Origin of the sequence: Priestia sp. YIM B13490 (assembly GCF_042787735.1) — a bacterium.
Lineage (GTDB): Bacteria > Bacillota > Bacilli > Bacillales > Bacillaceae_H > Priestia > Priestia megaterium.
The window spans coordinates 1-52766 of the sequence record NZ_JBHZOT010000018.1 but is presented as its reverse complement, the minus strand read 5'-3'; the positions used below and the strand labels follow the sequence as shown (position 1 = coordinate 52766).

52 protein-coding genes, 6 tRNA genes and 2 riboswitches are annotated in these 52766 nt (G+C 37.3%); of the genes, 10 read left to right on the top strand and 48 right to left on the bottom strand.

Annotation, left to right across the window (positions count from 1 at the left end):
* Nucleotides 1-367: 367 nt before the first annotated feature.
* From ACFX4R_RS26900 to ACFX4R_RS26840, 13 genes are all read right to left on the bottom strand, one after another.
* On the bottom strand, nt 368-1381 hold the full coding sequence (locus tag ACFX4R_RS26900; protein ID WP_097824830.1) for a C40 family peptidase: 1014 nt from the start codon (nt 1379-1381) through the stop codon (nt 368-370).
* Between the two features lie 32 nt (nt 1382-1413).
* Nucleotides 1414-2487, bottom strand: coding sequence for an enolase C-terminal domain-like protein (locus ACFX4R_RS26895; RefSeq protein WP_165575604.1), 1074 nt, complete (start codon nt 2485-2487; stop codon nt 1414-1416).
* Between the two features lie 60 nt (nt 2488-2547).
* The gene (locus ACFX4R_RS26890; RefSeq protein ID WP_043978081.1) at nt 2548-3714 is read right to left on the bottom strand and encodes a DUF819 family protein; all 1167 of its coding nucleotides are present in this window, start codon (nt 3712-3714) and stop codon (nt 2548-2550) included.
* Nucleotides 3715-3807: 93 nt separating this feature from the next.
* Nucleotides 3808-4131, bottom strand: a complete 324-nt coding sequence (locus ACFX4R_RS26885) for a DUF3870 domain-containing protein (RefSeq protein ID WP_028412670.1) — start codon at nt 4129-4131, stop codon at nt 3808-3810.
* Nucleotides 4132-4599: 468 nt separating this feature from the next.
* Nucleotides 4600-5337 (bottom strand): glycerophosphodiester phosphodiesterase, encoded by a 738-nt coding sequence (locus ACFX4R_RS26880; RefSeq protein ID WP_043978087.1) that lies wholly within the window; start codon nt 5335-5337, stop codon nt 4600-4602.
* 86 nt (nt 5338-5423) lie between these two features.
* Nucleotides 5424-6764, bottom strand: a complete 1341-nt coding sequence (locus ACFX4R_RS26875; protein ID WP_043978090.1) for an ABC transporter substrate-binding protein — start codon at nt 6762-6764, stop codon at nt 5424-5426.
* A 13-nt stretch (nt 6765-6777) separates the two neighbouring features.
* Nucleotides 6778-7590: a carbohydrate ABC transporter permease gene (locus ACFX4R_RS26870; protein ID WP_043978093.1), complete on the bottom strand. Its 813-nt coding sequence runs from the start codon at nt 7588-7590 to the stop codon at nt 6778-6780.
* Nucleotides 7587-8522, bottom strand: coding sequence for a carbohydrate ABC transporter permease (locus ACFX4R_RS26865; RefSeq protein WP_028412674.1), 936 nt, complete (start codon nt 8520-8522; stop codon nt 7587-7589). Before ACFX4R_RS26865 ends, ACFX4R_RS26870 begins: the two co-directional genes overlap by 4 nt.
* Nucleotides 8519-9634, bottom strand: coding sequence for a sn-glycerol-3-phosphate ABC transporter ATP-binding protein UgpC (locus ACFX4R_RS26860; protein WP_162215199.1), 1116 nt, complete (start codon nt 9632-9634; stop codon nt 8519-8521). The genes ACFX4R_RS26865 and ACFX4R_RS26860 overlap by 4 nt, the downstream gene beginning before the upstream one ends.
* Before the next feature lie 20 nt (nt 9635-9654).
* Nucleotides 9655-10233 carry a glycerol-3-phosphate responsive antiterminator gene (locus ACFX4R_RS26855; RefSeq protein WP_043978098.1) on the bottom strand — a complete coding sequence of 193 codons (579 nt, stop codon included), beginning with the start codon at nt 10231-10233 and terminating at the stop codon, nt 9655-9657.
* Between the two features lie 244 nt (nt 10234-10477).
* Nucleotides 10478-11473, bottom strand: coding sequence for a biotin synthase BioB (bioB, locus tag ACFX4R_RS26850; protein ID WP_043978101.1), 996 nt, complete (start codon nt 11471-11473; stop codon nt 10478-10480).
* Nucleotides 11474-11621: 148 nt separating this feature from the next.
* Nucleotides 11622-13847: an alpha-galactosidase gene (locus ACFX4R_RS26845; RefSeq protein WP_165575606.1), complete on the bottom strand. Its 2226-nt coding sequence runs from the start codon at nt 13845-13847 to the stop codon at nt 11622-11624.
* Between the two features lie 19 nt (nt 13848-13866).
* A complete protein-coding gene (locus tag ACFX4R_RS26840) occupies nt 13867-14412 on the bottom strand; it encodes a hypothetical protein (RefSeq protein WP_237075570.1) in 546 nt (181 codons plus the stop codon).
* A 320-nt stretch (nt 14413-14732) separates the two neighbouring features.
* On the opposite strand from ACFX4R_RS26840, the gene ACFX4R_RS26835 reads away from it, so the two are divergent.
* Nucleotides 14733-16046, top strand: coding sequence for an APC family permease (locus ACFX4R_RS26835; protein WP_377571229.1), 1314 nt, complete (start codon nt 14733-14735; stop codon nt 16044-16046).
* A 132-nt stretch (nt 16047-16178) separates the two neighbouring features.
* Here the strand turns inward: ACFX4R_RS26835 and ACFX4R_RS26830 are convergent, their stop codons facing one another.
* The 5 genes from ACFX4R_RS26830 to ACFX4R_RS26810 all read right to left on the bottom strand — a co-directional run bounded on the left by ACFX4R_RS26830 (nt 16179) and on the right by ACFX4R_RS26810 (nt 21609).
* A complete protein-coding gene (locus tag ACFX4R_RS26830; protein ID WP_114897227.1) occupies nt 16179-16970 on the bottom strand; it encodes an EcsC family protein in 792 nt (263 codons plus the stop codon).
* Between the two features lie 24 nt (nt 16971-16994).
* A complete protein-coding gene (locus ACFX4R_RS26825) occupies nt 16995-17600 on the bottom strand; it encodes a DedA family protein (RefSeq protein ID WP_013055189.1) in 606 nt (201 codons plus the stop codon).
* 160 nt (nt 17601-17760) lie between these two features.
* Nucleotides 17761-18792, bottom strand: a complete 1032-nt coding sequence (gene ytvI, locus ACFX4R_RS26820) for a sporulation integral membrane protein YtvI (protein ID WP_013055188.1) — start codon at nt 18790-18792, stop codon at nt 17761-17763.
* Nucleotides 18793-19005: 213 nt separating this feature from the next.
* Nucleotides 19006-20265: a glutamate/proton symporter GltT gene (locus ACFX4R_RS26815; protein WP_377571225.1), complete on the bottom strand. Its 1260-nt coding sequence runs from the start codon at nt 20263-20265 to the stop codon at nt 19006-19008.
* A 106-nt stretch (nt 20266-20371) separates the two neighbouring features.
* A riboswitch (cyclic di-AMP (ydaO/yuaA leader) is annotated at nt 20372-20511 on the bottom strand.
* Between the two features lie 273 nt (nt 20512-20784).
* Entirely contained in the window at nt 20785-21609 is an 825-nt protein-coding gene (locus tag ACFX4R_RS26810; RefSeq protein WP_013055186.1) for an undecaprenyl-diphosphate phosphatase, read from the bottom strand.
* 457 nt (nt 21610-22066) lie between these two features.
* Here ACFX4R_RS26810 and ACFX4R_RS26805 point away from each other — a divergent pair, with 457 nt between their 5' ends.
* The 3 genes from ACFX4R_RS26805 (at nt 22067) to ACFX4R_RS26795 (ending at nt 24602) form a co-directional block, all read left to right on the top strand.
* The gene (locus ACFX4R_RS26805) at nt 22067-22357 is read left to right on the top strand and encodes a hypothetical protein (protein WP_043978114.1); all 291 of its coding nucleotides are present in this window, start codon (nt 22067-22069) and stop codon (nt 22355-22357) included.
* Between the two features lie 81 nt (nt 22358-22438).
* Nucleotides 22439-22553: riboswitch (TPP riboswitch) on the top strand.
* A 113-nt stretch (nt 22554-22666) separates the two neighbouring features.
* Complete coding sequence (gene thiC / locus ACFX4R_RS26800; RefSeq protein ID WP_043978116.1) at nt 22667-24436, top strand: phosphomethylpyrimidine synthase ThiC; 1770 nt, start codon at nt 22667-22669, stop codon at nt 24434-24436.
* Nucleotides 24414-24602, top strand: a complete 189-nt coding sequence (locus tag ACFX4R_RS26795; RefSeq protein WP_043978118.1) for a hypothetical protein — start codon at nt 24414-24416, stop codon at nt 24600-24602. Before thiC ends, ACFX4R_RS26795 begins: the two co-directional genes overlap by 23 nt.
* Before the next feature lie 113 nt (nt 24603-24715).
* On the opposite strand, the gene ACFX4R_RS26790 is transcribed toward ACFX4R_RS26795, so the two are convergent.
* The 11 genes from ACFX4R_RS26790 to queG all read right to left on the bottom strand — a co-directional run bounded on the left by ACFX4R_RS26790 (nt 24716) and on the right by queG (nt 37857).
* Nucleotides 24716-25171 carry a VanZ family protein gene (locus ACFX4R_RS26790; protein WP_237075567.1) on the bottom strand — a complete coding sequence of 152 codons (456 nt, stop codon included), beginning with the start codon at nt 25169-25171 and terminating at the stop codon, nt 24716-24718.
* Between the two features lie 197 nt (nt 25172-25368).
* Entirely contained in the window at nt 25369-26481 is a 1113-nt protein-coding gene (locus ACFX4R_RS26785; protein WP_043978122.1) for a Ger(x)C family spore germination protein, read from the bottom strand.
* Nucleotides 26471-27562, bottom strand: a complete 1092-nt coding sequence (locus tag ACFX4R_RS26780) for a GerAB/ArcD/ProY family transporter (protein ID WP_043978124.1) — start codon at nt 27560-27562, stop codon at nt 26471-26473. Before ACFX4R_RS26780 ends, ACFX4R_RS26785 begins: the two co-directional genes overlap by 11 nt.
* A complete protein-coding gene (locus tag ACFX4R_RS26775; RefSeq protein WP_052500295.1) occupies nt 27555-29084 on the bottom strand; it encodes a spore germination protein in 1530 nt (509 codons plus the stop codon). The genes ACFX4R_RS26780 and ACFX4R_RS26775 overlap by 8 nt, the downstream gene beginning before the upstream one ends.
* A 104-nt stretch (nt 29085-29188) precedes the next feature.
* The gene (locus ACFX4R_RS26770; RefSeq protein ID WP_237075566.1) at nt 29189-30085 is read right to left on the bottom strand and encodes a cation diffusion facilitator family transporter; all 897 of its coding nucleotides are present in this window, start codon (nt 30083-30085) and stop codon (nt 29189-29191) included.
* A 144-nt stretch (nt 30086-30229) separates the two neighbouring features.
* Nucleotides 30230-31261: a DUF3231 family protein gene (locus ACFX4R_RS26765; RefSeq protein ID WP_377571221.1), complete on the bottom strand. Its 1032-nt coding sequence runs from the start codon at nt 31259-31261 to the stop codon at nt 30230-30232.
* 104 nt (nt 31262-31365) lie between these two features.
* On the bottom strand, nt 31366-32580 hold the full coding sequence (yhbH, locus tag ACFX4R_RS26760; RefSeq protein ID WP_272911289.1) for a sporulation protein YhbH: 1215 nt from the start codon (nt 32578-32580) through the stop codon (nt 31366-31368).
* Nucleotides 32581-32868: 288 nt separating this feature from the next.
* Nucleotides 32869-34764: a PrkA family serine protein kinase gene (locus tag ACFX4R_RS26755; protein ID WP_013055179.1), complete on the bottom strand. Its 1896-nt coding sequence runs from the start codon at nt 34762-34764 to the stop codon at nt 32869-32871.
* 458 nt (nt 34765-35222) lie between these two features.
* On the bottom strand, nt 35223-35696 hold the full coding sequence (gene trmL, locus ACFX4R_RS26750; RefSeq protein ID WP_016762878.1) for a tRNA (uridine(34)/cytosine(34)/5-carboxymethylaminomethyluridine(34)-2'-O)-methyltransferase TrmL: 474 nt from the start codon (nt 35694-35696) through the stop codon (nt 35223-35225).
* A 64-nt stretch (nt 35697-35760) separates the two neighbouring features.
* Nucleotides 35761-36648 carry an amidase domain-containing protein gene (locus ACFX4R_RS26745; protein WP_377571217.1) on the bottom strand — a complete coding sequence of 296 codons (888 nt, stop codon included), beginning with the start codon at nt 36646-36648 and terminating at the stop codon, nt 35761-35763.
* Nucleotides 36649-36720: 72 nt separating this feature from the next.
* Nucleotides 36721-37857, bottom strand: coding sequence for a tRNA epoxyqueuosine(34) reductase QueG (queG, locus tag ACFX4R_RS26740; protein ID WP_377571214.1), 1137 nt, complete (start codon nt 37855-37857; stop codon nt 36721-36723).
* Nucleotides 37858-37986: 129 nt separating this feature from the next.
* Between queG and ACFX4R_RS26735 the strand changes: the two genes are divergently transcribed.
* The gene (locus ACFX4R_RS26735; RefSeq protein ID WP_165575615.1) at nt 37987-38652 is read left to right on the top strand and encodes a B3/B4 domain-containing protein; all 666 of its coding nucleotides are present in this window, start codon (nt 37987-37989) and stop codon (nt 38650-38652) included.
* Nucleotides 38653-38767: 115 nt separating this feature from the next.
* Here the strand turns inward: ACFX4R_RS26735 and ACFX4R_RS26730 are convergent.
* The 11 genes from ACFX4R_RS26730 to ACFX4R_RS26680 form a co-directional block, all read right to left on the bottom strand.
* Nucleotides 38768-38841 (bottom strand) — tRNA-Gly (locus ACFX4R_RS26730).
* Between the two features lie 528 nt (nt 38842-39369).
* Nucleotides 39370-40416: a hypothetical protein gene (locus tag ACFX4R_RS26725; protein ID WP_377571211.1), complete on the bottom strand. Its 1047-nt coding sequence runs from the start codon at nt 40414-40416 to the stop codon at nt 39370-39372.
* A 94-nt stretch (nt 40417-40510) separates the two neighbouring features.
* Nucleotides 40511-40942, bottom strand: a complete 432-nt coding sequence (locus ACFX4R_RS26720; protein WP_377571208.1) for a hypothetical protein — start codon at nt 40940-40942, stop codon at nt 40511-40513.
* Between the two features lie 195 nt (nt 40943-41137).
* A complete protein-coding gene (locus tag ACFX4R_RS26715; protein ID WP_377571205.1) occupies nt 41138-41389 on the bottom strand; it encodes a hypothetical protein in 252 nt (83 codons plus the stop codon).
* Nucleotides 41389-41805 (bottom strand): phBC6A51 family helix-turn-helix protein, encoded by a 417-nt coding sequence (locus ACFX4R_RS26710; protein WP_377571202.1) that lies wholly within the window; start codon nt 41803-41805, stop codon nt 41389-41391. The genes ACFX4R_RS26715 and ACFX4R_RS26710 overlap by 1 nt, the downstream gene beginning before the upstream one ends.
* Nucleotides 41806-42159, bottom strand: coding sequence for a hypothetical protein (locus tag ACFX4R_RS26705; RefSeq protein WP_377571199.1), 354 nt, complete (start codon nt 42157-42159; stop codon nt 41806-41808).
* Nucleotides 42160-42171: 12 nt separating this feature from the next.
* Nucleotides 42172-42441 (bottom strand): hypothetical protein, encoded by a 270-nt coding sequence (locus tag ACFX4R_RS26700; protein ID WP_377571196.1) that lies wholly within the window; start codon nt 42439-42441, stop codon nt 42172-42174.
* A gap of 17 nt (nt 42442-42458) precedes the next feature.
* Nucleotides 42459-42665: a hypothetical protein gene (locus tag ACFX4R_RS26695; RefSeq protein WP_377571193.1), complete on the bottom strand. Its 207-nt coding sequence runs from the start codon at nt 42663-42665 to the stop codon at nt 42459-42461.
* Nucleotides 42662-43291 carry a V-type ATP synthase subunit I domain-containing protein gene (locus tag ACFX4R_RS26690; protein ID WP_377571190.1) on the bottom strand — a complete coding sequence of 210 codons (630 nt, stop codon included), beginning with the start codon at nt 43289-43291 and terminating at the stop codon, nt 42662-42664. The genes ACFX4R_RS26695 and ACFX4R_RS26690 overlap by 4 nt, the downstream gene beginning before the upstream one ends.
* 30 nt (nt 43292-43321) lie before the next feature.
* Nucleotides 43322-43522 carry a helix-turn-helix domain-containing protein gene (locus ACFX4R_RS26685; RefSeq protein ID WP_377571187.1) on the bottom strand — a complete coding sequence of 67 codons (201 nt, stop codon included), beginning with the start codon at nt 43520-43522 and terminating at the stop codon, nt 43322-43324.
* A 290-nt stretch (nt 43523-43812) separates the two neighbouring features.
* On the bottom strand, nt 43813-45003 hold the full coding sequence (locus tag ACFX4R_RS26680) for a helix-turn-helix domain-containing protein (RefSeq protein ID WP_377571184.1): 1191 nt from the start codon (nt 45001-45003) through the stop codon (nt 43813-43815).
* 620 nt (nt 45004-45623) lie between these two features.
* Here ACFX4R_RS26680 and ACFX4R_RS26675 point away from each other — a divergent pair.
* The 3 genes from ACFX4R_RS26675 to ACFX4R_RS26665 all read left to right on the top strand — a co-directional run bounded on the left by ACFX4R_RS26675 (nt 45624) and on the right by ACFX4R_RS26665 (nt 47943).
* Complete coding sequence (locus tag ACFX4R_RS26675; RefSeq protein WP_377571181.1) at nt 45624-46484, top strand: tyrosine-type recombinase/integrase; 861 nt, start codon at nt 45624-45626, stop codon at nt 46482-46484.
* A gap of 959 nt (nt 46485-47443) precedes the next feature.
* Nucleotides 47444-47680: a hypothetical protein gene (locus tag ACFX4R_RS26670; protein ID WP_377571178.1), complete on the top strand. Its 237-nt coding sequence runs from the start codon at nt 47444-47446 to the stop codon at nt 47678-47680.
* Nucleotides 47681-47748: 68 nt separating this feature from the next.
* On the top strand, nt 47749-47943 hold the full coding sequence (locus ACFX4R_RS26665) for a hypothetical protein (protein WP_114896796.1): 195 nt from the start codon (nt 47749-47751) through the stop codon (nt 47941-47943).
* Between the two features lie 81 nt (nt 47944-48024).
* Here the strand turns inward: ACFX4R_RS26665 and ACFX4R_RS26660 are convergent, their stop codons facing one another.
* On the bottom strand, nt 48025-48636 hold the full coding sequence (locus ACFX4R_RS26660; protein WP_377571175.1) for a hypothetical protein: 612 nt from the start codon (nt 48634-48636) through the stop codon (nt 48025-48027).
* A 79-nt stretch (nt 48637-48715) separates the two neighbouring features.
* Here ACFX4R_RS26660 and ACFX4R_RS26655 point away from each other — a divergent pair, with 79 nt between their 5' ends.
* A complete protein-coding gene (locus ACFX4R_RS26655; RefSeq protein WP_377571172.1) occupies nt 48716-49633 on the top strand; it encodes an AbiJ-NTD4 domain-containing protein in 918 nt (305 codons plus the stop codon).
* Between the two features lie 51 nt (nt 49634-49684).
* Complete coding sequence (locus tag ACFX4R_RS26650) at nt 49685-49987, top strand: hypothetical protein (protein WP_377571169.1); 303 nt, start codon at nt 49685-49687, stop codon at nt 49985-49987.
* Between the two features lie 329 nt (nt 49988-50316).
* Here ACFX4R_RS26650 and ACFX4R_RS26645 read toward each other — a convergent pair whose 3' ends face one another.
* The 7 genes from ACFX4R_RS26645 to ACFX4R_RS26615 form a co-directional block, all read right to left on the bottom strand.
* The gene (locus ACFX4R_RS26645; RefSeq protein ID WP_377571166.1) at nt 50317-51180 is read right to left on the bottom strand and encodes a hypothetical protein; all 864 of its coding nucleotides are present in this window, start codon (nt 51178-51180) and stop codon (nt 50317-50319) included.
* A gap of 15 nt (nt 51181-51195) precedes the next feature.
* Nucleotides 51196-52146, bottom strand: a complete 951-nt coding sequence (locus tag ACFX4R_RS26640; protein ID WP_377571163.1) for a tyrosine-type recombinase/integrase — start codon at nt 52144-52146, stop codon at nt 51196-51198.
* Between the two features lie 144 nt (nt 52147-52290).
* A tRNA-Leu gene (locus ACFX4R_RS26635) sits at nt 52291-52372 on the bottom strand.
* A gap of 30 nt (nt 52373-52402) precedes the next feature.
* Nucleotides 52403-52491: transfer RNA gene (locus ACFX4R_RS26630), tRNA-Leu, on the bottom strand.
* 14 nt (nt 52492-52505) lie between these two features.
* Nucleotides 52506-52579 (bottom strand) — tRNA-Cys (locus ACFX4R_RS26625).
* A gap of 32 nt (nt 52580-52611) precedes the next feature.
* A tRNA-Gly gene (locus ACFX4R_RS26620) sits at nt 52612-52686 on the bottom strand.
* Between the two features lie 5 nt (nt 52687-52691).
* Nucleotides 52692-52766 (bottom strand) — tRNA-Gln (locus ACFX4R_RS26615).

Genomic DNA, 52766 nt, shown 5'->3' with positions numbered 1-52766 from the left:
TTGCTCAATTAAAAAATAAAATTTAACGTTGACGTTTGTCGCTTTGTTCAGTTTTCAAAGTTCAACCGCCGCTCTTAGGCGACTTTATTATCTTATCAAGTTATCAACGTAATGTCAACAACTTTTTAAAATTCTTTTTTCAGCTTCGTTGTTACAAGTATGTCTCAACGACGCTTTATAATAATATAACGATTTTCATATAAAGTCAATATGTTTCAAGAAGAAAAATGATTTTTTTCTCTTGTTTAACTACTTCCCTTACTGAGAAGTAGTTAAACGTAAATAAACTAAATTTTCTAATTTTTATCTATACTCTATATTAAAAAAGAAGCCCTTCACAAAAAGAGCTTCTTTCTTATCTTACTGATTAAGGTAAATAACGACGTGCACCTGCATACTCTTCAATATATCCCTTCGTGTTTAAAGGAATAATCTCTACTGTCCGCTCGGAGTTCGGCGAATGAATCATCATGCCATCTCCCGCATACATTGCTACATGGTGGACGCTTCCTTTTCCTTGGTTATAGGCAAAAAACAATAAGTCTCCAGGTTGAAGGTTGTTCATATCTACTGGTTGCCCTGCTCTAGACTGTGGCCCTGAGTCACGTGGAATCGTAATACCATGGGATTGGTACATCGTAAACGTAAATCCAGAGCAGTCAAATCCAAAACCACTCATGCCAGCCCATAAATATGGAAGATTTAAGAATGCCTTTCCACTTTCAACAAGCTCCGTGCCAGTTGGTACAGGAATATCTTTTTGAGACGCGTAGATTTTTCCTGCTTTTGTAGAAATCCATGCTGTCTTTCCATTTGGTTTTAATACTTTATATGCACTCTTTGATTTTGCCAAAAGAGGTAAGCGCGTATTATAGCTAACTTCAATACCTTTCTTTTTCAAAGAAGGCGAATGATATAGATAAGTAGTCGGAGCCGTCACCATTACAAAAGGCTTCTTTGCATACTGTTCGTACCTTTTGCTATAGGTTAATTGTTTAGTAGGCATCCATCCGGGATACCCTAATTCATTTCGAGAAGTAGGCTGTCCGTCTACAGCTACTTTGACCCAGTCTCCTTGTTCGTCTAAAACCGTTACTTTGTTTCCATATAACGCTTGTGTCTCAAGCATCCCATCGCTAGATAACTGCTGCTTCTGTTTCAAATTCATCGATGTGGTCCACTTTCTCATATCTACAGGATTAGTAGCTGACGGAGCGTCCACTTCCCGCAAGATGTCTGGTGCTGTCCACAGAGTAGCTGCTGCGACATCTATATAAGCAGTTTCTTTTTCTTCAGAAGCATGAACAGAAGGAACTGCACTAACCCCAAATGTAGCTAAAATAACTGTTGTTGCCGTTAAAAGCCAACGTTTTATATTCATCGTCTCTCTCCTTCTACTATATTACTATCCTTTTATTTTGAGATAGGAACGGTGATTTCTCCTATTCCAGGAAGATCTGATAAGAAAACCTCTTGACCGCTGTACTTTAACACATCCAGTTCAGTTGAAAGCCAAAGAGGAGCATCTAGATCAAAATACGTGATATTCGGATGAGCGGCTGCCAGATGAGCAGCTGCTCCCACGGAAAGTGATGGTTCCATCATGCTTCCAATCATACATGCAACACCGTTCGCCTCAGCAATACTTGCGATTTTTCTTGCTTCATTAATTCCTCCGCACTTCATTAGCTTAATATTCAAAAGATCCACGTACCGCCCGCTTACAAGCCTTAATGCATCTTTGGCAGAAAATAGACTCTCATCTGCCATAATGGGTACGTTTACTCGTTCAGTCACAAACTTTAACCCTTCCCAATCATGAGCAGGGACAGGTTGTTCTACCAATTCAATACCAAAGTTGAGAGTTTCCATTTTATTAATTAATTGCACTGCTTGTTTTGGAGTCCATCCTTGATTTGCATCCAACCGAAGTTTTACATGATCCGGAATGACAGATCGAATATGTTTAATACGCTCAAGGTCTAGCTCAGGAATTGAACCTACCTTTACTTTTAAAATGTCAAATCCGTCCGCTGCACTTTTTTGTGCGTCTTCAGCCATTTTTTCAGGTGTATCAACACTTATCGTCATACATGTAGAGATAGGCTGCTTATCGCCCAAGAAAGCATATAAAGGAATGTTAAGAAACTTTGTATAAGCATCATGCAAAGCGATATCAGCAGCTGCTTTAGCACTTGAATTGTGAATACAGCAGCTTTGAATTTTTTTTAAGAGTTTTTGAAACTGACGTATATCCTCTCCTATTAGCGCTAGTTTAATAGGTCCTTGAAGTGCAGCTTGAATGCCTTCTAAAGAATCGCCTGTAATAACATATGTTGGCGAAGCCGCTCCTTTTCCTTTTATTCCGTTTTCTAATTGAATCTCTACACTTATGCTGTCTATCTCTGTTGCTGTTCGAAGCGCTGTTTTAAACGGAACGAGCAGTGGAATGGTTTGATGCTTTACAGTTATGTCTTTAATTATCATTTCAATCGCTTCCTTTCGATTCAGCACAAATATTCTTTCATACGTATTTTTGGTTTATTCTTAGATCGCTCCTAAAATTTTGGCGACCATCATACCAAAATAAGTACCTAAGAAGGAACCCATTAGAGCCATAATGACTCCTACCGGAATCAGTGCACGGTTATAGGCAGCCGCAAGCATTGGAGCAGACGCCATTCCACCAATATTAGCTAAACTTGCTACTCCGAGCGTAAATAAATCATATTTAAATAGTTTAGCTAGCAACAGCATGATCACTAAGTGCACGAACATAATAAGAAAACCAGATACTAAGTAAATAGGAGCCTGAGCTAAATTTGAAAAATCTGATTGAGAAGCAATTAACGCTACAACGATGTATAACATAACGTTTGATACATCGAGCGTACCTGGAATTTTTGCCGCTGGGGTTACAGCAAGCACTAGACCAACCACAGAAGCAATCATAATCGTCCAGCTCGTTGCATTAATAACCGCTCCCACTTCAGGCAAACGCCCTCCGATAAATGTAGAAAATGCCGAAACGAACAAACCTAGACCAAGTAAATAAAGAAGATGCTGAAACTGCGGGCCTTCTTTTTCGCTTTCAGAAGTTGCTGCGACTTCATCTATACTATTCTCAATAAAGCTGACGTCTGCTTTTGTCCATTTATTAAATTTAGATGCAAATGGTACAAGCCAAAACATAAACATAACCCATACAGCATAGTTAATCGTATCCATCATAAGAGCGTAGCCAAATATATTTTCTGGAACATCCAAAATCCCTTGGAGAGCAACCATGTTAGCTGATCCTCCGGTCCAACTTCCTGATAAAGCACCAAAAGCTTTCCACGTGTCCTCTACATAGAAATTCTTAAAGATGGCATAGACGAGGATAAAACCTACCATTATGCTAAAAACCGCAACGATGAATCCTCCCAGCATTCTTGGACCAAGTTTAATTACACTTCGAACATCACACTTTAACAGCATAAGCATCAGCATGGCCGGAAGCAGTGCATTTTTAACGCCCGTATACATGGCGACATTTGATTCGCTATCCCCAAATACCCCTGCCGTTTGCATAAGAGCAGCTCCTATATAAATAAGTACAATACCCGGAATAAATTTAAAAAATCGATTGGCTTTAAATCTTTTTTCAATCCCTACCATGAGCGCAGCAAAGGCAGTTAATACACTCACATACATAAATCCATCTTGAATCATTTATTCTTCCCCCTTCATCTCCCCGAAAATGTTTTTATACAAAACAAAATCCAGCCCAACGTTTGAAAACGTCAGGCTGGATTTCGTCTAGGTCTATGTAGACAAAGCAGCTGTTATTTGCTGATATTTTTTCTGTGCATCATGAAACGCTACCACCAGCGCTTTTTGGGAAGACCCGAAGTAGCGGCTGTTAATGTCGTCTATAAGGGTGGGATCACTTATGTGGCGTCCAATAAAAATTGATTGAACAAATCGAACGGTTAACTCAATCGTCGCTGAGCATTCCACATCAATAATTTTTCCATTTGTTTTATCAACTACCAATCCTAAAAAATACTGATTGAACTTTTTAGTAATCGGATTGCTTTGAGGAGCTTTGGCATCTCCAATAATATAGATAGTATCTTGATCATACATGATTTTTTATTCCTCCTAAAAGAGATAACAGACGATGCTAGGGACCGGCAAATGAACGTTTGCGGAGCTACGCAACATGTATTCGCTTTCATAAGGAACATTATAATCTATTCTCAATATATCATCTATAGAACAATTTCACAATATAACTTTTATACTATTCAGAATAAAAAAATATTTTTTTGTATAAAAAGAGAGTGCGACATAACGAACTTAAAACCTAAAGACGAACAAATGGGATACATGATCTGAACCGCTTGTTACACCGCAGTTGATTTCCATGCAAGGCGAAGACTCCTGCGGGGTCTCACCTGTTCCGCTTTGCCCTTTAATCAACTGCTAGAAAGACCTACACACATGAAACCTACGTTTACCATAACAAAAAAAACGAACCGCTAATCAAGCACTTTGATCAATGGTTCGTTTTTCATTTTGGTTCAAATATTTTTGTCTCGGCTTCTTTCTATGTCATCCTTTGAACACCTTAGAGGAAAAGCGATTAGGATAATCTGTCATCACGACTTCTACTGAAGCCTGCTGAAGCTTCAAGAAGTCATCCATTTCATTAATCGTATATACCCGCAAGTCTAATCCTTCTTGCTTTGCTTTTTTCTCGTACGAAGAAAGAGCAAAAGACATGTCACAGTGTAGGTGCGCTCCTATTGATTTTGCTTTTCCAATCGCATCTTCACTCACCCCTTCAAATAAAAAACCTGTTGATATATATGAATGGAGAGATCTCACTTTAGCCAAGCTATCATAGTTAAAAGATGACAAAATAACTTGATCTTCTAAATCAAACTCATCGATTAGACGAAGAACTTTTTCCTCAAGTTTTGGATAGTAAATTTGGTCATTTTTTAATTCAATGTTCACGGTCATTTCTGTCTTTTTGTCCATCATCCACTCAAACACTTCTATTAACGTGGGAATCGATTGTTTAGAAAAACGAGAATCATACCAGCTTCCAGCATCGAATAATCGCAGCTGTTTATACGAAAATTCTTGAACGTATCCCATTCCATTCGTCGTTCTGTCAATTCGTTCATCGTGAATCACTACTATTTCCCCGTCTTTGGTTAGTTGTACATCCAATTCAATACCTGAAACTCGCATTTTTCTAGCTTCTTCAAATGCAATCATTGTATTTTCAGGATATCGTCCGCTAAAGCCGCGATGCGCATAAAGATCAATTGAATTATTCATTGTCCTCTGTCTCTCCTAACTAGTCATTCACTAAATAAAAAGCTCGTCCTCAAAATAACTTGAAAGACGAGCTTCGTAATCATACGTTATTTTTGATTGGCTACTTCTAATGCTCTATTTGTTTCTTTTGCTGCTTGATCAAGTGCTTGTTTCGGCTTTACTCCCTGGTACAGGCTTTCCATTCCTGTTACTACCTTTTGGCGTGATTCCGGAAATACCGAAATTAAAGCGCCTTGTGTTGCCGGAGTTGATTTAGTTTTATGAAGCTGATCAACCGTCACTTTTAGTTGAGGATATTTTTCCCATTCTTTCTTTACAATTTCTTGATCATATGCTTTAGGATTAACCGCAAAATAGCCACTTTCCACGTGCCATTTTGCCTGAACTTCTGGTGTTGCTAAATATTTCATGAAGTCCCACGCCGCTTTAGATGTTTCATCACTAATTCCTTTAGACATCCATAAAGATGCTCCCCCGATAGCTACTCCTTGGCGATCCTCTTCCTTTGGCACAGGAAGATCTGATACGCCTACTTGAAATGGAGCATTATCTACTAATGTTTTAATACCTGCTGATGAATCTAAAAACATTGCAATTTTTTTAGATTGAAATGCTGCGCGCATATCGTCCCAGTTTTGCCCTACATTGTAGAAGGTACCTTCTTTGTACATGTCATTGATTAAATTAAATGCGTTTTGTCCTTCTTTTCCATTAAATACTGCCTTCTCGGCATCCCCTTTACGACCGTTTTCGTGATCTACATACAAACCGCCTTGAGAAGCAACTAGCTCTTCAAAGAACCATCCGTAATTTAGAATTGAAAAACCGTATTGTGATGTTTTATTTCCTTGTTTCTCTGTTAATTTCTTTGCAGCTGCCTTTAATTCATCATACGTTTTTGGTGGGTTTTCAGGATCTAACCCTGCTTTTTTAAAGGCATCTTTGTTGTAAACAAGAACCGGTGTTGAAGAGTTGAACGGCATTGAATATTGCTTTCCATCTACTTGGTAATAGCTTGAAATGTTTTTCTCCCACTGTGAAGTATCGTAGTGGTCTTCATCAATAAATTTTTGAACAGGCTGAACCTTACCACTGTCTATCATGAATTTCGTTCCTACTTCGAACGTTTGCATGATAGCAGGTGCATCTTTAGTTCCTGCTACCGTATTAAATTTTGTTTGTGCTTCCTCATACGTTCCTTGGAAAACGGGCTTTACTTCAACTTTATCCTGAGATTTATTGTACTCATCGACTATTTTATTGAGTGATTTTTCAAGGTCACCGCTCATGGCGTGCCAAAAAACGACTTCTGTTTTACCTGATGCTGTTTTTTTTGTTTCTTGCGCTTCCGAAGAACCAGTTGAGTTTGAGCAAGCGCCTAGAATGACTAGCAAGCATGCCGTTACGATAGCCAATATCTTTTTCATCACATTCACTCTCCTATTTAATTGCACCTTGGGTTAATCCTTTTTGAAGACGTTTTTGACCTAGGAATAATAGTAATAATGTCGGTATAATAACAACCACGACAGCGGCCATAACCACTCCCCAATCAGTTGAAATCTCCTGCGTTTGCATTTGTTTTAAACCAATCTGAACGGTACGAACATCCTCTGTATTTGTCACTAATAGTGGCCATAAATACATATTCCATGTTGTTAAAAAGCTATATACACCAAGCGTAACTAGACTTGTTTTAGACACAGGGAGCACGACGTTCCAAAAGAAACGAAAGCGGCTGATCCCTGCAACTTGAGAAGCTTCATATAACTCATTCGGAATGGTTTTAAACTGCTGACGCAACAAAAATGTCCCAAACGCTAAAGCAAAAAAAGGAATTGTTAATCCTAAATAATTATTAATCCACCCTAGCTTTTGCGCTGTTAAAAAGTTAGGAACCATCGTTGCTTCCCATGGAATCATCATCGTAGAAATAAAGAGAAAGAAGATAGTATCTCTTCCTTTAAATTTAATAAATACAAATGCAAAAGCTGCCAAACTTGAAACTAACAGCTGCCCGGCCATAACAAAAATAGATACAGCAAAACTGTTAATTAAATAATGAAGCAGCGGAACTTTTTCAAAAGCATCCCGATAGTTTTCAAATGAAAAAGATGACGGCCAAATCTTCCCTTCTAACACTTCCGCTCCACTCATAAAACTAATGGAAAAAGCGTATAGGATAGGAAACATCAATACTAAAGTAGCTGCAATGAGTAGCAAGTAAGTTGTCCATTTTCTCGTGATGCTCATTGATAATGTACCTTCCTTTCTCCAAGCTTAAATTGAAGAGCCGTAACTAGTAGAATACAGAAAAACAAAATTGTAGCTTGAGCACTTGCAGAGCCAACATTATAGTTTACAAATGCATCTTTGTAGATTGAATAAACAATGACATTTGTCGAATCTGTAGGTCCGCCTTTTGTTAAAATGTCAATTTGTCCAAACGTTTGAAACGCGTTAATAAACGAAACGGTAATGATAAAAAACAGCGTTGGCGAAAGCATCGGAAGCGTAATTTTACGTAGCTGATACCAATAGCTAACTCCAGCAATACGCGCATTTTCATACAGCTTTTCATCAATATTTTGTAACCCGCCAAGTAAGATTAAAAAGGTAAAACCAATGTTCATCCAAATCGTAGAGATAGACACAGCAATCAGCGCATACTTAGGGTCTAATAACCACTGCACATCATGAATTCCTACAAGATTTAATACTTTATTGATAACACCGATTGTCGGGTTATACATAAACATCCAAATTACAGAAGAAGCCGCTACGCTCATTCCCATCGTAGATGAAAACATCGTTCTGAAAAAACCAATTCCTTTGAGCTTTTCATTTGCGATTAGCGCTAGGAATAAGGCAATAATTAAACCTATAGGCACCGTGTAGAGTACAAATAAAAAAGTGGCTTTCATACTTTGTAAAAAGTTTGGATCTGTAAATAGATAAAAGAAATTTTGTAGCCCTACAAATTTCAAGGGATTTCCCTGTGTATCTGTAATAAAAAGACTTAAATATAACGTCTTAATCATTGGGTAGAAAAGAAATACACCAAATAATAATAATGATGGCAGCAAGTAAGATAATCCTACCAATAGGTTAGGCATTGACTTCTTTTCTTGTGGATTGGATGAAACAGAAACAGGCGAGTTTGCTGTTTTGGTAACAGCACTCATACAAATGCCCCCTTTACAGTTAAATCTTCCGTTGATGGTTCATAGTGCAAGCATGAACCTGTATCGTTATCAAATAAAAACAGATGTTTTGGATCGATAAAAATAGGGACGCGCTCTCCCACTTTTATATTCCATTGACCGTTCCACTTAGCCATCCACTGCTTGTCACCCATATGAAATGTAAGCAGTGTTTCTGTTCCTAGAATTTCGACATTATCTATCTCTACAATAAAGCTGGTGTTATCGTTTGTCGCAAGCTGAACATGCTCAGGTCTTACTCCAACCACAACTTCCTTTTTACCGCTAAAGTTACTGTGTGGTGTACTCATAGAAATAGCTCTTCTATCTTCAAAAACGAGTAAGTTATTTTCTATAGAAACGTTTGATAAGTTCATAGGAGGAGAACCTATAAACGACGCTACGAACGTGTTTGCCGGTGCATTGTAAATATCAAGGGGACGCCCAACCTGCTGAATATTACCTCCATTTAAAATCATCATTCGATCCGCCATCGTCATCGCTTCCGTTTGATCGTGCGTGACATAAATCATCGTAATACCTAACTTACGCTGAATCTGGCGAATTTCTGATCTCATTTTTGCTCGCAGCTTTGCATCCAAGTTGGATAACGGCTCATCCATCAGGCAAATAGGCGAATGAGTAACAATAGCACGTGCGAGTGCTACACGCTGGCGCTGTCCTCCCGAAAGCTGTCTAGGCTTTCGCTTTAAATATTCACTTAAACCAAGCATTTCTGCTGCTTCCCTGCAGCGCTTTTGCTGTTCTTGCTTTGAAATCTTCTTTGTATGCAGACCAAAAAGAATATTTTGTTCTACTGTCAAATGCGGATATAAAGCATAGTTTTGAAACACCATGGACAAATCGCGCTGACTTGGAAGCAGTTTATTTGCTTTTACATCTCCAATTAGCAACTCTCCCTGCGTGACTTCTTCTAATCCGGCAATCATTCGCAGCATTGTACTTTTCCCGCATCCTGAAGGACCTACTAATACGAAGAATTCTCCAGGTTCAATTGTGACGTTAATATCTTGAATGACATTTGTTTTTTGATCGTATGACTTTCCAACGTTAACTAACTCTACTTTTTTCATTAAAAACGCTCCTTTCTCGCTCATTCATATTTTTTCCATAGCCATGATTTCCCTGTAGAAACTGCCGTAGCCCCTGCTTTTAAAGCAGCTTGGATATGGCTTTCATTTTGAATGAGTCCACCTGTAATAATAGGGATACTTATTTTTTTAACGATTTTCTCTATCATCTCCGGAATCAATCCTGGCATTAGTTCTAATGCATCCGGTTTAATATTTTGAACGGTTTTTAACCCTTGTGCTACTGCGTCTGTATCCACTAAAAATAGTCGCTGAATAGCAACCAGCCCTTCCTGTTTTGCGTAATTAATGAGTGAACTTTTAGTGGTTACGATCCCTGTGGGTTTTACAAACTTAGCGAGAAATTTAAGCCCTTCCCGGTCATAGCTAATTCCCGGAATTTTTTCAATGTGTAAGAAAACCATTCGATTATGCTGTTTGAGTAAATCTACATAGCGTTTAATCACACTAATATTGCCCGTTAATAAAAAGGCGGCCTGGATCTCTGTTTCTAAAAATCGCTCTAAATTTTTCGGACTTTTAATGGATGCAATTAAACGATCTTGTCCAAGCTGTTGTAAGAAATCTGCTTCCTTATTCAAAACGATTCCTTCCTTTCATTTATAAAAAAACCACAAAAAACGCATAGGATGTTTATATAGACCTATTGTTTTTTGTGGTTTCTCAATTTCATAACCTTAGTAACTATTCACTTGTCGTTCACATGTTTTATAATAATGGTTATTTGTGAAGGCAATATAAAGAAGCTGTTGAGTTTTGTAAAGTAAACGTATAGTTCCTGTAAATCTGCTGAAGATAAAAAAAGCCGTTGATTTCTCAACGACTTCACAGTGCACATTCTTCGATTTCAAATCCTAAATCTTCAATTAATCCCCAGTCAGCTGTAGGTTCTTGACCTTGAGTTGTTAAATAATCGCCTACAAAAATTGAATTTGCAGCAAACAAACCAAGCGGCTGAAGCGATCTGAGATTGACTTCTCTGCCTCCTGAAATTCGAATTTCTTTCGTTGGATTTACAAAACGCATCATCGCTAACAGCTTTAAGCATTGCATTGGCTTTAACGCCTTTTTGTCTTCTAGAGGCGTTCCTGGAACGGCAACAAGAAAGTTGCATGGAATAGAATCTGCATCTAACTTTTTAATTTGAAAAGCTAATTCAACGGCTTGTTCATGTGTCTCGCCCATTCCAAAAATCGCACCGGAACAAGGTGACAAACCTGCTTTTTTAGATGTAGTAACCGTATCGACTCGATCTTCATAGCCATGCGTAGAACAAATACTGTCGTAGTTATCAGCGTGAGTATTTAAATTATGATTATAGCGATGAACACCCGCCTCGACTAGTTCGTGTGCTTGATCATCTGTTAAAAAGCCTAGACAGGCACAGATTTTCAAGTCTGTCTTTTGACGAATTTCTTTTACCGCTCCCACTACGTGCGCTACTTCTTTATCAGTAGGACGGCGGCCTGACGCCACGATACAATATGTACCTGCTTTTCTTTTTTGAGCTTCAAAAGCACCTTCTACAATTTTCTCCTTTGTTAACCACGCATACTTATCAATCGGTGCTTCTGATACAATCGACTGCGAACAATATCCACAGTCTTCTGGGCATAAACCCGATTTAGTATTAATAATCATATTGAGCTTTACTTTTTTTCCATAATGATGATGACGAATTAAGTACGCGGCATTCATGACCTCTAACACTTCTTCATCCGGTACATGAAGAAGTTGAAGCGCTTCATTATATGTAATTTCTTTCCCTTTAATAATAGACTGAGCAAGTGCTTTCCAATCTCTTAAACCTGTGGTTTCCATCGATTCCCCTCCACTTTAGTAAACTAAAAAAATATAAAGTTAACAATTATAACTAAAAGTTACCATTACTTCTCCTTTTATGTCAACAATATACGATTAATAGTTAACTCAAAAAAGCCACTTCTATGATATAGAAGTGGCTTTTTGCTTATTGCGCTTGCAGTGTGTAAATAACCGATACAAAGTCTCCAGATTTTTCATCGTATGCTTCAACACCCCGATACTCATGAGTTAGAGTAATTCCTGCGTACATGAGCTCATCTCCATAAGCTGTTTGATCTGTTTCCATCACTGTATATTCATAATCAGGATGAAGCCCTTTTAGCTCGATGCGTTCATAAGAAGGATTTGGTCTAGCTAATACTTGATAATAACCGATGATTGCCTGTTTTTGATCGGATGAAACAACCATCCAGCTCGTCACATTTCCATCTTGTTCAAACGGACTTTTTAATCGATAGAATGTGCCATTTTGAATAAGGGATCGGTGTTTTTTATAATACTGAATTTGGTTTTTTACCGTTTCTTTTTCGTCTTCTGTCATCAGCGTAACATCTAACTCATAACCAAATGCGCCAAAATACGCAACGTCTCCTCTTGTTTCTAGACTTGTTACTCTGCGTACTTGATGATTTGGTACGGCTGATACGTGTGCTCCCATTGAACTGATTGGATAGGCAAAAGACGTGCCGTACTGAATCTTTAGACGTTCAATCGCGTCCGTGTTATCGCTCGTCCAAGCTTGAGGAGCATAATAAAGCATTCCCGGATCAAATCTAGCTCCCCCGCTTGCACATGATTCAAATAAAATATCCGGGAACTTCTTTGTTAGTCGCTCATACAAATCATACACACCTAAAATATAGCGGTGTACTACTTCAAACTGACGGTTCGCGGGCAGCCCAACAGATCCAATCTCTGTTATATTTCGATTCATATCCCATTTTATATAAGAGATAGGTGCTTCACTTAAAATAGCTTCCATTCGTTCATAGATATAATTCACTACTTCTTCTCTTGAAAAATCAAGCACATATTGATTTCGTCCATGAGATTGATGACGATTTGGCACATGAATCAACCAATCTGGATGCTTTTCATACAAGTCGCTTTGCTTTGAAATCATTTCGGGTTCAAACCATAACCCAAAGTCCATACCTAAATTCGTTACTTTTTGAGCCAATGACTTCATACCGCCCGGAAGCTTATTTTTATCTACAAACCAGTCTCCAAGAGAAGTTGTATCATCATTACGCTTGCCAAACCAGCCGTCATCTAATACGAAAAGTTCAACGCCCAGCTTTTGTGCTTCTTTGGCAATATGTACAATTTTCTCTTCGTTAAAATCAAAGTACGTCGCTTCCCAGTTATTAATTAAAACTGGCCGCTCCAAATCCCGCCATTTCCCTCTAGCTAGACGCTTGCGATAAAGCTCATGATACTCTTGGCTAAGTCCGTTTAGACCGCTATTTGAATAAGCCAATACTAGTTCTGGTGATTGAAAAGTTTCTCCACTCTCTAGTCGCCACTGAAAATCAAAAGGATGAATGCCCATCGTTATTCTTGATACATTATAATGATCTACTTCCACTTGTCCAAGAAAGTTTCCGCTGTACACAAGACTAAAACCATACGCTTCTCCACTATGTTCAGTTGCAGCTGGATTTTTCAAAATTAAAAATGGGTTTTGCTGACTGCTGCTTGTACCTCTCGCACTAGAAATACTTTGAATACCTGGCTGAAGCATTCGTGTTTTCACGTGTCTTTCTCGAATCCACGCACCGGAAAGCTGAACCATCTCATAATTTGATGTAGGCAAATCAATGCTGCCGCTCATGATACGCAAAATATCGACTGGTTCTTCTCCTCTATGCTCAAATCGTGCGTGACGCGTAATAATGTTTCGGTCTTCGTAAACGGTATACGTTAAAATAAGTGATGCATTGAGCAATTTATCAATCAGTTCAACTTCTACACTTGTGGCTTCACTCTCTTCTTCTACATATGTAGCAGGTAAGCCGTTTAATGGCTTCTTGCCTTTGTAAATTTTATGGTTATCATATTCAAAACTTGTGATTCGGCTTCCGTTTTGCTGAAGAAGTTGATAGGCTGGCTCTCTGAAGTCTGTTGTTCCATAAGAAGGATACTCTTGTTTGATTGTTTCGAGAGAAAATGCTAGTTCTCCTTCATATACCGAAGCGCTAGCTCCTCTTGTTTCTACACGTAAAAAATGCTGAAAAGATGAACGGTGCTTAAGCTTTTTTCCATAGTACAAGTGACCGAGCTGCCCGTTTCTCAACACTGAAAAGATATAACTTACATCGCGTCCCTGCAGGTGAAATTCCTTTGTACCTTCATTAAATAAGATCCCCATTTTATTCCTCTCCTTACCATCAAATATCTAACGAGACATTTCCTTTTTCATCTATTGCCGTTGCATGCTCAAAAGCAGATGCTAGATTAATCTCTTTTCTCTCATACCATTTCGCTAAACCTTTGAATAACTCTTCTGTTTCAACCATTCTTGTGTCTACTCGCAGTTCAGTTTCATAGCTATGAAGAGACCAAGTGCTTTCACTAAATAAGGTCATTTCTACATCTAAACACATGTCTTTCCAATTAGGAGCACACATAATAGGATAACGTATGTCTGAACATGCAATGGTGTAGCGGTTAGAACCATTCTTATTCATAAAACAATGAACAAAAGAGGCATTCACATCGCCCTTACTAGTTTGTAAAGATTTATACAGTTGGATATCTAACAATGGAACGCTCCATTTTAATTTCATTTTTGGAAGAATTCTTTTTTTAACCGACTTGACCGTTAATTTAATAAAGTAAACACCATCTTTTTTTGTTTCATCCAATACGACATGCACACCTGGTTCCTTGTTTATCTCCAAGTTTATATAGGGTGTAGCAATCACTTCCTTCATCTCCTTCACCATCATTCTTAATTTTGTACACCAACAAAAATGTAACCGCATTCAAAAATTTATTTTCGTATTTATTACAAGTAGATCACCTAAACGAAGCTTTTTTACTTTCTTTCATTTTATGTAAAATACTTTCTAGACTCAATGGTAAAAATCAAAGTGAAAAAAAGCATTTTTTTGCTTTATCTAGTAATCAATTAAATGCTCTTTATCTCTTAGCCCCCAATTTTCTCTTCTTTTTCAAAAAAAGATGACAAATTTAATAATATAGTATAATAATAAATAATGCAGAATGATTATACACAGAAAGGATGACAAATATGAATCATGAACCTTCTCTTCTTAAACAACTAAAATTATGGCATATCGTTGTGATAGGGTTAGGCTACATGGCACCTATGGCTGTTTTTGATACATTTGGCATTGTAACTGAATCAACAGATGGACATGTTTCAGGCGCTTATGCATTCACGTTGATCGCTATTTTATTTACAGCCATTAGTTACGGAAGGATGGTAAAAGCTTTTCCCGGAGCTGGTTCCTCTTATACATACGCACAGCAAGTAATGAATCCAAGCATTGGTTTTTTGGTAGGATGGACGGCTCTTCTTGATTATCTATTTCTGCCAATGATTAATGCGCTTTTGACAAATATTTACCTAAGCTCTCTGTTTCCAGGTGTTCCAAAGGCCGTATGGATTATCAGCTTTGTTGTCATCATGACCATAATAAATATTTTCAGCGTTCATTTAACCGTTTCTTTTGGTACGCTATTAGTTGCTTTTCAAATTTTAGTCGCTATTATCTTTATTATTTTAAGTGCTACAACTCAAGACCAAGAGCTATCATTTAAACCGTTTATAAGTGAATCGGCCTCTATATCTCTGTTATTAAACGGAGCAGCTATTTTATGCTTTTCTTTTTTAGGATTTGATGCTGTAACCACTATGGCCGAAGAAACACTTAAGCCTGAGAAAACCATTCCTAAAGGGATTCTTATTATTGCGTGTACGGGAGGCGCCTTATTTATCACGGTTTCTTACTCTGCGCAGCTTCTTTTCCCTTCAGCCTCTTTTTTTCATAATTTAGAAGGTGCATCAGCGGAGATCGCTTATAAAATTGGCGGCCAGCTTTTTCAATCTATTTTTGTAGCAGCGGCCTTGACTTCAACTATTGCTTCTGGACTTGTCTCACATATGAGTGCATCAAGACTTCTCTATGCAATTGGGAAAGATGGTTATCTGCCTCGGGGAATTTTTGGCTATATTCACCCTAAAACAAAGACGCCTGTTTGGAACGTAGTGATTATTGGTGGCCTCTCTTTAATTTCACTAGGTCTGTCTCTTGAAAAAGCTACCTCTTTAATTAATTTTGGTGCTTTAATTGCGTTCAGTTCAGTGAACATAGCGGTTTTTATCCATTATTTTATTCAACAAAACAAACGATCTCTCAGTGGATATATTTCATATGTACTTATGCCTTTACTCGGCAGCTTATTTTTATTTTTTATGTGGCTTAACTTAGAAAAAACATCCTTATTTATCGGTATTGTATGGAGTATAATCGGAATTATTTATTTACTGATTGCCAGACGAAAAAATACTATTACCATTCCTACTTTTCATTTTGATTAAGGAAATAGACTTAACACATGAAAGCTACATTTACTATACCAATGGAAAAATCCGAACGTATTTGATTCTCAACCAAGAATCAAACTCGTTCGGATTTTTCTTCAACTAAAATACTTTCGTACCAGTCTCTTTTTATTTTTGCGATTGTGAGACTTTTTCCAAAATACGTCTTTTACGATAAAGCATCATTCCAACTTCCCCTATATCGCTAATTGCTTGTTTGTTAATATACGCTCCAAATACCATTCCTGCTATAGGAATCATTTGGAACAGCTTTTTCCAGCCCAAGTTGTCCCTGTAGGTTAGAAACACTTCTCTCCACCCTTGCAGCTGCTGCAAGCTCTGCGTTCGATTTCCGCTTGCTAATTCTTCTAAAATCGCACGTTTCCCTACAATGTCAGAAGACGAAAACTGCATGCATTTGACCATGAAAATTCGTTCCTCTTGCTCAGTGGGGTCGTAACCATAAGAAACAGCCACTTCTTGCAGTGTCTTAAGTGTAAGCCCTAATACAAAAGGAACATCAATAGCTAGTGTAAAAATCCCGCCTATACCGGTTGTAGCTCCTTGAAGCTGTGCATTCTTTTTTCGGACTTCAATAAAATGCTCTGCCAATTCATCCATTTCTTGCAGAGATAAATGCTGAATATCCTCTATCGAAAGCTGTTTCTTTTCTTGTAATTGTGCTGATGCTTTTTCTAGCGTGGCAGACGTATTAGCTAAATACTGGCCTCCATTATCAACATACTTAGCAATTTCATCTAATAATTTTTCTATTTTTTGATGAATGAACTTTGGCGTTACTTTATCTAAAGCTGAAAAAGGCAAACGAGCCAGCCGCTCCCAGAAAAAAAGTCCTTTTTGGTCTTTCTCCCACTTTTCAATTTTTCGTAACTCTACTCTTAACTGCTCATACTCTGACATATCCTCACTCTTTTCCTCGATTTATCAGCTCTGCCCTACTTGTTTATTCCGCACATATTTAATGATAAAAAACAGTGCAATTAAAACAACAATTCCGATTCCAATAGGCTGCATATATTGAGACACAATCGGCCCCACCTCTTTCCACTTAGGTCCTAACTTATATCCTAAATATACGTAAATAGCCGTTACTGGAAGCATCGCCACAAATGTATAAATAGAAAACAGCCATACATTCATTTTTGCCATCCCGCACGGAAAAGAGATAGCCGTGCGCACTCCTGGAATAAAGCGTCCAAAAAAAGCAACCCCGCTGCCGTACTTATTAAAAAAGCGATCGGCGGCGTCAATTTCTTTTTCTTTCACCAAAAAGTATTTTCCATATTTTAAAACCAGCGGTCGTCCACCGTAACGTCCCAGTGCATAAAGAGTCAACGGTCCACAAACACCGCCTACTGTACCTGCAAGGATAGCCAGATACAAGTTCATATCACCTTGGTACACCCAATACCCTACTAAAGGTAAAACAAGCTCTGCCGGGACAAACTCAAACGTTAATGCTAGAATTACGCCAAAATAAGAGAGCTGTTTTAGCGCTTCAATTAAAGAAAGTAAAACCGACTCTAACAAAAATTCTCCTCCTCATGTCATTAAATCTAAGACTGCAAAACTATAATTTAGCCGATTGATAGATAAAAACCAACGCGGCATAGTTTTTTCCTTTCCCTCTTTACGTATTACGTACTACAAAAGTTTCAATAAAAAAAAGCGCTAGTTTTATCCAGCGCTTTTATAGTTTAAAGTTAATTTGAATAATACCTACTTTACGAAGAGCATCGTATAAAATAACTAAAGCCGGTCCTAAAAATAATCCGACAAAGCCTAAAAGTTTAAATCCAATGTACAAACTAACTAATGCAGCCAAAGGTGAAATACCCATATTTGTAGAAAATACTTTTGGTTCTACTACACGTCTTACTACCGTAATGACTCCAAATAGAATAAATAAGCCGATTGCTAATGAGTCATGCCCTTGCGTAAGAGCAAAAATCCCCCATGGAACGAGCACCGAGCCCGTCCCAAGGATTGGTAAGATATCGACAATTACAATTAATAAACTAAGCAGCGCGGTATACGGAACATCTAATAGCCAAAGCCCTACATAAGCCATTACAAACGTCATGACACTTAAGATAATTTGTGCCTTAATAAAACCAACCCCCGCTTGGATAAGCTGAGTGATGACAACTTGTAGCTTATATTTCGTTTCTTCTGTTAAAAATGACTTAATTTTATTTTTAATAGCAGGCAGCTCAAGGCTGATAAATACAAGCGCTACTAAATAAATAAGAAACTCTAGTAGAAACCCAGGAACAGTAGCAGCAAAGCTAATGATGATTTCCACGGTACTTTTTAATAGAGAATCTAATGAATTTACGGTTTTTTCAAGCGTGCGCTCGATAGAAGAAATCACTTCTGTAGGAAGAGCGTTTGAATAGTATTTCCACTTAATAATAGTTGGATAAATCGCGGTTTCATAGATTTCTTTTACAAAGGAAGGCGCTATCTTTGAAAGAGCAACCACTTGCGTAACGATTGTCCGAACAATAAAAAATCCAATAAGTATGAGCGAAACAACATATAAAATGAAGGTCATAAGCACTGCGTAGACTCTCTTCATTTTAAAAGATTGATGCAATTTTTGAACAATACCCTCAAGCGCTAATGCTGTTAATAAAGCAAACACAATCGGTAAACTGTAAGGGATTAACAAACATACGATTACTATCGAGGCGATGACCCATATTCGCTTTTTCCACATACTCTACTATCCCCCAACTAGCTAAGCTATCTCTATATTTATTGATAAAGAAAGGAACCAGTGACTGCTTTTATGTAAGAATAAAATTTGGATATATTTATACCTGATGTTACATATTATAGGGTCAATTTCCATAATAATAAAGGAATTATTATGAAAAAAGCTACTTATTCTAATTTTTTGAATAGAATAAGTAGCTTTTTAATTTATAAATTAGCCGGCTCTCATGACCTCTGTACCTTTTTTAGGGTCAAATTTGCCTTCAGATTTAGACATCACAATTGCTGCTAGTGTGTTTCCTACTAAGTTAACAACCGTACGTGCCATATCCATGATTCTGTCTACTCCAGCAATGAAGGCTAATCCTTCTGCCGGAACGCCGATTGTTCCAAGAGTAGCCAGTAATACAACAAATGATGTTCCTGGCACCGCAGCCATTCCTTTAGATGTAACCATCAATACCAGAATGAGCGTCAGCTGTTGAACGATCGTTAAATCAATACCATACACCTGCGCTAAGAATAACGCTGCAATCGCTTGATAAAGAACGGAACCATCTAGGTTAAATGTATAACCAATTGGTACAACGAACGATACGATAGCTTTTGGACAGCCCATCTTTTCAAGTTTTTCCATAATTCGCGGAAGAACTGTCTCAGAGCTAGATGTACTGTATGCTAACAACAGTTCATCTTTCATATAGCGGAATAAGTGGAAAATGTTAATTCCTGCCCATTTCGCAATTCCTCCTAATACAACAAGTAGGAAGAAAATTAACGCTAAGTAAACTAAGATAACAAGCTTTCCTAATGAAAGGAGTGAATCTAAGCCGAATTTTGAAACTGTTACACCAATTAAAGCAAATACACCAATTGGCGCCACTTTCATTACAAGGTTTACCACGTGAAACATTGCGTGAGAAACACCGTCGAAGAATTGTACAACTGGCTTTCCTCTTTCCCCAATTGCCGCTACTCCTAGTGCAAATAACACTGTAAAGAAGATAATTGCTAGCATATCTCCTTCAACAATTGACTGGAAAAAGTTTGTCGGAACAATGTGTAAGAAAGTTTCAGCCACTGACTTTCCTTCTTGCTGTTTGGATGTTTCAACATATTGTGAAATATCACTCTTCTGTGCTGAATGAATGTCTACACCTTGCCCAGGATGAAAAATATTAGCAACCAATACACCGATTATAATTGCAAAAGTCGTAATAATTTCAAAATAGAGAATGGTTTTAACGCCGAGCTTTCCGACCTGTTTGCCGCTCCCTGCTCCTGCAACTCCAACGACTAAGCTTGAGATAACAATTGGAATAACAATCATCTTAATTAATCTTAAAAATAGGTCTCCTAGCGGCTGTAGGTATGTTACTACACGCGGATCGTTAAACCAAATTACCCCTACAAGAACACCGAGGATTAATCCGGTAAAAATCTGCGTAGCCAAACCAAAACGAATTTTTTTCATAGATGTACCTCCCCAAAGATGTATGACATTTGTATATACTTTTCTGAAAAAACAAAAAAAGACTATTCTTAAGAAAGAACAGCCTTTTACTTACGCTATTTTGGGCTCTTTCTCTCAATAAAGCAAACGGGGTTAACTGTCGGATTCGGAATTGAGAGTTTCCTACCTTTTGTAAGGATTCACCCCAAGGCAGCTTTACTGCCGATAATGATTCCCCCGCTCTATACGATTAAGCTTATTATTCAGTTTTTATAAAATTAAAACGATCTATACGTTGTCATACGTTTTTTACAGTCAATAAAACTAAACAGAAGTCTTACTTTTACTTAACTTTATACTGCACAAATATTAATTTACTATTTTTCGACACGTTTTGTCAATACCCATGTTTATAAAACGCTTTCAAAAGGCGATAATATATATTTATACAAAAAAGCTATTGCAATGTTGCAATAGCTTTTTCTTGCTCTTTGAGTCTCTATTAGAAGTTTAAGGGACTAAAGAACACGCATGTTTATTTTATAAAAATACAAAATATAGAATAGCTGCTAACACAATTCGATATAGTGCAAATGGTACTAATTTGATACGATTAATTAATTTCAGGAAAAAGCGAATAGACACCAGCGCAAAAATAAAGGCGCTGATAAAACCAGCAATAAAAAACGGTAGTGCATCTGATGTGAAATACTGCCAGTTTTTAACCAATGAAAGTCCACTTGCTCCTGCCATGATTGGCACTGCCATAATAAATGTAAAATCTGCCGCTGCCTTATGGCTCATTCCAAGAAGAACCCCTCCTGAAATCGTGGAGCCTGAACGAGAAAAACCTGGCCAAAGAGCAATACATTGAAACAGTCCTATACCCAGTGCTTGTCCATAAGACATTTGGTCCACCGTCTCTACACGCGGACGTTTAGGTCCAAACAAATCTGCTAGAATCATTAATACAGCTCCGACTACTAAGCCAATTAGCACCGTATTTAAAGAAAACAAATGTTCATCAATGTAATCATCAAACAAAAGACCTAACACTCCTGCGGGTAACAGACCAACAATTACTTGCATTAAATTCAAACGATTTGTCGGTCCAATTGGAGCGGCTGGCTTTTTTCCCAATCCTAATAAATTAATGAAACGATCTTTAAAAATAACTACTACTGCTAAGATCGACCCTAGCTGAATAACAATTTTAAATGTATTAGCTACGGGAGATGAAAATAATTCTTTTGAATTTAACCACAGGTCATCCACAATAATCATATGCCCAGTTGACGAAACAGGAGCAAACTCTGTTAAACCTTCTACAATCCCTAAAATGATTGCTACAATAATTTCCCACATAAAGCTATATACCTTGCCTTTCTTTCAAATTAATAAGCTTATCGCTTCGTTTTCCATGCTCAACTATTTTCCTATTTTGACACTTGCTTTTTTATCATAATTGTTAAAACTATGAAATACAATGTGTATTTGCAAAAAGATAAGAATCTTTAATAATTTGTAATAAAAACCCTACATGCTATAACCAAAAAACAAGATATCAGCTTTTATTTGTTTTAAAAAGCAGTCGCTATGTTCGGTATAAATTCCGGGTCCTTAGCTAAAAATGAATCATCTAGACTATTTTTCTTTAGTGTGAAAAAATGACTAAATCATTATGTTTTTTCCATCCCCTTTACTGTCATCTATCATTTTAATCAACTAGTGCTTGCTTATACGACATATCCCCTAAGTAATTTGAAACTTTTTTCTCTCTTTTCTCGTATATAGTAGTATCTTTTTTAGGAGGCTTTTTACTATGAATGGAAATGTACGTACAATGAAATGGGTCACTGCTGGGTATGAAGCCTTGCTGGGAATTCCTTTAATTGGCGCGGGGATTGTTATGGGCTTTAGTTATACTCCTCTTTTTATTGGATTTATTCTTCATGCTATCACACTCATTTTAGCTAATAGACGAGGGTTATCTGCGTATGGAAACATACTAGGGATTGTTACTTCACTGGTTGCTTGGATTCCATTTTTAGGGTTTGTTATGCACATTATTACAGCTATTGTGATTGCAATCGATGCTGCTAGACAACGTTGATTGTCTAGCTTTTTTTATTTAAGGGTTGATTTTTTACCGAATGATGGTAAACTTAAGCCGTAAATTGAATAATTTAAATGTTATTTCTACTAGGGGTGTCTGATAGCTCAGACTGAGAGAAGAGTGCTATAAAACTCTTTAACCCTTTGAACCTGATTTGGGTTATACCAGCGGAGGGAAGTAGTCTTGAAAAGAATAGTATATGTTTATTCTTTTTTCGCCTATTCCATCGGGTTCTGTCTATCACAGAACCCGATTTTTTTATGGTTCGGTATAGCTACACTTTATGCGAAACCGGAGGAATATGTAATGTCAAAACAAAATGTATCAGTTTCTATGAAAAAGCCTTTTCCAAACAGTCACAAAGTATATGTCCAAGGATCCAGAGAAGATCTTAAAGTGCCTATGCGTGAAATCCATCAGTCTCCTACTACAGGATCTTTTGGGGAAGAAGAAAATAATCCCGTACGTGTATACGACACGAGTGGTGTTTATACAGATCCCTGTTATGAAATTAATTTACAAAAAGGATTACCGGCTCTGCGCGAAAAGTGGATTGCAGAACGAAACGATGTAGAAACATATCAAGGCCGTACGGTTCAGCCACAGGATAACGGTTATTATGATGGTGATCCAAGAGATCAGTACGAGCGCTTTATCACTAATCGTTTACCTTTGCGCGCGAAAAAAAATCAAAATGTAACGCAAATGCACTATGCGAAAAAAGGAATCATCACGCCCGAAATGGAATTTATCGCTATTCGTGAACAGATGGATCCTGAAGTCGTGCGTGAAGAAGTAGCAAGAGGACGTGCCATTATCCCTAATAATATCAATCACCCTGAGAGCGAACCGATGATTATCGGCCGCAAATTCCACGTGAAAATCAATGCTAATATCGGAAATTCAGCTATTCGTTCAGCTATTGAAGATGAAGTAGAAAAAATGACATGGGCAACGCGTTGGGGAGCCGATACAATTATGGATTTATCAACAGGAAAGGATATCCACACAACGCGCGAATGGATTATCCGCAACTCGCCTGTTCCTGTAGGGACTGTTCCTATTTACCAAGCGCTTGAAAAAGTAAAAGGTGTTGCAGAAGATCTAACGTGGGAAGCATATCGCGATACATTAATTGAACAAGCGGAGCAAGGTGTTGATTACTTTACTATTCACGCAGGTGTTCTTTTACGCTATATTCCTCTGACAGCGAAACGTACGACAGGTATTGTTTCACGCGGAGGATCCATCTTGGCGCAGTGGTGTTTAGCTCATCATGAAGAGAACTTTTTATATACTCGCTTTGAAGAAATCTGTGAAATCTGTAAAGCATACGATATTTCTATTTCGCTTGGCGATGGGCTGCGTCCTGGTTCCATTGCAGATGCTAATGATGAGGCACAGTTCGGTGAATTAGAAACGCTTGGTGAATTAACTAAAATTGCTTGGAAACACGATGTTCAAGTTATGATTGAAGGCCCTGGACATGTCCCTATGCACCTCATCAAAGAAAACGTAGATAAACAAATGGAAATATGCCAAGAAGCTCCCTTCTATACTCTTGGACCGCTTACAACCGACATCGCTCCAGGCTATGACCATATTACATCAGGTATCGGGGCTGCAATGATTGGCTGGTTTGGGACAGCTATGCTTTGCTACGTAACCCCAAAAGAACATTTAGGTCTGCCAAATAAAGAAGACGTTCGAGAAGGCGTTATCACCTATAAAATTGCTGCGCATGCCGCTGACCTAGCAAAAGGCCATCCAGGAGCACAAAAACGCGATAACGCGCTGTCTAAAGCAAGATTTGAATTTAGATGGAATGATCAATTTAACCTGTCACTAGATCCAGAGCGCGCAAAAGAATATCACGATGAAACACTTCCCGCTGAAGGTGCTAAAACAGCCCATTTCTGTTCAATGTGTGGACCTAAATTCTGTTCGATGCGTATTTCTCAAGATATTCGTAACATGGCTCAAGAAAATGAAAAAGATGTAAACGAAGTAAGAAAAGAAGGAATGAAAGAAAAAGCTAAAGAGTTTGTTAACAGTGGTTCAAATATCTATCAATAATGAAGTAGAACAGCTTAAAGAACAAATTAAGCAGCTTGAAAGAAAGTTATTATTTGTTCAGCAAAATTGTCAGCACATTATCGTTGAATCCTCACATTCTTCCGTAAGACGCTGCATTAAGTGTTTCTATCAACAAGAGGCAGTGGCTAGGACAAAAGTATTTTAGTTGAAGAAAGATCCGAACGATTCATCGTTCGGATCTTTTCATTGTGATGGTAAACGTAGACTTCATATCTGTAGCTGCTTTCTAGCTATTGATTCAGTTATGTCTCCATCTCTTTATCTTTTTTTGAAACGTGCTTTCAGCACGTTCTTGGCCCAATATAGTATTTTAATAATAACCCAGCCTATAAATGTACCTAGCGTATTCAAAAAGATATCATCAATATCAAATACTCGTTCCGTTAGCTTGTACTGTAAAATTTCAATTAGAAAACTGATTAAGAAACCCGTCGTAAACACTTGAATAAAACCGTCAAACCACTTCATAAACAAAGGAATAAACATTCCAAGCGGCGCAAACATCACGATATTCCCCAGTATATTTGTCAGAGTGAGCATTATATTCCCGCTGTCCCACATCAGACGGATCGTGCTAAATAAATCCAAGTTCATTGCTTTTCCGTAAACATGTTCGTTTTCCCGTATGAGAGTAGCATAAATGACCACTGCTGTATATGCAATAAATAGAATGAACATGACTTTTTTAACGATTGACCTGATGCTTACATTCACTTCAACATCACCTTCTTTGACTCCCAAAACCGTTTATTATTATCTATATGTACCCGTCCACTGCTTTCATTCGTAGTGAATGCATTTACATGCTTTTTTATCCTATCACATCAATAAATAAATACAATTCCCTTTTTATTATTTTGTAAACTAAAATTTTTTCACTTAAAAAAGCCATGCTTTTCGCATGACTTTTGTTAATTAATAATTCCACGATGGATAATTTCCACTTGTACTTTCGGATTAATCGAGATGTTTTTATAATCCTGTCTCCATTTAAGCCTTTCCCATATACTCGGATGATAAGCGGCTACTTCTCTTCCTATTTCAAGAAAATCGCAGTTAGCTTTTTGCAACTTTACAACTACTTTTTCTGCTTTCTTTTGTAGAACTTTTTCAATTTCTTCCTGTACATTTTTTATTAATGCAGGGGATGACATTTCGTTTTTAGTGAATTCATTAATGCTTACTTTTACATGTAGTGGTATGGTCACTTTTACCCCGTGAATCGCATCCGGCTTAACGTTCATCTTTGCTTTAGCGTCTGACACATCATACGATACTACATACTTTTGGTCATGTATGGTAATTTTGTCACTCATAATCATATATTTATCTTTTTGATTTCCTAATAAAAGAAGCACCTTGGATTCCTCAGGATTTAATGTAATGCCTGAAAATTTATCTTTATTAAACAAAGCTGTACCGATTACATCAACGGTCTTATTTTCAGTATTTAATTTCATATAAGGAAGAGCTAGCCCTTTTCCTTCATCAAACAACACGGTACAAAGTGACTGAAGAGTTTCAATTGGTACTAAAGAATTCGCTTCAGCCGTATGAACAACTCCGTCTAAATATTCTCCAATTAGCTCTTCTCCTACTTGCTGTAATTCAACGATAGTACTCGGCTTTCCTTCGACAATGACATACTTAGCCGTCAAAGGACTTTCTGGTGTACGATATAAAACGTCTGATAATTCTAGTATACCTTCTTTAGCTAATCGATCTTCAAATAAAATTATTCTCTTTTTAGCAGACATTACAATTCCAGAAACCTGCTGGTTAATTTTTGTTCGATCATCCCGAGGTGATTCTCCTGCCACATGGTAGGTTTTATTCACTAAAATCCCTTCTTTAGAAGTGTACGAGCGGATCGCAATAGTAGAAATCACCTTATTTCCTTTCTTTTTTTCATAAGCCACTGTAGACAAAAACATCGTATCTTTTAGCATTTTTTGATCCCAGCATCCTGTTAAAAAACTTAGAACTAAACATACATTGAAGATCTTGATAAGTTTATGCTTCATTTTTTACTGTTCCTTTTCTTATCCATGATAGAATTAACAAACAAATAGGAATACAGAAAATGAATACGTAAATTAAATAGTTAGTTGCCTGTGATAAAGCTGTCACAAGATTATCCGTTTTTGAAAAATAAATGGAAAGACCTGTTACGAATATCAATACAATTGGAACAAACGGACGGTGAGTTTTCTTTTTGAATATTTCCTGCATGCCTACACTTGAAATATACACGTACATAATAAGGGACGTAATAACAGAAATAATCCAAAAGGTAATAAAAACCAAGTCTATTCGTTCAATAACTGAGTTTTGCGTCGCCTTCAAAATGTACAAAACCGGTTCTGGTACGATTAAGATTTCATCCGGACTAAAAAACAAATAACAAGCAATGATGATATATACATATAAAACGGTAACGATACAATTACTAAGCATGACCATCTTTAATGTCATAGTAGATTTTGCCTTTACAAATGGAGCTAAAATCAAAATCGCTTCAAAACCTAGCATTGAAATACTTCCCTCTTTTGACGCCAGCAAGATATTTTGAATACCGCTGTGCCCAATCGGAAACAGGTACCGGACATCAGCCTCTTTATAAGCATTCGATATCAACAGCACTAAAATAATTAAAAATACGGATACAATTGTAAAGAAACGCCCTATATTGCGGACATTCTCTTTTGCAAAATACAGCGCAATCACAACTAATAAAAGGACCAAAACATACGCTGGCGTTAAGTGGTACAGCCAGCGCTTTAACACGTTTACATACAAAACAGTAATAACACTTGAAACAATGATGTAATAAAATACATATCCTATATTTAAAAAATTACCTACCCACTTGCCAAGCAGCTTGCTAGTCATCTGATATAAAGTTAGACCTGGCAAACGATGCGTTAATCCCCAGTGGAATAATGTAATTACTTGAATAATACACCCGCTAATTAACATTGAAATCCAGCCGTCCGTATGCGCCGTCTTAAATAAGTTATAAGGTAACCCTAAAACACCAATACCAATTTGCGTTTGTAAAATGATAAAGAACAGCTGACTGACTGAAATACTATTTTTATTCATTTGAATCCCAATTCCTTATCGCTTTTTGACGTTGGCGTTTTTGAGGCTTAGCGTTAGCAGGTCTTTCATTCAAATAGAGCTGATGCATCCTCATAAAAACATCCTTTAAACCAGAAATTTTAAAGGGCGCAAAAGGGATTAAGTAAGGCATCGTAATAGACTCTAAAATAACTAAATGCATAACAATAAGAACTAATACAAAGACAATACCCAAGTAGCCAAAGACTGCTGCTCCAATCATCATCGGAAAACTTAAAATTCGCAGCGTGGTGCTCATTTCGTTTGATGGCACAACAAAGGAAGAAACGGCTGTTAGAGCAATAACAATAATCATCATATTTGAAACTAAACTCGCCTCAACAATTGCTGTACCGATAACTAACCCTCCAACCACCCCAATCGTTTGAGCAATTGAAGAAGGCAGCCGAAGAGAAGCCTCTTTTAGTAACTCTAATATTAAAACCATAATAAACGCTTCTACTATCGGAGGAAATGGAACGTTCTCAAGAGAACCTTTTACTGTAAAAACTAAGTCCAAAGGAATCAATTCATAATGAAAAGAAATCGTTGCAATATAAATTGCAGGTAAGCTCATAGCTACAAAAAAGCTGAATATACGTAAAAGGCGGAAAAATGAGCCATAAAGTGCACGCGTATTATAATCTTCAGGCGATTGATAAAAAGAGAAAAAATTAACGGGAGCAATCAACGCAGAGCTATTTCCATTTGTTAGCACTGCCATTCTTCCTTCTAACAGATTGCCCATTACCCGATCCGGCCTTTCTGTGTTCAACAGCTGAGGAAATGGTGAAAGAGGCGAATCTTCTAGAGCCTCTTCAATGATACTCCCACTATCCACTCCATCCACTTCAATTTGTTGTATACGATTAATGATCGTATTACAAATCTCTACGTTAGCTATATTTTTCAAATATAAAACCGCTACTCGCGTGCGTGAAATACTTCCTACTTCGATATAACGTACAATAAGGCTTCCATCTAAAAACCTTTGTCTCATCAAGTTCAAATTTTTATCTAAGCTCTCCACAAAGCTTTCTTGAGACCCCCTGATTATTTTCTCATTCAGCGCTTGGTTCACTTCTCTTGTAGCTGTTTTTGTGGAATCAATTGCATAAACCAACGGATCATTCTCGATTAATAGAAGAGAAGCACCTCGACTCATTAAACTAATCATTTCATCCAAATCTTTTGTAGGAGTAATGGAAGCAGCCTGAATGACTTCTTTTATCTCCCCTTCTTTTTCTATTAATAACGGTTTGATAACATGATCATTTAACTTGATTGAATCCATAAGGGGCACAAAATAGACTAAAAGCGCACGCTCATGATTAAATTTCAGCCACCTTTGCCCTATATCACTCGTATAGTCTAACCTTTCTTCCAGCATTTTTAGAATTTCTTCTACATTTGTGCCAAGTTCAATTTCTGTTTTTGGCTCTTTTTCTTCAAGGGAGATAGGACTTTTTGTTCGCTTAGGCCTTCGTTTAATTAACAGTGCCACTCACCTGCCTCGATGTCTCTTGTTATTATTCATTGTTTCTAAAAAAATGAATAGTATGTAAAAAAATGCAAAAAGACGCAGCGGAAAATTTTCGCTGCGTCTTTTTAATCTGGATAATAAGGATTCAAATGGATTAATACTTCCTGAATATTATCATGCTTTTTCATAAGTGTTGCTTTGATTTCTCGTCCTAAATCATGACCTTCCTTAATTGTTTTAAAGTGGTCAATTGAAATACGTACATCCACTAATATGTAATGGCCATGTTCTCTTGCTCGAACGCGATCAATCCGCTTCACATCTTCAAATTCATAAATGCTTTCTTCAAGTTCTTTTAGTAGCTCTTCATCAATATTGCCTTCCATTAAGATTTGAAAAGACTCTCCCATCATTTGTCTGGCAATGTTAAAAATTAAATAAGCAACAAAGATGCTTGCTATTTTATCTCCGTATAACAGCAGTTGAACATCCATTTTATCACCAATAATCGATAATAAAACACCAATTGCCGCTGCAATAGAAGCAACAATATCTGCTTTATGATCAAAGGCAATTGCCTCAATTGCCTTACTGTGGTGCTGCTTCGCTACGTTTAAAGAATAACGGTACAACAATACCTTTGCTATGTATGAAATAACAGCAATCCACATGGCTAAAATATTTGGAGATTCAACCGGATGGAATAAACCAACGACTCCTTCAAATACCACATAAAATGATACAAGCAATAAAATAATTCCTACGATTCCTGAGACAATCACTTCTGCTTTTCCATGTCCATATGGATGGTCATCATCTGCTGGTTTATTTGCTACTCGTATAACCAACAAGACAATAATAGAGGCAAATACGTCCGCTGCAGAGTGAATACCATCAGCAAATACAGCATCACTATTTCCAATCCATCCTACTATTACTTTTCCTAGCGTAAGGGCAATATTGCTCCATACGCTAATCCATGCTACTTTTTTCGCAATGGACTCCCTTATATTGTTGTTCATTTGCACACCTCGACTTACTTCTTGAAAAATCAGCTTTTTTATCTTATCACTGCTCATTCAAGTGGGTCTAGAGCAATCTATTTTCGCTTAGCTATATATGTTTCAGTACCGCAAAATTACTGATAACCGACAACATACTCCTTATTATTTCTCCGCCAACTTCTTACGGTCTGTTGACATTGGAGGTTCTTCCATCCAACCTTGCTCAATCATAATCCGAATTCCATCTTTTCCATACTTCCCTATACGCCCGATTAGCTGAGAAAATTCTAATGCGACATCCGAACGGAACGACATAGACAAGCCAGCACCACAGTTATCAATAGCGATCGTCACCGCTGTGGAAGTATGATACATCATCAGTTTATCTGAAAACGGTGAAATCGTTGAGTTGGTTACATACGCATCAAGCAGACGCGGACTTGGTAGGTCAGCTTCAGACAATAACTCAGTGAATTGCTTGATTTGCTTACTCGCAAGCTTGACTCCATCAAAAAAATAAGAGCGTAATTTTTGTGTGGTAGCTACTTGACTAAATGCCAGCATCAGCGTTTTACCTAATACATTTGTATTAACAATTTCTTGAATAGCCGTAACCTCCAAAGAAGTTAGAGGATGCATTTGAGAGAAAAATGGTGATATAAACGTTTTATGATCCACAAAATTCACTTTTACAGGATAAGGAATAACTGGAGGTCTCATTAGCATGCTTTTTCTTAAAATAACGTGGTTAGAATCATCTAAAACACTGTCGCTTTCTTTTACACACCGAGACAGGTGATCATAAATATCTTGCCTTCTCACTGCGCTTAGGGCTCTGGCATATTTTTTCATACCTCCAATTGCCATTTCATTTACATAAATAGCCATAAAAATATCATCAAATAAAGCAGGAACTCCTTTGTTCACATCTTGTTCCCCAAAACCTACTGGTATTGGAATTTTTTCCGAACTGAATAATTCCGTCAATTCGTCTACATGAGTTTGTGAAATCTGATGGGCTTTTTTTAAGAGCTCCTTAATCTCGGCATCTTTTACAACAGATAGAAAATACCCAAGAACACATACATACAGCGTATCGCCTAAATATTGCGCCCATAAGTAACCTAACTCAGCTGCGTTCAACCGCTGATTTTGTTGATGTTTTTGCATTTCGCTCTTTATATTTTCGTTCATTCACTTATTCTCCTTTTGGATAAAGTCGTACTTTTACTATCTCCAAAGAAGCGCTGAATAAACCGCATAAAAAAGACCTAGATAACAAGTCTAGGCCTTTTAGGTTAAGCATATTTCTGGTCTTCTGTTTCTTTTCTAAAAAAGCTTTTCATCGCGTGAAAAACGTCTGATTTTTGTTTTAAAATAAAGTGTCTAAAACTTTCGTCTTGAATATTTTTGTACGCAGACATTAAAGTGGAATGTCGATTGTACTGATTCACTTCCCCATATCCAAACATATTTGACACTTTCATTAATTCATTTACTAACTTTACACACCTTGCGTTATCTGAAGTTAAGTTATCGCCATCTGAAAAATGAAACGGGTAAATATTATAGCGGCTCGGATCATACTTTTGGTTAATTAATTCAAGCGCTTTTCGGTAAGCAGATGAACAGATAGTTCCTCCGCTTTCTCCTTTAGAGAAAAAGTCTTCTTCTGATACTACTTTTGCCTCTGTATGATGCGCAATAAATTCAATTTCCACTGTTTCATATTTCGTACGTAAAAAGCGTGTCATCCAAAAGAAAAAGCTTCTTGCCATATACTTTTCCCATATGCCCATCGAACCGCTCGTATCCATCATAGCTAAGACGACTGCTTTCGATTCTGGCTTTATAACTTCATTCCACGTTTTGAATTTTAAATCCTCCGGATAAATAGGATGAAAAGCAGCCTTTCCTGTCATTGCGTTTCGCTTGTAAGCGCTCATCATCGTTCGTTTTTTATCGATATTCCCCATCAAACCTGTACGTCGTATATCATTAAACTCAATGTGCTCCACAACAATTTGATCAGATTCTTTTCGCTGAAGATTAGGCAGTTCTAATTGAGCAAATAAAGCCTCTTGAAGCTCCATAAGAGACACTTCTGCTTCAAAGTAGTCTTCTCCAGCCTGGTCCCCTGCTCCTTGACCTTTTCCTGCTCCTTTTTGACCATCTCCAGCAGATCCATCACGTGCTACTACATCCCCAACTTTACTGTCTCCATCACCTTGACCCACATGTTTGTTTTTATCATAATTGTACCGAATTCGATATTCATCCAATGATTTGATCGGAATTTTAACAACTTCTCTTCCATTGGACATCACGATATTTTCTTCTGTAATTAAATCCGGTAAATTATTTTTAATTGCTTCTTTAATTTTTTCTTGATGTCTTTTTTGATCATCGTGGCCTTTACGATGGAGGGACCAGTCTTCTTTTGAGACAGCAAAACTTTTATCTACTTCTTTTCCCACGCTATTCCCCTCCTTATTTAAAAAACACCTGCACATTTTTACTCGGCATGCATAAGCTATACCGAAAGTTTCTGACAAATACCTTTAGTTCAAAGGTTGGTTACTCTTATCCTATGCGCAAGAATGGTATACTTGCTAACTAATTCTTTCACTATTAACTATTCATTTTATAGTGTCTAGTGTCATGTATATGTTTATGACTTATCATATGATGGTTAAGTGCAATGCGTACTACACATTAGCCTAATTATGCAGAGTTTATTTTAAGAGATAAGAAAAACATGGCACAGATCGGAAGTGCCATGTTTTCTTGTTAGTACTGAGTTATCGATTTAACAAACTTCCTACATAGCGCAGCAGTTCATTAGCAGATACTGAATTGTATCCATGCTCATCAATCAATCGAGCCACTACTTCATTTACTTTCTTCAGCTGCTGCTCATCTGGTGTTTTAGTGGACGTTGTAATTTTCACTACGTCTTTTAAATCCGCAAACAATTTTTTCTGAATCGCTTCGCGTAAGCGCTCATGGGAATTATAATCAAATCGTTTTCCTTTACGTGCATAAGCCGAAATACGAATTAAGATTTCTTCGCGGAATGCTTTTTTTGCATTTTCTGAAATACCAATTTGTTCTTCAATTGAACGCATTAATTTATCATCTGGATTTAACTCTTCTCCTGTTAGCGGATCACGAAGCTTATTTTTGTTGCAGTATGCTTCGACATTATCTAAATAATTATCCATTAATGTTTTAGCGGACTCTTCATACGAATAAACGAAGGCTTTTTGCACTTCTTTTTTAGCAATTTCATCATATTCTTTACGCGCCAGAGAAATATAATTCAGGTAACGCTCTCGATCCTCAGCAGAAATAGATGCATGCTGTGCTAGCCCTTCTTTCAATGAACGCAGTACATCTAATGCATTGATTGATTTAATATCTTTTCGAATGATGGTAGATGAAATGCGATTAATGACATAACGAGGATCAATACCGCTCATTCCTTCATCCGTATACTCTTTTTGTAACTCTTCTACGTCTGCATCGTTATAGCCTTCTACAGATTGACCGTCGTATAGGCGCATTTTCTTTAATAAATCGATATCGCCTTTTTTAGGCTCTTTTAATCTCGTTAATGTAGTAAAGATAGACGCAATACGTAACGTATGAGGGGCAATATGAACATCTGATACGTCACTTTCACGAATCATTTTGTCATAAATTTTTTCCTCATCACTCACTTTTAAGTTATATGGAACAGGCATTACAATAATTCGTGAATGCAAAGCTTCATTTTTCTTATTGGAAATAAACGAGCGATACTCTGTTTCATTTGTATGCGCTACGATTAATTCATCTGCACTAATTAAAGCAAATCTTCCTGCTTTAAAGTTTCCTTCTTGGGTTAAAGAGAGTAAATGCCATAAAAATTTCTCATCACATTTTAACATCTCCTGGAACTCCATCATTCCCCGGTTTGCTTTATTAAGCTCTCCGTCAAAGCGGTAAGCACGCGGATCTGACTCAGATCCATACTCTGCAATTGTTGAAAAGTCAATGCTTCCTGTTAGGTCGGCAATGTCTTGAGATTTCGGATCAGAAGGACTGAACGTTCCAATTCCAGTTCGTTTGTCCTCTGAGAAGAAAATGCGTTCGATAATGACGTCTTCAATTCTCCCGCCATACTCTTCCTCTAATCGCATTGTATTTAAAGGAGATAAGTTTCCTTCGATTCGGATACCATACTCTTCAAAGAAGTCTTTACGCAAATGATGTGGAATTAAATGCAGCGGATCTTCATGCATTGGGCATCCTTTAATAGCGTAAACAGCTCCTCGATCAGTAAGCGAATAAGCTTCAAGCCCTCTTTTTAACATGGTCACTAGCGTCGATTTACCACCACTTACTGGACCCATTAAAAGTAAAATACGTTTACGAACATCTAAACGCTTTGCAGCTGGATGAAAATATTCTTCCACCAAGCGTTCTAGCGAATCTTCAAGTCCAAACATTTGTCCACTGAAAAATTTATAATGTCTTTTACCATTTACCTCTTCAATTCCTGCATCCTTTATCATGTTGTATACTCTAGAGTGTGCAGGCTGAGCAATTAAAGGCTCATCTTTAATCAGCTTTAGGTACTCTTCAAATGTCCCTTCCCACTTAAGACGATTCTCTTCTTCGCGGTATCTTTCAACTTTCTTTAATATATCCATTAAAGGACCTCCCCTACTAGTTATGGTGCTAGTGAACAAGATTAATACAATCTATGCAGCAAAATGTTTGAACATGCTTTTTAAATTGTAAAATTCAGAAATTTGTCCTTGCTAGGCATTCACAGTAAAGTATTTATTAGCTATAATAAAAGAGTAAGAAGGAACGGCTAAACTTTGTTAGAGAACTTATGTCTCTAGAAGAGTTATTTTGTCATTATTATCATCATGAGATATGGGAAGTCGGTTTTAACTGCAGTAGCTATATAATCCTTTTAATTAGATTGAGGAGGAAAATCAATGCGCTTACTTTTAGTATTAGGAGTAACAATTGCTTTTTTAGCATCCATCTTCAGAGCGGGATACAATGATAAACCGGGCGTTAAAAAATAACCACTACATATCATCGCCGACATAAATAAAAAAGCGAGGTTCAATAAAATTTGAACCTCGCTTTTTACTTAAGATAAACCAGCATAATTTTGTTGACGCAGCGCTTCATAGATTAAAATAGCTGCTGTATTAGATAAATTTAAAGAGCGAACATTTTCTGTCATCGGTAAACGAAGACATCTTTCCATGTTCTCTTCAATAATGTGCTTTGGCAGACCCTTTGTTTCTCTTCCAAATACGAAGAAATGATCCTGCTCTAAGTCACTATAATCAAATGTTGTGTGTGGCTGCTGACCAAATTTTGTGATGAAGTAGAAACCTGCTTCAGGATACTTTTCGAATACTTCCTCTAATGAATCATGATACACCACATTTACAAATTCCCAATAATCCAATCCAGCTCGCTTTAACATTTTATCATCTGTTGAAAAGCCTAACGGACGAACTAAATGCAGCGTCGTATTTGTTGCTGCACATGTTCGCGCAATATTTCCTGTATTTGCTGGAATTTCTGGTTGAAATAACACTACGTGTACTCCCACAAATTTTCACCTCTGCTAACAAATCTATTCATCATTATACCACTAACTTGCTAAAACGAAAGACTTACCGATCAACGATATGGAAAAAATCATACTTAATCTTTGGCGTGTAAGCCGTTGAATCTTCATAAGCCCAATATCTCATTCGACTATTATACGTGTTCGCATTCACAAGAGGCATACCGTGACCGTCTTTTGCTACAACAATCGTCGTATGATTCCATCTTCCATCTCCTTCAAAATCGTAGCAGATAACGTCTCCCGGGACAAGTTCGCTTGCTGAAGATTTCCTCACAGCCCGAAGTCCTGATTTGGAGTTACTTAAATAGCTGTGCATGGAATGAGCAACTGCCCAGCTATAGCTCCAGGCGTTCCCTCTCATCCACCATCCGTTTGCTTTTTTAGGATATCCCCGCATCGGCGCCTTTCCTGCATGCAAACACTGTGAAATATAGTTGGTGCAGTTTACCTCAAACTGCTTATAACTTTCATTAGGGTTATCCCAATGTTTTTCTGCATACTGAACAGCCGCAAGACGATCATAATAAGAGGCTCTTTCTTCGTCTTCCTCTACTTCTTCTACATCCATTTCAACCTTATCTTCAGAAAAACCCTTTACCAGCAGCTCATCTTGAATAAGCGTATCTTTATAAAAAAGAGCTAAACGATCTTCAATTTCTTCTTCTATATAGAAAAAATCGTTTTGTTTTAAAAATGCCTGAATGTGCACCTTATATAATACTCTTGTTTCTTCCTGATCCGTATGAGCAGATTGAATAGAACCTTTCATATTACATTTTAAAACATCAACTTCTCTTTTTTTTATAAGAGACCGCTTTAGCTCACACTGATGTTCAATGAAAGGCTTAAAGTCTTCATGAAGCTCACCTTTTACATAGCTGTCCGCACGCGCTTTAATTAAAGTATATAATACATTCCTTTTTGTTAGCATAATGTCACCACTTTTCTAAGCGTTTATTATACGCTATGACTCATTAGCTAACTTTATCAATAAAAATACGGTTTAGATCTCTTGAAGCATCTCTATACCTTTTGACATTTCTTCAATTACTTCTTGGTCCTTTTCTTTTTCTCTTAAGTTCATAAGTATATCTAACGCTTCTTTATCGCCAATTTTGCCTAACGCCCATGCCGCTGTTCCTCGAATGACAGGGCGAACGTCATTTTTAATTAATTCAATTAAATCTGGAACGGCGGTTTGATCTTTAAAATGGGCCAGTGCAATAATGGCATTACGCTGAATTGGCTTTTTCCCTCTCCAAGAACCTGAAACATGTCCAAATTTCTCTTTGAATTCACGATTACTCATCGTTAAGAGCGGTTTTAATTTAGGCTTCGCAAGTTCTGGGTCAGGCTCCATCTCAGGGTGAAAATGAAAGTCTTTTCCTTTATTTTCAGGACACACAGTTTGACATGTATCACAGCCATATAAACGATTGCCTAATTTACTTCGAAATTCTTCAGCTAAAAATCCTTTTGTTTGGGTTAAAAAGGCAATGCATCGCTGCGAATTCAGCTGACCGCCTGTTACAAGCGCACCCGTAGGACACGCATCAACACACTTATTACAAGTACCACAACCGTCCTCTATCGGTTTATCAGGAGGAAACGGGATATCTGTAATCACTTCTCCTAAATACACGTAGGAACCGAATTCAGGTGTAATAATGGCACAGTTCTTACCGCTCCAGCCAATACCAGCTCTTTCTGCTACAGCTCGGTCCGACAGCTCACCTGTGTCTACCATTGATTGAAGGATAGCTGCAGGTACTTTTTCTTTTATGAAGGTTTCAAGCTTTTGAAGCCTATCACGTAGAACCGTATGATAATCTTGCCCCCAAGAAGCACGGCAAAAGATTCCACGGCGATCTTCCTTTGTGCTCTTTGGTGCATCCTTTAATTTAGAAGGATACGCAAGTGCAATTGAAATAATCGATCTAGCTTTTGGAACAACTAATGTGGGATCTACTCTCTTTTCAATATCAGGTTCTTCAAAGCCTGAAGCATAACCTAACTCTTGCTGTGCTAACAATCGATTCTTTAACTCATCAAACATAGAAGCACTCGCAAATCCAATCTTATCGATTCCAATCTCTTTGCTGTATGAAATAATTTCTTCCTTCAACTGATACGCATTCATAGTGAGTAATGGCCTCCTTTCTAAGAAATTCTATATATTCATGCATTGAACTGTTTTCTCACTCAATGAAATGATAGGATGGTATCTATAAACGAACAAATACTAATTATAATAGAAAGGATCAAAAAAATGAACTTTACATTATCGTCCGCTATTAAACAGCTTTGTCCTTCTTTTAAAATGGGAATCATTCAGTATAAAAATATTGAAGTTGGTGATTCTCCTCAAATGCTAAAAGGACGTCTGCGCCTCTTTCAAGAATCCATTTATTTCGAGCTTGAGTCAAAAAAAGTAACAGAATTCGAAGGTGTTAGCGAGTGGAGAAAGCTTTTCAAAATATTTGGAACTGATCCAAGTAAATACCGCCCTTCTATAGAAGCTTTAATTAGAAGAATAGGAAAACAAACGTATTTGCCTTCTATCAATTCTGCTGTGGACATTAATAACTTTTTTTCATTGCAATATGAAGTCCCAATTGGAATTTATGACTCCTCTAATTTAGAAGGCCCCATCGAATTTGCTATCGGTAAAAAAGAAGAGTCTTATGAAGCTCTAAATGAACGTAACATTTCTTTAGAAAATAAAATCATTTCTAAAGATGCCCTAGGAGCTTTCGGAAGCCCTTATGTCGATTCTAACCGAGCGTACGTAACTGAAAAGACAACACAAGCTGTACAGTTCATTTATTTAAAGCCTTCACTTTCAGAAGAACGGGCTTATAAACTAACTAAATCCCTAAGTGACATGTTCATTCAAATTCACGGCGGCGAAGCCACCTATCAAGTCATTAACTGATGTACGTAAATATAGCGTCTATCTTGAAAAGATAGACGCTATATTTACGCTAAAAATAAAAAACGCAACATCTCAGCTTTGAAAGCGAGACACTGCGTTGTGATAACAATATGTATGGAGCGGGTGATGAGAATCGAACTCACGACATCAGCTTGGAAGGCTGAGGTTTTACCACTAAACTACACCCGCAAATATTATCAAAATTTGTCGACCGATAAGTAAAAATAAAAACAGGAATCATCCTGTCAAGTAAAGCTAAAGTACCGATGGTCGGGGTCGAACCGACACTCCCGAAGGAACACGATTTTGAGTCGTGATTTGGGTGATTTCGAAAAAGAAACGAACCCTTATCCGTTGGTATTATGCGAAATGCGAAGCGTTTATACGACACACTATTCAAGTCATTTCGTAAGATTTACTAGACTGACAACCAACTTAATAATTGCCATCGTGCGAATCACAAGTATTATTATTACACGAGATGTGTCGAATGTCAACGTTATTTTAAGATTTTATTAAATTTCAATGAATTTAAATCATCCCCAACCTTCTAAACGTAATTTACTCAGAACAATTGATAGCAACACAAAAGACGCCAACCTATAAAAATTGGCATCCTTTTACGTTATTCAAACAATTAAGGTCGTTTCCCTTCCTATTTAATAGCTTATATCCTGGAAGACAGTTTCTTATCTTACTGTTCACTTTACTATCTATTTAGGATTTCATGTGTATTTCCGAATTAGCCTTGTTTATTTTTCTTTTATTTTCATCCTCTTTTATTTCTCTTTCTCTCATTTCTAATTGCTGCTCAAGTATAATTGTAATTGCTTCAAGCAGATAATTATAATATTTTTCACATTCCTTTTCTTCTAATTTGTGGATACCTTCACTTAGCACGCTATAGAGAGGTGCCCTTATGTCATTTAAATGTTTTGGAAGGTATTCCATAATCAACTTTGCTTTATCTACAGTGCTTAGATTATTTATGGGTGTTTCATCTGAATAAGTTATGTAATTACCTGATATGAGTCTGTCTAACTCTCCATTTACAATACGTTCAAAAATCCTTCTTAAATGCGTATATGCACCTACAAAATATCCAGAGCTGCCCAATTCTATAGCTTTTCGTAAGTCCGTTTTATTTTTTTTATCTTTGAGAACTTTTTTATATTTATCTAAAGACGTATCGAACATATAAATTGAAGGATATTGACCAATTTTCAAGATTTTATTATCTTCTACTTTTAAACTAACTACAAACTGATGCTTGTACTTAGAGTTACACTCCAATTCAAGATTCAGCGTATGGTTACTACCAAAAAACTCTTCAATAAACCTGTCATACCTATCTTTGGATTCTTTACTCTTGAGTTCGTCTATATAATCCTCATGCTCTCTTAAGGAAAAGTTATCTATTGTATCAATTTCACGTTTCAGATAATCGCTATTCTCCACTGCATTTTTATTCCTAATCCCTATCTCCTTCTTACAAAATGGACAATAGTAATCTTGTTCATAAGGATGTAAAATGATTGCCTTTAAAGTATAAAAATCAATATTATCTAAATATGTGGTAAAGTGGACAATATCAGGAACCTTCTCCTCCACTCCATCGATAAATTGATAATTGTAACCAAAAGTTTCTTGATCAGGTCTAGTCATAACCTCTGTATTAATATAGTACTTTTTATATAAAGGGCTTTTGAATAAAAAATCAAAAAATCGTGGATACTCTTTTCTTGCTTTGCTTAGACTTTCCATTGTCACACACCTTTCAAAGTATAGTTTAAGTAATTGAGCTTACAGCATAGAATTATTGATAAAACACCTAAAATACAATCCGTTAAATAGCAAATTAATTAATTGTTGTTTCGTAAACATTACCTTCTTGACTCTCGTCGTCCCACGTAACTCTCACTTTATAAGGAGGCGCAGTTCCAGCATAAATCATCATGTTAAAAGTTATTGAATCTCCCCCATCGATCTTTACAGGCATTTTCCCAACCAATGGATTAATTTCACCGTATTTATTTTCCCAACGTATATAAAGTTGTTCTGCCGCAGCTTTTCCTTCATTTTTGATTATAAGAACATCCTTCATCTTCTGACTACCCATTTGCTTAGTTTTCTCTAAACGAATTTTTGCTTTTTTCTTTTCTTCCAATCGCTCATTTTCTTTGCGCTTCGCAATCGTTGTTCTTTGGTGATTGAGAAACAAAGCATATATACCCGAAAATGAACCGATAATTGATAATATAAAACTGAACCACTGTACCCAAGTAGGCAACCTTATCAATCTTCCTTTCTCCGTAAAATAAAAAAGAACCGTCCCCATTATCATTTTTTAGGACGGCTTTTGCTCGTTCCTCATTTAGCCGAGGTGAACAAATATGCTTGAAGATATACATTTATTGTATTACGTTACAACTAATCTTTCAATCAAATATTTCCAGTATAAAAGGATATAAAATCCACTCAGCCTCTAATAACTTTTCATCCTTCCTGCTTCTTTTCTAGATTTGGCTTCAAGGTCACGAACGGTCATAAGCGATAACTTACACACTTTCGCAATGACAAAAATGTTATTCGGTTTATCATTACGAAGCAATGTTTGGGCGTGTATCTTGCGACGGGATAATTCTTCCTGTTCGTGCGGCGTCCATTTTCGCCCCCGTGTTGAATGAACTTCGAAGTCATTTGAATTCGTAAGTTTGGGGATTATATCACGAAGCATCATTTCGCACCTCCCTGAATCACTTTTAATTCTTGGTCGAGTTCCGCAAGTTCTCTGTCAATGTCATCGTCGCTCATATGCTTATACCTATTGTCTTCAATAGTCGTTCTTTGTGTGACTTCGGAACGGTCAACAAGCAAGCCCATCATTTTTACAATCAATTCAATCGAACGGAAATCGCCCTTTTTGGCATTCTTTCGAAGTGCCTTCATAATGTCAGGAATATCTTCTTCCACTTCTTGAAGAGTCCGTTCTTTTACTGCTTTTTTGATATGTGGCTTTTGACGAATTCGGTATAGCTGCCTTTCGGATATCCCGACCGCCTTCGCAATGTCTGCATAACTTCGACCGCCTTTGTTCGCTAATTCTTCAACAATTCGAATTTCTTGTTCATTTAACCCAATATAAATATCCAATTATTTCACCCCCGAACGTTTTGCAATTGCTTGCAAGATTTTTAATTGTTTTTCAAGTTCGCTATTTGATAATTCTTTGATTGGTCTACCCTTTGCAACCTTTTCGAATTTCGCTTCTAACATTTGAAGTCGGCGAAGTTCTAATTCTTCTTTTTTCGAAAGGATTGGCTTTGGTTTCGGATTCCGTCGTTCGGCTTCAGTTTCCAGTTCCCAACGTCGGTGGGTCGATTCTTCAACCGCTTTACGTTCTTGGGCGGACAGCTTCGAGAGGTCAAGCCCGTAAAGGGCGACGTCTAATTTCCGAAGGGCTTCTTCGGTTTCTTGTAAACTCATAACGTTATCTTTGTTTGACATATTGTCGCCCCCTTACTGCTCGGATTTCTTATTTCGCTTTGCTTGTTCGCCTTCCTTCGCCTTTTGAAGTTGTTCCAAGCCATGAGCAATTTTCATAATAGCTGGAACGTTATCAAAATTTCCTTTTTCGATTTCCTTATTGATAAGTTCGTTATGGTCGTTATCAGGCTTACCGTTCTTAGTATTCTGCTTGCCTTTTTCTTCGTACCATTTCTCAAATTCGTCAACTGGACTATATCTTTTCGGTTGATAATTCAAAGAATCATGTTCGTTTTTATACATAGTTAAAACCCCCATAATTAAAAGAAGCGTCGCATATTTGGACGCCCCTTCAAGTTTGTTCGATTGATTTCACGCAATACAATGTCAACTTCCGCCTTTGAAATTCCAGCCGCTTCGGAAATTTCGTCTTTTGATTTCCCTTCCACCGATAATTCAGAAACAAGTGACATTGTTTGATTTCGGTAATATTCTTGTTTACGAACTACTTCGATTGAATTTATCATTTAGAATCACCGTACTTTGCGAATGCTGGCACGTTGCCGCTTGAATAAGTTTGTTTCTGAATAAGTTCGTTGATTCCTGTCGCTTTGTCATCCGGCGTAAAGCCATTAGGGATAACAACAACTTCTCTAATAGCTGAACCGTATGGCGTTTTACCTTCGCCCATATCCGACAACAATTGATTATATTCACTGTTTACCGCACCGATTTCATTTCGGATTTGACCAAGATTCGCAAGTTCTCGAAGGAAAGCATTTCGGGCTTCATGAACGGCTTTGACTTGCTTGTCATAACGTTCTTGAATTTCCTTTTGACGCTTCTCACGTTTTTGTTTTGCGAATGGAATCATTTTTTCATGCGCTAATTTCTTTCGTGCCGCCTTCGCCCTTACAATATATTCTTCGGTTTTTGCAAGTTCTGACGCTTTTTCTTCATTGAATGCTTTCGCCTTTTCAATTGTTTCTTCGTCAACTTTACCTTGAATTAAATCTTCAAAATTTACTTCGATTGCCTTCGATAGCTCCCCAAGTTCTTCCGTCAATTTTTCCTTCTTCGTTTCCAGTTCAACAATTTTAGATTTAATAGTTTCGATTTCTTTCATGGTTTCATCGCCTCCTTTTCTGTTCATAAGATCAGTCTCAATTAGCTTCCGATAAGCTCAACAAATGCCTTCGCTTGTTCCGATTAATTCAATAAATTTCTTTGTTTGAATTTCAGATAATTTACGTTTACTTTTTTCGCACTGTGAAATGTGTGCCGCCGTTACGTCTAGTGCCTTCGCAACCTCAACTTGTTTCCAGTCGTTAGATACTCGAAGAAGGGTTAACGCTTTTCCGTGTAGTTTAAAAATGTCTATCAATACTTTCACCGCCTTTATAATTGAAATAGATTTATTTATTAACATTGAATACAAAATTAAAAGACGCCAATTGAAGGCGTCATCGATTAGGTTGACAAAATGTCGAAATTGATATGAGTGTCCGTTTTTATTATCGGGTTTCCAAACCGAATGAAAGAGGTGCTGTCTTAAACAACGGCATAGGAAAGGAACGGACGAAACCTTTCTTTTTATCCCTTTGTTAGTTAATTAAGCTAAATGCCTTCCACACAATATAAATTGAAAACTTTTTTCGAAAATCCGCAATTTTTTCACCCTAACAAATCACGAACCAAGTCTTCGAATGATTGACCGTCGTCTTCAATTGAAGTCCCATGTTGCTCCGTGTTTGAGATTCCTTGGACGCTTAGGCGTTTGTCCTTCGATATAGATTCGGAAGCCATGTCGTCCTGGTGTGCAGTCATTCGGGTGATAGCTGCGACTTCTTCACGTGCCTTCTTGCGACGTTCTTCACGTGCTTTTATTTCTGACGCTTCACGTGCTTTTCGATTAGATTCAACCATTGCAAGAATCGTCGCTCGTTCCATACTTCGGGACATTGTAGCCTTCGGCAATACTTTGTCTTTGGTAGATTGTTTGGACGCCACGCCTCCCACGTGTGCCGCCTGTGACCCGTCTTCTTTTATATCGTTATTTCTTCGCCCATTAGCAACAATTACAGCCGCAATTCTTTTCCTTTCGGTATCTTCGACAATATCGGTTTCAACCTCCTTCAGCTTTTCTTTTATTGCCTTATGCGAATCTTTTTCTTTCGCAACAATGGTTGATTCATTATCTATATTGTTGTTGTCTTTTATTAAAGATTTATTTTTGTTTTCTACAATATCCGCATTCCCTTTATGGTTATTGTTATTACTGAATTCTTCTTGAATGGATTTAGTTATAACTGAATTCTTCTTAGGGTCAAACCCACTTGACAACCTATCCGATTTTTTCACAATGGGTTGTAAAGCCGACTTGACAACCTCCGTATTTTCTTCACAATGTTCGGCGACCTCTTGACGTTGTAACGTATCATTAACAACCTCATTTGTTGCCTCTTCGTCGTTAGCTTGTAAAGCTGACTCGACAACCTCATTCGACACGTCATGAATATAAGTCAATCCACTTGCAGGAAGTAAGCGATAGAATGTCCGTGTTTTATTCAATCCTTCTCGAACAGTTTTAGCTTCAAGGACTTTTTGGCCGTCCTTAGTCGTGAACTCTATCAATGCCTTAATTCTTGCGTTGATTGTTTGTCGTGAAACCCCGACTTGTTTCGCAAGTTCCGATTGACTTGGAAATGCTCGTCCTTCCTCGTCAATGAATAAAGCGATAGCCGCAAGCGTCACATACCCGCCCTTGATTTCTTTTTCTATTTGAGCGATAAGTGTTGTTTCACGTGTCAATCTCTTATTTGTTTTGAAAAATAGTTCCTTGTGTTCTCCTTTTCTCTTTGTCATTTTTATTCCCCCTTTCAGTTTGGTGTTGTTGTAAGAACGAACCCGACAAATTCGTCCCTTTGCTTAATAATTAAACCAAGTAGGGGAACAACAAGAGAAAATATGAAACTTTTTTCCTTTCGATGTCAAACGTACTTTACAACCTAATTAATACCAACAATATAACTGGATTGATTTCGTACATTCTCGCCGGCTCTTTTCGTTATTTTGGCGGCATAGCCTGCCCCTTCCGTGGGGATCAGTTACCTTTCGATTACTGGACGTTGTAAAGCGTAGTTGGCAACCTTCTGTTCAATTGGATAACGGTGTCAATTTTCGTCCTTGCGTTGCCAATACTTTAGTAAAAGTATATGTATATTTTTCGTATGCCTTCTCTCTCCTGCTAACATAGCGCCTCCCCCGTCCCCACGGTCATTTATTTGGGCGTGTGGCTTCGTGTGTAACTTTCTATATTGTTCCGAATACAATTAATCACGTTTGTTCTATCTTTCTTCTATACGTTTATATGAAACAATCATTTATTCGTCCGAAAAAAGTGTCACAAAAGTTGACTTTCACGTCACTTATGGTAACATAGAGATATCGAAAACGTTGTTATTACAAGGACGGTGTATTTACGAATGAACGAAAAAAGTGTCATGAAAGTTATCGAAGGGAACAACGACTTCTTTTCAAGATTCGAATACAATCAATTAGACAAAGGCAAGGCGGCTGGAACTGTTGCCGTTTATATTCGAGAATTAAAGAAACTGGATGCTTGGTTGAAGGGAAGCGGCGGAGACATCGAATCTATTACACGCTTTGACGTACAATCATATATAGATTATCTTGTAGGGCTTGGACGTTCTGCTTCTACAATTGACCGTATCTTCGGAACTATTAGCGTATTAGCGAAGTATTTAGGGAAGACCGATATTGTTGAAGATATTCGCAAACCGAAGAAACAATCAACGACAGCAATCGCCCCCAAATCGCTTGAACGGAATCAAATCAACGGTTTGTTAAGGGACGTTGAAAGAGACGGCAATCTTCGAAATATAGCGGTTATAAATTTATTAGCATATACAGGAATTCGAATTGGCGAATTAGCAGATTTAAAGAAGTCTAACGTTGATTTAAAACGGGGCGGTGAACTGTCGATTGTCGGGAAAGGTAACAAAGAACGTCGTGTTCCAGTACCGAAAGAAGCCCGAAGACATTTACAACGTTATCTTGAAAGCCGCACGGACGAACTAGACGCTTTGTTTCTTTCTAACTACGGCAAGCCTATTTCCAAGCGCTCAGCACAACGTATTGTTGAGAAATACGGATATCACGCTCATGAACTTCGTCACACTTATATCCGAAGCCTTATCAAAAAGGGAATCGACATTGTGACCGTATCACAAATAGCTGGACACGAAACAATTGAAATTACCCGTCGTTATGCGATGGCAAGTCAACGAGAAATTACGGAACAATTGAATAATCTTTTCGATTAAAGTCGTCTATTGTGGCGGCTTCTTTTATTTGTCGTATGTCCGAACGTCACCAAGCGGAAGTCCTTTCGAAGCCTTGTTGTTATTGGGATTATACAGGATTTATTGCCGGGTTTTCTCGGACGTTTCCAGTCGTATAATTGCCGTTTTACGGATATTTGACGTCATTATCGCGATCAATACACACTACTAAACGAAACCTATTCGATTCCTATAGCCGTTCATTCCATAATGTTACAGAAAAATTACAATTTCACTTCGATACTTGTATTGTGGTTTCACGGTTCTATTATTTATTAGAATAACGCCGATATTCGTTAGATTACATTAATCTTCGATATATTAGTCGCTATAAATAAACATTCTTTCATAAAGAAAATCGATTTATTCAAGAACGTTGCAACAAAGTTGCTTGGCAATGAAGTTGACAAACTGAATTGACAATAATAAAAACAAAGATAATACCGCAATTAATAAGATATTAACGATACATACGATAAAAGCGAAATAACCGTCATTACATAAATACCATATTGTTGCAATCTTAAAATTAAATATTCTTATACATGCCGCTTCCAGTCGAATGGAATGCGGTTCTTTTTTATGCCTTCCAACGTCTTAGCATATTGGTGAAGCCGAAGCAAGGAATGTAAAAGTTGAATTTTATAAATACGATAGAAACGTCAATAAGCAAGAAATAAAGCCACTTGCAGACGGTATACCTTCAAGAATTAATTCCAACCAAACGGTTAGAAATTTGCTGCTACTATATGCAGATACAGCTCCCCCTTCGAAATTGTTATGACTTAGGAAGGCGATTTCCAAAACGAAAATAAACTTGAAACGACTTTAAGTTAGAAGCAGACAGGCAAAATGCCCGTCTTTTATTTTGCAGATTTCTTCGCAAATATTTCTAGTTATAGTAAAATCAAAAACAGTGTTATTTGAGAGGAGATACATAAATGAATAAGAATGTTTATACACACGGCAAACGTTACGGTAAAGAAGAAATCCAACCTGCTATCGTTGAATTTATGAAGCAAAAAGGCGGCGAAGTTTCTCATGAAGAAGTTTCGGATTTTATCTTTAATAGATTCGGAATTCGTTTCGGTGAAATTAATCATGTCATGTGGCAGCTACGCAAAGACGATAGCCGTGTCGTAAAAGGTAAACGGGGTTATTCGAAAGTAGTAGAATAAATGAGTTATGTATCGTATCATAAAATGGTACACATAACCAAATCGATATATTAAAGGGGTCGATACGCATGAAAACAGAAGCAGAAAAGAAAACGATATCTGTTCCGTTAAATATTTGGCTAAATGAAAGTAATGGACATATTCATATGAACGTTGGAGGAAAACTGACTAGCGTTACCAATGACCCTACGTCTAAACGCGGAAACCCTTCGCTATATGGAATATTAGAAGAACAACTTCGTCAAGCAGGAAAAATTAAATAAACGTTTGGGGCGTTTCGTTATGGAACGCTCTTTTGTTGTAATGAAAAAGCCGTCCTTATGTAATGGACGACTATCAAACAATTAATTTTCTATTTGATAAAGCTGACGAAGAAATGAATGGACATTCTCCAAAAACTCCAAGCAAAAACCACTATCCAAAATGATACGCCCTTCCTCTTGATCTACAAAGTCAATTGCCTTAATTGAGTTTTCCAAATTTGCTCTATCACTTGATCTAGATATAACTCCGTTACAATGTACTATGCAATTGCGTATACGAATAGCATGTGTAATATATTGCCATTCTTTTGTACTCTTAGGAACGTCAAGACCTAAATCTTTTTTTAGATAGTCAACAGCCTTCTTAACACTCCAAAAATTAGGATTCCCATTAGAATTAGCATTAGGTGCACATAATTCAACAATTTTATCTTCAAGAAAAGAATAAATACTTACGAATAAGGAATTGCGCATAATTCTTGGGAAGTCTTTACTATATTGTATTGCTTCATCGATATAGTGATCCCAATATTCGTCTACTATTTCTTCTGGTAAATCTTTTGCTCCGTCTTCAAAAAAAGATAATTCTTTCTGAAATGAACTTTCTATGTATTTGGCATAGTCACGAAATGAGTCAACTTCAAATCCCATCAAAGTCAAATGGATGTTTTTCATAAATTTATTTTTTATCAATTCTTTTACTCCTTTAACTAAAAAATCGTTCAGGTGATATAATACAATTATACTATATATTACAAGGTGGAGATTAACCATGAAAGACTTTTTCAGTGAAAGAGAGCAAGGAAAAAGAGAACTAAAGTCAGAGACTATTTGTGTTGCAGTTTACAATGGCATAATGAATACTTTTAGAAAATACACAAAGAATTTCGCTCAAGAATTCCCAATAAACTGTGATGACAATGGTGCTGTCTATGAAACGAATGTTCAATTATTAAATGTTTCAATTAAATCATATATACCTAACATGAAAACACCCGTACAATTAAAAGACAACGACTACTTTGATCCCGAGGATATAATCGAAGAAGATGAAAAGTATAATTTGTTGGACTTTATAGAATACTGCTATTCAAAGATAGTAGATGTTGAGGAATACGATTATCATAGTTATTATAGACATCACCACCTTCATTTCCCAAAAACACAGGTTGCAAAGGAAAGTTTCAGAGATGAAGTTAACCGAATCTTTCAAAGAAATGGACTTGTCTTCTACCTAGACAAAGATGGAGCAATTAAGCGTCAATTACCTGCGGACATGAATAATTTACTCGAGAATCTAATTGTTCATTCAGCTGACGAAAAATTAAATGAGCTTGTAAATAAGGCGATCCAATATATTCGTAAGCCTCAAGCAGAAGACCGTAATATTGCACTTGAAAAAATTTGGGACGCTTTTGAACGAATAAAAACCATTTACGTGCCTGAGAATAAAAAGACATCTTCGATTCAATTAATCCAAAATGTATCTGGACAGACTCGAGGCTTCGATAATATGTTAGATATTGAATTTAAAGCTTTAACCGCCATAGGAAACAATTATCAAATTCGTCATTTTGAAACGAATAAAATAGCAATCGAATCAATGAAACAGGTCGACTATTTGTTTTATAGAATGATTGCCTTAATTGACTTATGTATGAGCGATATAAATGTACCAACCTCAGTATAAATACTAACGTAATTCACTGGGAAAGCCTCTTTTAAAAGGACGTGATTAATCGTGAATAAGCATATAAAAAACCGATTGCTTATTCGTTCAATCGAAGCACATAAACGAATACTAGCCGAAGGACAAAACGTTGACCTTGCTTCCATCTCTTACGAAGAAGGAACTCCTTTTGAACGTGTTCACGAATACAACGCTTTTACAATCTTGACGAAATTGCAATTCCCGAAGGACGAAGTCTTGAACATTGAAAGCAAATCACGCCAATATCTTGACGAAATTGCGGTGAAAGAACTTCTAGCCGAAGAAATCATTCAATTGTTGATAGAATATCGGAATGAAATCGCCAATTCATAAGGGTTGGCGTTTTTTTGCATACATGAAAGAATGCCTTTCATGTCGTCTTAATTTCGCCAATTACTTCCCTTTCGAATATCATAAGCTTCCAACGTAACAAATCACCTTAGAATCGAAATACAAGCTTTTATTTTCCCTCGTTATCACATTGACTGTCAATCTTCGAATAATATTTATTCATTAGTTCATTTATTTTTCGATTTGTATTTCTAATTGCTTCGGGGCTGGGTTCATTTGTAGATGAAACAGTAACTATCAACCCATTTTTTCTGTATGTGATTGGTTTTATTTTCTTCCGATTTTCTCTCATTATTTTTTTCTCCCTTCAGTTATGATTCAAGCCAATTATAAAACGTAACTTTCGGACGTTTTGGTTCAGTTGCTTCCTTAAACATTCGAACGGCTTCTTCTCGGACAAACGAACCCATTTCTTCGAATCCTTTGCCGAAGTTATCTATAACAAACAAATCAAATTCACGTTGCTTTTCTTCATGCTTGCGGCGTTGGTCTTCTTCAACACGTTGTTTCACCGCAAAACGACGGATTTCATTGGCAAGCACTTTTTCGCAATATGCCGAAAAGGATTTGATTTGTAAGCCTTGCTTTACTTTGTCGCCAACTTTTAATCCAAGATAACGTACAATATTTTTCAGTTTGCCGTCAATATCAATCGTTGTTGATAACTTGGACACTTTTTCAATAATTGATTGGTTATTGCTAATAATATGTTTTTCTTGTTTTGGTGATTCTTTAACAATTGGTTCGAAGTCATCAATTAGGTTCAAACCGTTGTCTCCGTTGGTTTCGTTTGCTTCCCTTGCTGTAACCCTCTGCTGTAACCGTTCAAGGCAAAAGGGAAGAATACGCATGACTTTTACACTCGGACGACCTGCCTTCGTTTTAGTTCGCACGGAATCAACGACGCCAAATTTCTCCAATGCCTTTAACGCTTTATTGATAGTCTTACGTGAATATCCCGTTTGCTCTGCAATTGTAGCTTGTTTCATAAACGACAAACCCACGCAACGAAGCGAAGCCTTTCCAAGACAAAGAAGAACGTCGACGATGCTTTGCGGCACGTCATGACGAATAAAATCAATGTATTCATAGATAGACTTGTCCATTTCATACTTATCGGAAAAGGATTCATATTGTCTTAGTTCTTGGAAGTTAATCGCGGTGAATCTCGTCATTGTGTATTGCCTCCTTTAAAATAGTTTTTCAATTGGTGAAAACTTGCGGTGGCTTGCATAGATCTCATTCGAAAACATATTTACATAATTTCGAACCATGTCCATTGTCGTATGACCAAGCACTTGTTGAAGTGTGAACACGTCTGCACCATTTTGAACCGACATCTTTGCGAATGTATGTCTAAACGTATGCGGCGAACAACGAACGTCCTTTATCCCTGCCATGCGTCCATATTTGGAAATGTTCACCTGAACAGCTCTAATTGCTATTGGTTCATTATCGATATTAATGAACAAAAAACTATGATCGACTGAACCTCGAATCTGTAAATACGTAGACAATTGTTTCCTCATAGTCCGTTGGATTGGGACGTTTCTTTCCCTCAAGCCTTTCGGCTGCCTTATCGTTACAACTCCGTCGTTCCAGTTGATATCTTTAACGCTGATTCCGCAAAGTTCTTTCACACGGACGCCTGTTTCAAGTAAAAACATCATCATTGTATAATCACGAAGCCCCGTGAAAGAAGTTCGGTCGGGTTGCCTTAGTAATGCGTGAATTTGGTCACGGCTAAATGTTTGGATTATCGTTTTCTTTTGTTTGACTAACTTCAACGGCTTGGCGGGATTTTTTACAATTAAACATTCACGTTCAAGGAAATTGAAGAACGAGCGAATTGCCCGAAGGTTGGCGTTGATAGTCGTTTCTTTTAAACCATCATCAAACATGCGAAGAATATGATCTTCAAGTATCTTTGTTGTAATTGTTACGGGTGAAGTTTCTATTCCAAGAGATTCAAGCCGTTTGATAAACTTAAATAATTCGTTCTTGTAGTATTGAATTGTATGGTCGGATAGATTTCGAATTTTACAATCTCGAAGGAATAAATGAAAAGTATGCTCGAATGAATCGAAGCTGGTGTTCGAAGAATCGGAAGGTTGGATAATTTTATTTGAACGTCGTACCATTACCGAAAACCCCTTTCGTTTGGTTTATCGAATAATGTATCGTCACACTTCGTATTATTAGTTCGCACGATTTTTCACGCCCTAAAAACACAAAAAAGACGCTTTTCCTTTCGGAAAAACGCCTCTATTTCGCATATGTATAAGTACCGATGGTCGGGGTCGAACCGACACTCCCGAAGGAACACGATTTTGAGTCGTGCGCGTCTGCCAATTCCGCCACATCGGCAAAATAAAAAAGGCAAGTTAAAATTATAAATGGTGCCGAGGGCCGGACTTGAACCGGCACGGTAGTCACCTACCGCAGGATTTTAAGTCCTGTGTGTCTGCCAATTCCACCACCCCGGCAGCTTGTAAATAAATGGAGGCGGCAACCGGATTTGAACCGGTGATAAAGGTTTTGCAGACCTCTGCCTTACCACTTGGCTATGCCGCCATTTACTCAAGACTAAATAACTTTATTAAAATTGGAGCGGAAGACGAGGTTCGAACTCGCGACCCCCACCTTGGCAAGGTGGTGTTCTACCACTGAACTACTTCCGCATATATGGCTGGGCTAGCTGGATTCGAACCAACGCATGACGGAATCAAAATCCGTTGCCTTACCGCTTGGCGATAGCCCA

Coding starts and splice junctions, on each gene's coding strand:
- ACFX4R_RS26900 (WP_097824830.1), bottom strand. CDS start 1,381: ATGAATATAAAACGTTGGCTTTTAACGGCAACAACAGTTATTTTAGCT.
- ACFX4R_RS26895 (WP_165575604.1), bottom strand. CDS start 2,487: ATGATAATTAAAGACATAACTGTAAAGCATCAAACCATTCCACTGCTC.
- ACFX4R_RS26890 (WP_043978081.1), bottom strand. CDS start 3,714: ATGATTCAAGATGGATTTATGTATGTGAGTGTATTAACTGCCTTTGCT.
- ACFX4R_RS26885 (WP_028412670.1), bottom strand. CDS start 4,131: ATGTATGATCAAGATACTATCTATATTATTGGAGATGCCAAAGCTCCT.
- ACFX4R_RS26880 (WP_043978087.1), bottom strand. CDS start 5,337: ATGAATAATTCAATTGATCTTTATGCGCATCGCGGCTTTAGCGGACGA.
- ACFX4R_RS26875 (WP_043978090.1), bottom strand. CDS start 6,764: ATGAAAAAGATATTGGCTATCGTAACGGCATGCTTGCTAGTCATTCTA.
- ACFX4R_RS26870 (WP_043978093.1), bottom strand. CDS start 7,590: ATGAGCATCACGAGAAAATGGACAACTTACTTGCTACTCATTGCAGCT.
- ACFX4R_RS26865 (WP_028412674.1), bottom strand. CDS start 8,522: ATGAGTGCTGTTACCAAAACAGCAAACTCGCCTGTTTCTGTTTCATCC.
- ACFX4R_RS26860 (WP_162215199.1), bottom strand. CDS start 9,634: ATGAAAAAAGTAGAGTTAGTTAACGTTGGAAAGTCATACGATCAAAAA.
- bioB (WP_043978101.1), bottom strand. CDS start 11,473: ATGGAAACCACAGGTTTAAGAGATTGGAAAGCACTTGCTCAGTCTATT.
- ACFX4R_RS26845 (WP_165575606.1), bottom strand. CDS start 13,847: ATGGGGATCTTATTTAATGAAGGTACAAAGGAATTTCACCTGCAGGGA.
- ACFX4R_RS26840 (WP_237075570.1), bottom strand. CDS start 14,412: ATGAAGGAAGTGATTGCTACACCCTATATAAACTTGGAGATAAACAAG.
- ACFX4R_RS26835 (WP_377571229.1), top strand. CDS start 14,733: ATGAATCATGAACCTTCTCTTCTTAAACAACTAAAATTATGGCATATC.
- ACFX4R_RS26830 (WP_114897227.1), bottom strand. CDS start 16,970: ATGTCAGAGTATGAGCAGTTAAGAGTAGAGTTACGAAAAATTGAAAAG.
- ytvI (WP_013055188.1), bottom strand. CDS start 18,792: ATGTGGAAAAAGCGAATATGGGTCATCGCCTCGATAGTAATCGTATGT.
- ACFX4R_RS26815 (WP_377571225.1), bottom strand. CDS start 20,265: ATGAAAAAAATTCGTTTTGGTTTGGCTACGCAGATTTTTACCGGATTA.
- ACFX4R_RS26810 (WP_013055186.1), bottom strand. CDS start 21,609: ATGTGGGAAATTATTGTAGCAATCATTTTAGGGATTGTAGAAGGTTTA.
- ACFX4R_RS26805 (WP_043978114.1), top strand. CDS start 22,067: ATGAATGGAAATGTACGTACAATGAAATGGGTCACTGCTGGGTATGAA.
- thiC (WP_043978116.1), top strand. CDS start 22,667: ATGTCAAAACAAAATGTATCAGTTTCTATGAAAAAGCCTTTTCCAAAC.
- ACFX4R_RS26785 (WP_043978122.1), bottom strand. CDS start 26,481: ATGAAGCATAAACTTATCAAGATCTTCAATGTATGTTTAGTTCTAAGT.
- ACFX4R_RS26780 (WP_043978124.1), bottom strand. CDS start 27,562: ATGAATAAAAATAGTATTTCAGTCAGTCAGCTGTTCTTTATCATTTTA.
- ACFX4R_RS26770 (WP_237075566.1), bottom strand. CDS start 30,085: ATGAACAACAATATAAGGGAGTCCATTGCGAAAAAAGTAGCATGGATT.
- ACFX4R_RS26765 (WP_377571221.1), bottom strand. CDS start 31,261: ATGAACGAAAATATAAAGAGCGAAATGCAAAAACATCAACAAAATCAG.
- yhbH (WP_272911289.1), bottom strand. CDS start 32,580: ATGTGCAGGTGTTTTTTAAATAAGGAGGGGAATAGCGTGGGAAAAGAA.
- ACFX4R_RS26755 (WP_013055179.1), bottom strand. CDS start 34,764: ATGGATATATTAAAGAAAGTTGAAAGATACCGCGAAGAAGAGAATCGT.
- ACFX4R_RS26745 (WP_377571217.1), bottom strand. CDS start 36,648: ATGCTAACAAAAAGGAATGTATTATATACTTTAATTAAAGCGCGTGCG.
- queG (WP_377571214.1), bottom strand. CDS start 37,857: ATGAATGCGTATCAGTTGAAGGAAGAAATTATTTCATACAGCAAAGAG.
- ACFX4R_RS26735 (WP_165575615.1), top strand. CDS start 37,987: ATGAACTTTACATTATCGTCCGCTATTAAACAGCTTTGTCCTTCTTTT.
- ACFX4R_RS26725 (WP_377571211.1), bottom strand. CDS start 40,416: ATGGAAAGTCTAAGCAAAGCAAGAAAAGAGTATCCACGATTTTTTGAT.
- ACFX4R_RS26715 (WP_377571205.1), bottom strand. CDS start 41,389: ATGCTTCGTGATATAATCCCCAAACTTACGAATTCAAATGACTTCGAA.
- ACFX4R_RS26705 (WP_377571199.1), bottom strand. CDS start 42,159: ATGTCAAACAAAGATAACGTTATGAGTTTACAAGAAACCGAAGAAGCC.
- ACFX4R_RS26700 (WP_377571196.1), bottom strand. CDS start 42,441: ATGTATAAAAACGAACATGATTCTTTGAATTATCAACCGAAAAGATAT.
- ACFX4R_RS26695 (WP_377571193.1), bottom strand. CDS start 42,665: ATGATAAATTCAATCGAAGTAGTTCGTAAACAAGAATATTACCGAAAT.
- ACFX4R_RS26690 (WP_377571190.1), bottom strand. CDS start 43,291: ATGAACAGAAAAGGAGGCGATGAAACCATGAAAGAAATCGAAACTATT.
- ACFX4R_RS26680 (WP_377571184.1), bottom strand. CDS start 45,003: ATGACAAAGAGAAAAGGAGAACACAAGGAACTATTTTTCAAAACAAAT.
- ACFX4R_RS26675 (WP_377571181.1), top strand. CDS start 45,624: ATGAACGAAAAAAGTGTCATGAAAGTTATCGAAGGGAACAACGACTTC.
- ACFX4R_RS26670 (WP_377571178.1), top strand. CDS start 47,444: ATGAATAAGAATGTTTATACACACGGCAAACGTTACGGTAAAGAAGAA.
- ACFX4R_RS26665 (WP_114896796.1), top strand. CDS start 47,749: ATGAAAACAGAAGCAGAAAAGAAAACGATATCTGTTCCGTTAAATATT.
- ACFX4R_RS26655 (WP_377571172.1), top strand. CDS start 48,716: ATGAAAGACTTTTTCAGTGAAAGAGAGCAAGGAAAAAGAGAACTAAAG.
- ACFX4R_RS26645 (WP_377571166.1), bottom strand. CDS start 51,180: ATGACGAGATTCACCGCGATTAACTTCCAAGAACTAAGACAATATGAA.
- ACFX4R_RS26640 (WP_377571163.1), bottom strand. CDS start 52,146: ATGGTACGACGTTCAAATAAAATTATCCAACCTTCCGATTCTTCGAAC.